Source organism: Pseudomonas sp. HMSC057H01 (genome assembly GCF_001836405.1).
Classification (GTDB): Bacteria; Pseudomonadota; Gammaproteobacteria; order Pseudomonadales; family Pseudomonadaceae; genus Pseudomonas; species Pseudomonas aeruginosa.
This window is the reverse complement of sequence record NZ_KV828420.1, coordinates 1-54975: the sequence shown is the minus strand read 5'-3', so window position 1 is coordinate 54975 and position 54975 is coordinate 1. Positions and strand designations below refer to the sequence as shown.

Genomic DNA, 54975 nt, shown 5'->3' with positions numbered 1-54975 from the left:
TTCGCTGAGCGGCCGGCGCGAGAAGCTCGCCGCCTACCAGACGCTCTCCGCCTACATCAACCACTCGATCCGCGAGGACCGCCAGTCGGTGTGGATCGCCCAGGCCGAAGGGCGGGCCAAGGACGGCGACGACCGTACCGACTCGGCGATCCTCAAGATGTTCCACATGAGCCGCAAGGACGAACCCTTCGCCGAAATGGTGCGCGCCCTGCATTTCATCCCGGTGTCGATCAGCTACGAATACGACCCCTGCGACCTGGCCAAGGCCCGCGAGTTGCACACCCGCGCCAGCACCGGCGAATACCGCAAGGCGCCGGGCGAGGACGATGCCAGCATCGCCCTGGGCATCACCGGCTACAAGGGCCGCGTGCACATCAACTTCGGCGCCGAACTGGAGGGCGAGTTCAGCGACGCCAAGCAGTTGGCCGCCGAACTGGACCGGCAGATCCTCGGCAACTACCGTCTGTTCCCGGTGCACTACCTGGCCTACGAGATGAGCGAGAACCGCGACCCGGGCCTCGCTGTCCCCACGGCCGAGAGCCTGTTCGGCAGCGAAGAACTGGAGAAGGCGCGCAAGGAATGGAACCGCCGCCTGGAGCAATGCCCGGCCGAGCAGCGCCCCTGGCTGGTGCTGCAATACGCCAACCCGGTACTCAACCAATACCGGATCAAGCAGCAATCCTGAAGACGAAAGCCCGGCGCCGCCGGGCTTCTCCATCGGGCAACGGCTTCGAACCCGCAGACGGTTATCCGCGTGCGGTTCGGCTCGCCGAGGCAGGCCCTCTCAGAACCGCGTGCTGGCCCAGCTGACCAGCAGCGCCAGGCCCAGGCAGGCGGCGCCGAATCGGTAGAAGAACAGGTTGATCCGCAGGGTCGCCTCGTCCATCGGCAATGCCTCCTCCCCCGCCTCGCCCTCCGCGGCCCAGCGCGCCAGGGCGCGACGCTCGCGTGCGCGGGTGGCCAGCAGCAGCCAGGCGCCGGCGACACCGAAGAACAGCGCAAGGCCGTTCACGGCCTGCGCGGGATGGGCGAGGAACAGCGCCCACAAGGCTTGCAAGGACATCGATAACCTCCGCAACAGGACAACACGCCGGGGCTACCGAGTAACGCCTTGGGTGAGCTGATGACAGGACGGACCGTCGGGGACGGCGGGGAAGGACTGGTCGAATTCTATCCAGAATGCATGAGCGACGGCCAGCGACGACCGGGTTGTCGCGACGAAGCGCAGCGGTTAGCAGCAATCCGTCTAAAAAAGGCGCGGCCTCGCCAGCGTGACCGGCTAGTCTGAAAGTGCTTTGCCGGTCACAGACCCCCACCCAGGCAAACGACAACACAGGAGAGTCGTCATGCTGGAAACCGCACCCCACGAACATAACTATCTGATCGACCACCTGGACGAGATCGAGGCCGTGATCGTCGATCTTTCCTTCAATGTCCAGGACGACCGCTGGCTGGTGTACTGCACCGCCTGCGGCCATGAACACCTCGACCTGCCTGAGACCGACGAGCGCATCAGCATCGGCGAGCCGGACCCGTTCCACCAGGCCGCCTGAGTTTCCCGAGCGCATGAAAAAGCCCGGCATCCGCCGGGCTTTCTCGTTACCGCCGGCTCATTGCTGGCCGAGGGTCTGAGCGATGGTCGGGTCCTTGAACACGCGGGTCAGGGCGTCGCTGAGCACCTCGCTGACCAGCTTGCTGTTGGTCGCCTGGTTCGGCGCCATGCCGAAGCGCTGGTTCAGCGAGGCGCCGTAGCGACCGGTGTAGCGCCGGCTGCTGTTCTGCACGTCGGCGCGGAAGGTCGCGGTGATGTCGGCCTGGGTGACGTAGACGCCGTCCTTCGGCGACTGGTACTTCAGCTCGGCCAGGGTCAGGGTCAGTTGCGGCGCGTTGTAGGCGTTGGCCGAAGGCGTGTAGCCGAGCAGGCGCACGGCCGTCTCGGCCTGGGCCTGGAGCTTGGGCACCACGTCCTCGCTACGGACGGTCAGGGTGCTGGTATCGGCGTAGAGGCCGCCGCGGGTGCCCAGGGACGGGCCGGGACGGCCATCGACCACCTTGACCACCACCGGCTGGCCATGGCCGACGGCGGTCAACGGTCCTTTCAGGACCGGTTGCGGGTCCAGTTGTTGCGGGCTCAGGGCGCAGCCGCCGAGAACCAGGGCGCTTGCGGTCATCAGGCTGAGCAACAGGCGATGCAGCATGCTCATCTCTCCATGGGTTGGGCACGAATGGCCGGCAGTATAACGGCGCCGCGAAAGCACCGCAGCATTGCCTTGGACGTTCGCCACGGGGCGCGGTTCCTCGCCTGTGGCAGGTGGCGCAGGGCACGCATGCCCGGCGTTTGGCAGATACGGCGCGGCGGATTGTCCCAGGGGGCTTTCGCCGGCGGGCACTTCGTGACCGGGAATGGGAAAAAAGTCTAAGGAGCGGGGTATTTTTTGATTTTCACCGTTATAATCGCCCCCCGATTATAAGGACGCCTCCTGATCGGGTTCCGGCCCCCGCGCCATCCCCCCACAGAGAGCCGCCAGTAGAGCGCTGCCCCATGAGGCAGACGCCCTGAAACGCCTGTAGCGAGTTTTTCGGCAAGGAATGCCGCATGACCCCGCACGATTCTGCGAAGGCATGCCCGCGACAGACGAGCCCTTCCGGCCCATGTCTCCAAAAGAGCGTGGATCGAAGGTATTTCACTACTTCACGAGAGTGTGGCGAGCAATGAAGAGTTTTGCGTCGGTAAGTGCGCCATTAGCGCTTGAAACAGCCCCCCGCAGACGCGACCGCAGCGGATACCTCATGACCAGAGCCTGACGGCCCGTTCCGTCGCGAATGTGCTTGCACGACCGGATGCCCGCATGGGCCAGCCAGGCTGCCAGATCGCCAGCCCCGCGCCCGGCATCCATAGGCGATGACGCCCGGCGTCCCGCCGTTGTTGCGAAGAATCGGACATGACGGCTCCCTCCGCCGCTGCCTGCCGGCCCGTACCGGCCTCGGCCCCGCCCCGTCTGTCGTCAATTTGGTGCTGAAGATTTTGGAGAAGCGTTAATGGCGCAAAACGATCACGAAACAGTCGACATGCTGCTGGTAGGCGCCGGCATCATGAGCGCGACCCTGGCGGTCCTGCTCAAGGAACTCGACCCCAACCTGAAGATGGAAGTCGTCGAACTCCAGGAGTCCGGCGCGATCGAAAGCTCCAACCCGTGGAACAACGCGGGCACCGGCCACGCCGGCCTGTGCGAGCTGAACTACACCCCGCAGTCGGCCGACGGCAGCATCGACATCAAGAAGGCGGTGGGCATCAACACCATGTTCGAGGTGTCGAAGCAATTCTGGTCGCACCTGGTCGCCAAGGGCACCTTCGGCTCGCCGAAGACCTTCATCAACCCGGTGCCGCACCTGAGCTTCGTGCGCGGCAGCGAAGGCATCGCCTACCTGAAGAAGCGCTTCGAATCACTGACCAGGCACCACGCCTTCGAGACCATGGTCTACTCCGAGGACAAGGCCACCCTCGCCGAGTGGATGCCGCTGATGATGCCGGGTCGTCCGGCCGACGAAGCGATCGCCGCGACCCGCGTCGAGGGCGGTACCGACGTCAACTTCGGCGCCCTGACCAACCAGCTCCTGCAACACCTGGCGCAACAGCCGGGCGCGCAGATCCGCTACAACCAGAAGGTCACCCACCTGCGCCGCGCCGATAACGGCTGGCGGGTCACCGTCAAGGACACCCGCAACGGCGGCGACCGCGAGATCCAGGCACGCTTCGTCTTCCTCGGCGCCGGCGGCGGCGCCCTGCCGCTCCTGCAACTTTCCGGCATCCCGGAAGGCAAGGGCTTCGGTGGTTTCCCGGTGAGCGGCCAGTGGCTGCGCTGCGACAACCCGGAAATCGTCAAGCAGCACCAGGCCAAGGTCTACAGCCAGGCCGAGGTCGGCTCGCCGCCGATGTCCGTGCCGCACCTGGACACCCGCGTGGTGGACGGCAAGAAATCCCTGCTGTTCGGCCCCTATGCCGGTTTCTCCACCAAGTTCCTGCGCCATGGCTCGTTCCTCGACCTGCCGCTGTCGGTACGCCCGGGCAACATCCTGCCGATGCTCTCGGTGGCCCGCGACAACATGGACCTGACCCGCTACCTGATCGGCCAGGTCATGCAATCGCCGGAACAGCGCCTGGAAGCCCTGCGCAAGTTCTACCCCGAAGCCAGGGCCGAGGACTGGCGCCTGGAAGTCGCCGGCCAGCGCGTGCAGATCATCAAGAAGGATCCAAAGAAAGGCGGCATCCTGCAGTTCGGCACCGAGCTGGTGGCCGCCCACGACGGCTCCATCGCCGCCCTGCTGGGCGCCTCGCCGGGCGCCTCGGTGACCGTCTCGATCATGCTCGGCCTGATCGAGCGCTGCTTCCCGGAGCAGGCCCGCTCGCCGGAGTGGAGCGCCAAGCTGAAGGAAATCTTCCCGGCTCGCGAGAAAGAGCTGGAAAGCGACGCCGAGCTTTACCGCAGCGTCAGCAGCCGTTGCAGCGAGGTGCTGGAACTGACCGCGAAGAACGACGTGCAGGCCCCGGTCAACGCCGAGTGAGCCGCGCGCTATGGAACAAGCCGCCTTCGGGCGGCTTTTTCATTTGTGGAGTCAGGCGCCGGCCTCGCAATTGATCATCCAGGACACCCCGAAACGGTCCACCAGGGTACCGAAACAGGGCGACCAGAAGGTCTTGCCCAACTCCAGCTCGACCCGCCCGCCGTCCTCCAGCAAGGCGTCATAGCAGCGCCGCGCCTGCTGCGGGTCGCGGGTATTCAGCGAAAGGGAAATCCCGGAGATCGGCTGCAACGCCGGCCCGTGCCCGTCCGAGGCCATGATCTGGCTGTCGCCGATCTGCAGGTTGGCGTGCATCACCTTGTCGCACCAGCCTTCCGGCACCACCACCGGACCGGGCGCCTCGTCGAAACGGAACAGGAAACTCACCCTGGCACCGATGGCGTGTTCATAGAAACGCAGGGCCTCTTCGCAACGGCCGTTGAAGCAGACGTAGGGCTGGACGTACATGGGAACCTCGGCAGGCTGTTTTTCCTGTGAGTGTAGAAAAGCAGCAGCCTCTCGCAGAGCGAATAAAGCAGTCCTGGCCATTCGCCCCCCCCTGTCTCCCTGGCGCTCCGCAATGCGAGAAGGCCCGTATGCCTATCGTCCCTTGCCACCGCCAGCCGTCATTCGGGTGCTGGCGTTCGCCGACGGGTGGGATTCTTCGGCGGGCCGCGCAACGAAAAAGCCCGCCGAAGGGCGGGCTTTTCACCGCATGGCCGGCTCAGGCGCCCTTGGCCGCCTGCAGCGCTTCGATGTAGGGCGCGGCCTGGCGCTGGTCGGCGACCAGGGCGACGAAGTCGTTGCCCTTGGCGTCGCGCGCATCGAGATCGTAGCCGGCCTCGCGGAAGAAGGTGAGGAAGCGCTCAAAGTCGTCGATGCGCAGGCCGCGATAGGCCTTGATCAGCTTGTGCAGCGAGGGGGGCGTGTCGTCGGCCGGCTCGACGCCGAGGAACAGCTTGATCGACTCGTCACTGATCTCTTCGCCAATGATCTGTTTCTTGTCTTTGCGCATCGCTTTCTCTCAACGGCTCTGGGGCCGGGCTCGCCCGGCGCGGGATAAGGCCAGGCAGTTTACTCCCGGCGCGCGGCGAGGCTCAACGCGCGCGTACCGCGCCGGTGTGCAGGTCGGCCCAGACATGGCCGTTGGGATAGGCGAGGAACTGGCAATAGACCGTCTGGTTGCGCAGCAGGTCGAGCAAAGCCGGGTACTGCGCCAGCGGGTAGTTGAGCGTGAGGGTGCGGGTCCCGGCATCGTAGACCGGCTTCTTCAGGCTCTTGCCTTCGCTGTCGAACTGGATCAGCACCTGGGCCAGGGTCGCGCCCTTGCTCAGCGGTTTGCCCTTCAGGCGCAGCAGGGTCGGCGTGGTGATCGGGATCGGCTGCTGGTTGGACTGCCGCTGGTTGCCCAGCACCACGCTGTACTCGGTGATCTGGATCAGTTGCTGCTGCTCCGGCGCCTCCTGGCGCAACTGGCCATCGTCGGGCGGCAGGAAGCGCGCGTGCATCGGGGGATTCTCGGCGGCCAGGCCGGCCAGACTGACGAACAGGAGCAGGGAGCCGCACAGGCTACGGGCGAACATCGGGACCTCCGGACAGGGCGAGCCGGCACTCTAGCATGGCTGCCGACCCGCCGCCGAAGCGCTCAGGCGAACTGGGCGCGCATCCAGTCCCGGTAGGCCGGCGCATCGGCGCTGCCTTCGGCAGGCGCCCAACTGGCGAACTCGCCTTCGCCGAGCGGGCGGTAAGGCCCGGCCTTGCATTCGAACAGGATGCTGTCCGGCTCCAGCACCACCAGGGCATGGAACACCCCGGGCGGCAGGTCGACACCGGGGCAGTCCCCAGCGGCGCTCAACTCGCGCTTGTCGAGGAGTTCCCCGTCCTCGGCGAAGACCAGCAGGCCGAGACGGCCCTTGAGCACGATCAGCGCCTCGGCCTTGCCCGCATCCAGGTGCCGGTGCGGCGGGATGTAGGTATTCGGCTGGAGGCCCACTGCCATGCGGTGGCAGGGCTCCTCCATGCGGTGGAAGTTGTGATGCTGGCGACCACGCGGCGCGTTACCCGCCCCGCTCGCCAGTTCGGCGAACAATTGCTGGTCGAGGTAGCGCGGTCCGGCCATCTCAGAGCCCCTTGACCGCGAAGATGCCCGCGGCGTTGCGCCAGTAGCCCTTGTAGTCCATGCCGTAGCCGAACACGTAGCGGTCGGCGCAGTAGAGGCCGGTGAAGCTGGCCTTGAGGTCGGGCCGGGCCTTGCGCTCATGTTCCTTGTCCACCAGTACGGCGGTGTGCACCGCGCGTGCGCCGGCATGCTTGCAGAAGTCGATGATCGCCGAGAGGGTGTGCCCTTCGTCGAGGATGTCGTCGATGATCAGCACGTCACGGTCGATGAAGGAGATTTCCGGCTTGGCCTTCCAGAACAGTTCGCCGCCGGAGGTCTCGTTGCGGTAACGGGTCGCATGCAGGTAGGACAGTTCGAGGGGGAAGTCGAGCAGCGGGAGCAGCTTGCCGGAGAAGATCAGGCCGCCGTTCATCACGCAGAAGACCACCGGGTTGGTCTCGCCGAGATCGCGGTTGATCGCCTCGGCGACGCGACCGATGGCTGCCTCGACCTCGTCGTTGTTGAACAGGCAGTCGGCTTCCGCCATGACTTGGCGGATGTGCGCGAGATCGACGGACATGGTGCTTCTCCCTGGCTGGGCTGAGAAAAAGTCGGCAAAGGTACTCATCCGGTCGCCATCGGGCAACCCCCGGCGGTCGAGTGCGAATCAGAATAATGGTCCAGACTGTGCGGAATGCATTACGCTAGCGCAATTTTTTTGCCCGCCCCCGTTGGAGACAGTCGCCCATGCCCGTACATGAGATCCGCCACCCCCTCATCCGCCACAAACTGGGCCTGATGCGCCGTGCCGATATCAGCACCAAGAACTTCCGCGAACTGGCCCAGGAAGTCGGCGCCCTGCTGACCTACGAGGCGACCAAGGACCTGCCCCTGGAACAGTACGAAATCCCCGGATGGGCCGGCCCGGTGACGGTGGAGAAGATCTCCGGGAAGAAGATCACCGTGGTGCCGATCCTGCGCGCCGGCATCGGCATGCTCGACGGCGTGCTCAGCCTGATTCCCGGCGCCAAGGTCAGCGCGGTCGGCGTCGCCCGCAACGAAGAGACCCTGGAAGCACGCACCTACCTGGAAAAACTGGCGCCGGACATCGCCGAGCGCCGCTCGCTGATCATCGACCCGATGCTCGCCACCGGTGGCTCGATGGTCGCCACCATCGACCTGCTGAAGAAGGCCGGCAGCAAGGAAATCCGCGCCATGGTGCTGGTCGCCGCCCCTGAGGGCATCGAGGCGGTACGCAAGGCCCACCCGGACGTGATCATCTATACCGCCTCGATCGACGAGAAGCTCGACGAGAACGGCTACATCATTCCGGGCCTGGGCGACGCCGGCGACAAGATCTTCGGTACCAAGCAGAAGGAAGCCTGAACATGGGCGATGCCTTCCAGGAGCCGCTCTGGCGCCAGGTGCTGTCAGGCGCGCAGATGCTGTTCGTCGCCTTCGGCGCGCTGGTGCTGATGCCGCTGATCACCGGTCTGGATCCCAACGTCGCGCTGTTCACCGCCGGCCTCGGGACCCTGCTGTTCCAATTGGTGACCGGGCGCCAGGTACCGGTGTTCCTCGCCTCCAGCTTCGCCTTCATCACCCCGATCATCCTCGCCAAGGGCCAGTTCGGCCTGGCCGCGACCATGGGCGGGGTGGTCGCCGCCGGCTTCGTCTACACCTTCATGGGCCTGGCGGTGAAGATCAAGGGCACCGGCTTCATCGATAAACTGCTGCCGCCGGTGGTGATCGGCCCGGTGATCATCTCGATCGGCCTGGCGATGGCGCCGATCGCGGCGAACATGGCGATGGGCAAGGCCGGCGACGGCAGCGAGCTGCTGCCGTACCGCACCGCGATGATGATCTCGATGCCGGCGCTGCTCACCACCCTGGTGGTGGCGGTATTCGGCAAGGGTATCTTCCGCCTGGTGCCGATCATCGCCGGCGTGCTGGTCGGCTTCGCCCTGTCGTTCGTCTTCGGCGTGGTCGACACCGCCGCGATCGTCGCCGCACCCTGGCTGGAGCTGCCGAAATTCACCGCGCCGGAATTCAACTGGCAGGCGATCCTGTTCATCGTCCCGGTGGCCCTGGCCCCGGCCATCGAGCATATCGGCGGGGTCATCGCGGTGGGCGGCGTCACCGGCCAGGACTACCTGAAGAAGCCCGGCCTGCACCGCACCCTCCTTGGCGACGGCCTGGCCACCTCGGCCGCCGGCCTGTTCGGCGGACCGCCCAACACCACCTACGCGGAAGTCACCGGCGCAGTGATGCTGACCAAGAACTACAACCCGAAGATCATGACCTGGGCGGCGGTGATCGCCATCACCCTGGCCTTCGTCGGCAAGTTCGGCGCGATCCTGCAAAGCATCCCGGTACCGGTGATGGGCGGCATCCTCTGCCTGCTGTTCGGCACCATCGCCTCGGTCGGCATGAACACCCTGATCCGGCACAAGGTCGATCTCTCGGAAGCGCGCAACCTGGTGATCGTCTCGGTGACGCTGGTGTTCGGCATCGGCGGCGTGCTGATCGGCAGCGGTACCGGTCCCGACGACATCGGCCTGAAGGGCATCGCCCTGTGCGCCATCGTCGCCATCGTCCTCAACCTGTTGCTGCCGGGCAATGACGGCTGGCAGAACAAGGCGCTCGACGAACAGCACAAGGATTCGCACTGAAGCCAACGGGCGGAACACTTCGCTGTTCCGCCCGTATTCCACCAGTCTCGTTATCTTCAAACCATGTAGTCAATCGCTTACTACTTTGTAATTAAACTTCCTTGCATTTCCCAAATAACCACGCCATCTAACTGGCAGAGATCTACTCGCGCTGCTATATAGCCAGTCAAGCATGACTGGCGACCGCTCTGTGCCGCACCATCCATGAACTTAGAGTTTTGCGGATATATAAGGCCGATCATTTAAAGTCGTGGGAACTTTATTTATCCGCCAACATCGTCCTGCGCCACCGACATTCATTATCGACAGGAAGTTAGAGATGAATAAACGCATTCCGGCAGTCTTGTTGTTCTGTGCCTGCGCCAGCCTGCTGGGCACCGCCCAGGCCGCCGGTACGCTGATCGGCCAGGTCGGCGTGCAGATGGTCATCGGTGCCGGCTGCACCATCATCAACGGCAGCGTCAGCGGCGGTATCAACCAGTGGGGAACCCTGGACTTCGGCAGCCATTCCGACCTCACCAACGTGGTCGACGCGCAGACCGTCGGCACCAGCGGCAATATCCAGATCCAGTGCAGCACCGGCCTGACCCCGAGCCTGACGGTGAACGCAGGCCTGCACGCCAGCGGCGGCCAGCGCTACATGCAGAACACCACCACCACCAGCAGCACCATCGCCTACAACATCTATTCGGACGCCGCGCGCAGCGCGCTGATCCAAGCCAACACACCGGTGGACATCTCCTCGGTCTCCACCGGCACCGCGGTCAACATCCCCCTCTATGGCCGCGTGGTGCCCACCGGACAAAGCACACCCACGCCGACGGCGGGGACCTACACCGACACCCTGCTGGTCACCATCGCCTGGTAAGACGCGCCGCCAGGCGCGGCGCCAGGCAGCATGGTCCTGGGGGGACCGATGAGCCTGAACCGCTACTTCACCGGAGGACTGCTCTGCCTGCTCGGCTGCAACCCGGCAAACGCGCAGACCGCCACCATCGTCCTGAGCGCCACGCTGCTCCCGGCCTGCGAGGCAGGTAGCGTCGGCAGCGGCGGCGCGATCACCTTCGGCACCCTCGACTTCGGCCAGTACGCCTCCCTGAACAACGCCATCAGCGCCACCAGCCAGCAAGGCGCAGGCTCCATCCGGGTCAAGTGCGTCAGCGGCCAGACCTATGCGATCACGCTCGACGGCGGGCTCTACGGCAGCGTCGCCACGCGGCGCATGGCGAACATCGCCAACACCGCCCTCACCCTGACCTACAACCTGTACAGCGACCGCCCCGGCGGCATCGTCTGGGACAACACCACCGGCGTTGCCGCCACCGGCAACGGCAACGACCAGTGGTACCCCATCTACGGCCTGGTGCCGGCACAGACCACGCCGGTCGCCGGGACCTACCGCGACACCGTCAACGTGACCATCAGCTGGTGATGCCGATGTCCAGCCGGCGTCTACTCCTGTCGCTTCTCCTGCTCCCGCTGCCGAGCCTGGTCGCGCATGCCGATCCATCGCCGATCAGCCGCGCCTTCCAGGTCCAGGCGGTGGTCGCCAACGGCTGCGCCTTCGGCACCGCCATCAGCAACAACGCCTATGACCTCGGCACCCTGAGCTTCGGCACCCTCGGCAACCTGGCCAGTCCGGTTAACGTCGCCAGCAGCTCCGGGGCCGGCTCCATCGTCCTGACCTGCACTCCGGGAATGACCGTCTCCGTCGCCCTCGACTACGGGGTCAATGGCGGCAGCAGCAACCAGCGCTACCTGAAGCGGGTGAGCGGTAACGAGACCCTCGCCTACCAGCTCTACCAGGATGCCGCCTACTCCCAGGTCTGGGGCAACGGGGCGCTCGCGCGGACCATCGCCAACTTTCCCGCCAGCACCCAGACCTACACGGTATACGCGCGCCTGTTCGCGGTCGGCAGCCTGCCGTCCGCCGGCAACTACCGCGACACCGTCACCGTCACCCTTTCGTTCTGAGCCGTCATGGAGGATCACATGTCCAGTCCACACCTACCTCTCCGCCCCGGCCGCTGGCTTGCGGCGCTGCTGGCGCTGTTCCTGGGCGGCCCGACACAAGCCGCCAGTGCGGTGCTGATCTGGCCGATCAACCCGGCCATCGAAGCCGACCAACCGGCCACGGCGCTGTGGCTGGAGAATCGCGGCAAGCAACCGGTGGTCCTGCAGGTGCGCGTGCTCGGCTGGTCCCAGGCGGATTTCCAGGACGTCTATCGCAACCAGCAGGCAGTGATTCCCAGCCCGCCCTTCGTCAAGGTCGAGCCGGGCCGCCGACAACTGGTCCGGCTGATCCGCCAGGGCGGCCAGCCCAGCACGCCGGAGGACGCCTATCGGGTGCTGATCGACGAAGTGCCCGACGGCAGCGCGGGGCAGACGCAACGAAGCCCCGGTCTCGCCCTGCAGTTCCAGATGCGCTATTCGGTGCCGCTGTTCGTCAGCGCCGACGGCGTCTGGACCCAGCCCCGCAGCGATGTCGAGCGCGACCCGGCCGACGCGACCCGGCCGAAGCTGGCCTGGCGGCTGGTCGAGGAACAGGGCAAGCGTTACCTGCAGGTGCGCAACGAGGGTAGCGTGCACGCCCGCCTGAGCCATGTCCGCTGGGAGGGCAACGGCCGCAGCCTGGCGCTGCTGGACGGCCTGCTCGGCTACGTGCTGCCCGGCCAGCAGATGCGCTGGCCGCTGCCGCCGGGGCTGCTGCCGGACGCCGGCATGACCCTGAAACTGCAACTGGCGGACAACGACGCGCCGATCAGCGTTCCCGGCTACTGAGGCGGACGTCGGTCCCGTGCCTCGCCCGTGTCAGCGGCGCTCCCGCCACCACCGCTCGCTACTGATCGGCCTGGCGCTGCTCTCCCCTGTCCATGCGGCGGACTACCTGGCCGGACTGCCGCCGCCGCAACCCGCTCCGTCCGGCGGCGGCAACGTCCTCTACTACCTGGAACTGGTGATCAACGGCCGCGACAGCGGCCAGGTGGTGCCGGTCAACGCCGCCGATGGCCATTACCTGCTCGACGCCGCGGCCCTGCGCGAAGCCGGCGTGCGCCTGCCTGGCAACCCCGCCGGACAGGTCGCGGTGGACGCCCTGCCCGAGGTCCGGGCGGACTATGACAGCGCCAGCCAGCAACTGCACCTGCAAGTGCCGCCGGACTGGCTGCCGGAGCAGCGCTTCGACGATCCCGGACTGGTCGCCCGCGCCCCGGCGCGCAGCAGCCTCGGCGCGCTGTTCAACTACGACCTGTACTACTCGGCCCCCGCCGACGGCGCCACACCCTGGCTTTCCGCGCTGCTCGAGCAACGTCTGTTCGACGGCTTCGGGGTGATCTCCAACACCGGCGTCTACACCCGCTATTTCGGCGACGCCGACAACCTCGACAGCCGCTACCTGCGCTATGACACCTACTGGCTGTACAACGACGAACGCAACATGCACAGCTACCAACTGGGCGACTACGTCAACGGCGCGCTGAACTGGACCACCCCGGTACGCATGGGCGGCTTTCGCTTCGCCCGCAACTTCGGCGTACGTCCGGACCTGGTCACCTATCCGCTGCTGCGCTTCGACGGCCAGGCCGCCGTACCCAGCACCGTCGACCTGTTCATCAACGGCTACAAGGCCAGCAGCGCCGACCTGCAGCCCGGTCCCTTCGCCATCAGCAACGTGCCGTATATCAACGGAGCCGGCGAAGCCACGGTGGTGACCACCGACGCCCAGGGCCGACAAGTGGTGACCAGCCTGCCGTTCTACGTATCCAACACCCTGCTGGCGCGCGGCCTGAGCGATTTCGACCTGTCCGTCGGGCGTCTGCGCGACGACTACGGCCTGCGCAACTTCTCCTATGCCGACAATGCCGCCAGCGGCATCTACCGCTACGGCGTCAGCGACCGCCTGACCCTCTCCACCCACGCCGAGGCCGCCAGCGACCTGCGCCTGCTCGGCATCGGCGGCGACATCGCCGTGGCCACCTTCGGCACCCTCAGCCTGGCGGCCAGCGGCAGCGACGGCCAGGGCGACAGCGGCCAGCAATACCTGCTCGGCTACTCCTACTATTCGCGACGGCTCGGCCTCAGCCTGCAACACATCGAGCGCAGCGCCGGTTATGGCGACCTCGGCACCCTGGACGGCGAGTACCAGTTGAGCCGGCGCACCGACCAGGCTACCGCCAGCCTGACCTTCGACGAGCAGGGCACCATCGGTGCCGGCTACTTCGACATCCGCGCCCGCGACGGCAGCCGCACGCGCCTGGCCAACCTCTCTTACAGCCGCCCGATCGGCAGCCGTAGCAGCTTCTACCTGGCGCTGAACAAGGATCTCGACGGCGACGGCTACAGCGCGCTGATGCAACTGGTGATTCCCTTCGACATCAACGGCCTGCTGAACATCGGCGTCACCCGCGACAGCGACCGGCGCTACAGCGAGCGGGTGATCTGGAGCCGCTCCACGCCGAGCCAGGGCGGTCTCGGCTGGAACCTCGGCTATGGCGGCGGCGCCAGCCGCTACCAGCAGGCCGACCTGACCTGGCGCATGCAGAACGTGCAACTGCAGGGCGGCCTCTATGGCGAGACCGGCAACTACACGCGCTGGGCCGATCTCAGCGGCTCGCTGGTATGGATGGACAACGCCGTGTTCGCCAGCAACCGGATCAACGACGCCTTCGTCCTGGTCAGCACCAAGGGTTATCCACAGGTGCCGATCCGCTACGAGAACCAACTGATGGGCAGCACCGACGACAACGGCCACCTGCTGGTGCCCTGGGTCGCGGCCTACTACCCGGCGAAGTTCCAGATCGAGCCGCTGGACCTTCCGGCCAACGTCAGCGCGCCCGAAGTCGAGCAGCGCGTGGCGGTACGCCAGGGCAGCGGCCTGCTGCTGGATTTCCCGATCCGTGCCGTGGTCGCCGCCAGCATCAGCCTGGTGGACGAGCGCGGCGAACCGCTGCCGCTGGGTAGCCGGGCCGAAGAAACCGGCAGCGGCCAGCGCGCCAGCGTCGGCTGGGACGGCCAGGTCTATTTCGAAGGATTGCAAAGCGACAACCAGCTACGCGTGGTCCGCCCCGACGGCCGGGCCTGCCAGGCACGCTTCCGCCTGGACACGCGCAAACCCACCGTCAGCCAGGTCGGCCCGCTGACCTGCTCGGCCCCCATCGGAGATACGCCATGAGCCGCCACTCCACGTCCGCCTGCCTGCTCGGCTTCGCTACGCTCTGCGCCAGCCCGTTGCTGCTCGCCGCCTGCACCACCAGCTCCGGCACCGGCAATTTCGGCAGCCTGAGCTCGTTCACCGTGGCCAGCACCGCACAGACCATCACCGGCACCACCGGCTTCAAGTGCACCGGCAGCCTGTTGTCGATCCTCAGCACCAACACCATCGACGCGACCATCGCCAGCACCGCCAATCCGCTGGGCACCACGCCGCGGCTGTACAATGCCGCCAGCGGCACCTACCTGCCCTACAGCATCTGCAAGGACAACGGCTGCGGCACCGTCTACAACGTCGGCTCGACGGTACGCTGGAGCAGCACCACCTTCCTCGGCATCCTCGGCCTGTTCAACGCCACCGACGGCAGCCTGCCGCTGTACCTGCGCACCGCCACCGGGGTGACCCTGCCGGCCGGCACCTATACCGATACCATCGGCCTGAACTGGGCCTGGCACCTGTGCGCGGCGGGCATCGGCCCAGTCTGCGTATACGACGACGGCACCGCCAGCAGCAGCGTCAACGTTACCCTGACGGTGCTCAAGGACTGCTTCATCGACAGCGCTCCGGACCTCAGCTTCGGCAGCGCCGCGCTGGTCTCGGCCTTCACCGCGGTGAACCAGAACATTGGCGTGCGCTGCACCCTGAACGCCACCTATACCATCGGCTTCGACAACGGCAACAACTTCAGCGGCGGCTGGCGGCGAATGCTCAGCGGCGCCAACGCGATCCAGTACAACCTCTACAAACCGGGCGACTCGACGGTCTGGACCACCAGCAACACCCAGGCAGGCACCGGTAGCGGCGCAGCGCAGAACGTGCCGTACCGGGCCATCGTCAACCCGGCACAGGGCAACGTCCCCGCCGGTACCTACAGCGATACCGTGCGGGTCATCCTCACCTACTGAGTCAGGCCGGCTGCCGGGACGCCTTCCAATCCTCGCCGCCCTCGCCTTCCCGTCGCAGGCTCCAGTCCTTCAGGTGCTCCAGGCTGGCGCGATAGGGCTTGAGGCCGATCCCCAGCAGGACCACCGCGCCAAGCACCGCGGCCAGGGTCACCAGCAGCAGCGAGTAGCGCAGCGCCATGTCGTCGGCGAAGACGAAATCGGTGACCAGCGCCACCGCCGTCGGGCCCACGCCGAGACCGAACAGGGTGACCACGAACAGGTAGATCGCCGAGGCCTGGCCGCGCATCGAGTTGGGCATGATCTCCTGGATCGCCGCCGGGGCCACGCCGAACGGCATGCTCAGGAAGAACACCGTCGGCGCCATCAGCGCCGCCGCCCAATTGGCGTTGTCCAGCAGCGGATAGACCAGGGTGAAGGGAATCACCGCCCAGGCGGCGAGCAGCCCGACGCGCATGTTCGCGTCGCTGCGCCCGCGCTTCGCCCAGTAGTCGGCCAGGCGCCCGCCGAAGACGATGCCGAGACAGCCGAACACCGCGACGATGCTGCCGTAGACCACCCCGACATGACCGGCGTCCCAGCCGTGGGTGCGGACGAAGAAGGTCGGCACCCAGGCGCCGCTGCCGTAGCCGGCGAAGGACAGGCAGGCGAAACCGAAGTTGTGGCAGAGCACGGTCTTGCGGTTGGCCCGCAGGTAGGCGCCGACCTCGCCCAGCGGCACCGCCACGCCTGCGCCGACTCCGCGCCGAGCCGGCTCGCGGATCGCCAGCAGCAACAGGCAGAAGAGCACGCCGGCGGCGCCGAGGATGAGGAAGATCAGTTGCCACGGGCGCACCTCGCCGAACAGCGGCAGGTGCACGTCGCCCTGGGCCGAGGCGAACTTGATCACCAGCCCGCCGAGCAGGAAGGCCAGCCCCGAGCCCAGGTAGATGCCCATCGAGTAGACGCTGATCGCCGTCGCCCGACGCTCGCGCGGGAAGCTGTCGGCGATCAGCGAATAGGCCGCTGGCGACAGCGCCGCCTCGCCGACCCCGACGCCGACCCGGAAGGTGAGGAATTGCCAATAGCTGCGCGCCAGACCGCAGGCCGCGGTCATCGCGCTCCACACCAGCACGCCGAACAGGATCAGACCGCGCCGGCTGCGGTTGTCGGCCATGCGTCCGAGCGGGATACCGCAAAGGGTGTAGAACAGGGCGAAGGACAAGCCCATCAGCAGGCTCATTTCCGTATCGCTGATGGCCAGGTCACGGCGGATCGGGCCGACCAGCAGGTTGAGGATCTGCCGGTCGATGAAGGACAGCACATAGGCGACCATGAGGATCGCCACCGTGGTCCAGGCCGCAAGGTTGGAGGGATAGCCGTTATTGTTGTTATGCATGCCGAACTCCTGGACGCCGCCGAAGCGGCGGATGCGAAGGGAGGGTCGACAGGCAGGATAAGCCGGCAACATCCGGGCTTATACCCAGGGCAAGGGACTATAGAACTGCTGAATGCGGGAAGCGGGTTCCGGCGAATGACCGCCAGGTCATTCGCCGCCGCGTGCGCTCAGAGCCTGTCCAGCATCTCGCGAGCTGGGCGGGGAAGCGGAGCTGACGAGCGGCAAATGAGCACTTCAAAGCCGTCATACCGCGCCGCGCAGCGGATCATGAACAGGCTCTCAGAGCGGCCTGGCCAAGCGCCCGCTCATCTCGCCCAGGGCGCCGACCCAGGCGGGGTGGTCGTTGAGGCAGGGAATCAGCACCAGGTCCTCGCCGCCGGCGCTGATGAACTGCTCGCGGCCGCGCATGCCGATTTCCTCCAGAGTCTCGATGCAGTCGGCGACGAACGCCGGGCACATCACCAGCAGGCGCTTCACCCCACGCTGCACCAGTTCGTCGAGCTTGGCGTCGGTATAGGGCTCGATCCACTTGGCGCGCCCCAGGCGCGACTGGAACGACACCGACCAGCGCCCCTGCTCCAGGCCGGCGCGCTCGGCGAAGGCCTCGGCGGTGCGCAGGCACTGGCTGCGGTAGCAGAGGGCGAGGGCTTCGGGGCTGACGTTGCGGCTGTTCTCGGCCAGCAGGTCGTGGGCAGGATCCTTCACCAGCTTGCGGATGTGCCGCTCGGGCAAGCCATGGAAGCTCAGCAACAGATGGTCGTGGGGCTGCTGCAGGTACGGACGCACGCTTTCCACCAGGGCATCGAGGTAGACCGGCTGGTCGTAGAACGGCGGCAGCGTGCTGACCTCCAGCTCCAGGCGATGGGCGGCGATCACCCGGCGCACCTCTTGTTCGGCGGTGGTCGTGGTGCTGTCGGCGAACTGTGGATACAGCGGCGCCAGGGTCACCCGCCGGATACCGCGGCGCGCCAGGTCGAGCAGGACCTTCTCGATGGCCGGCTGGCCGTAGCGCATCGCCAGTTCCACCGGTCCATGCGGCCAGTGCGGCTTCATCGCTTCCTGCAGGCGACGACTGAGGACGATCAGTGGCGACCCTTCGTCCCACCAGATCGAGCTGTAGGCGTGCGCCGATTCGGCCGGACGCTTGATCAGGATCAGCGACACCAGCAGGCGCCGCAGCGGCCAGGGCAGGTCGACCACGTAGGGATCCATGAGGAACTGGTCGAGATAGCGGCGGACATCCTCCACCCGGGTCGAATCCGGGGAGCCCAGGTTGAGCAACAGCAGGGCATTCTCGGTCATGCCTGATCCTTTCGTCGGGCGGCCAGGACATCGGCCAGCGCCGCGTCCAGGTCGGTGAATTGAAAACGGTAGCCGGCATCCTGCAAGCGCTGCGGCAAGGCTCGCTGGCCACCGAGCAGCAATCCGGACATTTCTCCCAGCCCGAGGCGCAGTACGAACCCGGGGGTCGGTATCCGCGCCGGCTTGTGCAGCGCCCGGCCCAGGGCCTTGGCGAAATCGCGGTTGCGCACCGGGTTGGGAGCGCACGCATTATAGGGACCGCTGGCATCGGGCCGCCGCAAAAGAAAATCGATCAGCTCGATTTGATCCTCGATATGAATCCACGGCATCCATTGCCGGCCGTCACCCAGCGGTCCGCCCAGGCCGAGCCGGTAGAGCGGCAACAGGCGCCCGAGGAAGCCGCCCTCGGGGGCCAGCACCAGGCCGGTGCGCAACAGCACGACACGGGTGCCGAGCTTCTCCGCCTCGCGGGCGATCTGCTCCCAGGCTAGGCATAGCTCGCTAGCGAAATCCTCGCCGGCCGCCGCCCCCTCCTCGGTCACCGGGCGCTCGCCGCTGTCGCCATACCAACCCACCGCAGAACCCGATAACAGAAGGTCCGGGCGCTGCTCACGAGCGTCCAGCCATTCCATCAGGCGCTCGGTAAGGCGTACCCGGCTTTCCCACAGCAGCGCCTTGCGCTTGTGGCTCCAGGGTTTGTCCGCGATCGGCTCGCCGGCCAGGTTGACCACCGCGTCGAGCGGCTGGTCGCCGTACTCGTCGAAACGATCGATGCCGCGCACGCCGACGCCGCACAGCGATTCCACCTGCTGCGGCCGCCGGCTGAACACGGTCAGCCGGTGTCCGGCCTGTCGCCAGCGGGCGCACAGGCGGCGACCCATCAGGCCGGTACCGCCGGTCAAGAGAATGTGCATGGCTGTCTCCTCGTTTTGCCTGCGTGCCCTTTCAGTCTGGACCCTGGACATCGATCTGCCCGATGACCGTGCATCCTCCCCCCATTCCGGCGTTATCCTGTGAATGGAAGATCCGTCGGCTCCGGCCGGGGAACCCTGGCGTCGTTTTCGACTCAGCCAAGGAACAGGGCTTGCATCGCACTGGTGCCTTAGTGAACGGCGCCAGCCGTCTATTCTTCAGATAACTCGGTTGATACTTCCGAACGGAACGTCTGAAGGTTCGACAGGCCAGGAAGCGAGCCGTGCGCCGCAAGCGCGCCATCGGCGCGATGCAAGGTGCGCCTCGAAGCACGCGCAATACTGTACATTAAATCAAGCTTGTACAAGAAACCTGATTCGCCTGTCCAGACGCTACACAACCAGAGAGGCATGTCATGAGCGTCCCCATCGCCATCATCGGTACTGGCATCGCCGGGCTTTCCGCCGCCCACGCATTGAGATCCGCCGGCCAGACCGTACAACTGTTCGACAAGGGCCACGGCAGCGGCGGCCGCATGGCCAGCAAGCGCAGCGAGGCCGGCACGCTGGACCTCGGCGCGCAATACTTCACCGCCCGCGACCGGCGCTTCCTCGACGCCTTGCAACACTGGCGCGAGGAAGGCTGGGTGGACGAGTGGAAACCCGCTCTCTACCAATACCGCGACGGCCAGCTGAGCCCCTCCCCGGACGAGCAGCCACGCTGGGTCGGCATCCCACGGATGAGTGCGATCACCCGCGCCCTGCTCACCGATCTGCAAGTGGTCTTCTCCTGCCGCATCACCGAGGTCTTCCGCGGCAAGCAGCACTGGCACCTGCAGGACGCCGAGGGACAGAACCACGGTCCGTTCAACCAGGTCCTGATCGCCATCCCCGCTCCCCAGGCCACGCCGCTGCTGGCCAGCGTGCCGAAACTGGCGGCCACCGCCGCGAGCGTGGTCATGGAGCCGACCTGGGCGGTGGCGCTGGGCTTCCGCGAGGTACTCGACACCCCGGTGCAGGGCTGCTTCGTGCACGGCAGTCCGATCGCCTGGCTGGCCTGCAATCGCAGCAAGCCGGGGCGCGACACCGCCCTCGACACCTGGGTGCTGCACGCCACCAGCCAGTGGAGCCGGCAGCACATCGACATGGCCAAGGAGGACGTGGTCGAGCACCTGCGCTGCGCCTTCGCCGAAGTGATCGGCTGCGCCGTGCCGGAAGCCGCCTTCAGCATCGCCCACCGCTGGCTCTATGCACGCCCGGCGGAGGCTCACCAATGGGGTGCCCTCGGCGATCCCGACCTGGGCATCTACGCCTGCGGCGACTGGTGCTCCAGCGGCCGCGTCGAAGGCGCCTGGCTCAGCGGCCAGGAAGCCGCGCGGCGCCTGCTGGAACATCTCTGAGGGGATCGGGCCGTCGCCTGGCGGCCCGATGTGACAAGAAAATACCTATACAAATACATTGACCTGTACAAGATAAGTTCTAGGATGTGTCGTATGACCGCCTGGCTGTCGAGCTGCGCGCGAACCTCCTTTCCCCTCGGGAGACGACACCGATGCACGAATCTCACCCCCCTTCCCTGACGCCCCGACTCGGCATCAGCGCCTGCCTGCTCGGCAAACCGGTGCGCTTCAACGGCGGCCACAAGCGATCCGCGCTTTGCGAGGAACTGGCGCGACACGTCGAATTCGTCTCCTTCTGCCCGGAACAGGCCATCGGCCTGGGCACGCCGCGCCCGGCGATTCGCCTGGAAGGCACTCCGGAAGCCGCCGAGGCGCGGAGCCGCGACGGCCTGGCGGTCGGCGGAGCGCTCGCCGAATATGCGCGGCGGGTGGCGCAACGGGCGGATACGCTGGACGGTTTCATCTTCATGCAACGTTCGCCGTCCTGCGGGCTGCAACGGGTCAAGCTCTACCCTGAAGGCGGCGGCGCGCCGCGCGCCGAAGGCCGTGGACGCTTCGCCGCAGCCCTTTGCGAAGCCTTGCCGGAGCTACCGGTGGAAGAAGAAGGCCGGCTGCACGATCCGGTCCTGCGGGAGAACTTCCTCACCCGCGTGTTCGCCCATGCCCACTGGCAGGCCCTGTGCCAGCGCGGCCTCAGCCATTCGGCCATCGTCGCCTTCCATAGCCGCTACAAGTACCAGTTGCTGGCGCATTCGCCGGAGCACTACCGCAGTCTCGGCCGCCTGCTCGGCGAAGCCGGCCATTACCAGCCGGAAGCCCTCGGCACGCGTTACTTCGGCGAGCTGATGCAGGGCCTGCGCCGCTGCGCGACCCGCGGCAGCCATGGCAACGTGTTACTGCACCTGAGCGGCTACCTGAAACGCGACCTCGTAGCCGAAGACAGGCGTGAATTGCGTGAGCTGATCGAGCAATACCGGCATGGCAGCGTGCCGCTGGTGGTACCGCTGACCCTGCTAAAGCACCACTTCCGTCGCCACCCGCATGCATACATCGCCCAGCAGACCTACCTGCAACCGCACCCGACCGAACTCGGCCTGCGCAACGCGCTCTAGGATTTCCCGATGAACTCGCCCCACCTCGAACGCGGCGGCCTGCCGATCCGCGAAGTCACTCGTCTGACCGGCGTCCATCCGGTCACCCTGCGCGCCTGGGAGCGCCGCTACGGCCTGGTGGTGCCGCAACGCACCGGCAAGGGTCACCGGCTCTACAGCGAAGAGCAGGTCGAGCGCATCCGCCGGATACTCGTCTGGCTCGAGCGTGGCGTCGCCATCAGCCAGGTGCGCGCGCTGCTGGAGCGTCCGGAGGAAACCCCGGCGGCGGATGTCGAATCCCCCTGGGAACGCCTGCACGAACAACTGCTGGACGCCATCGCCGCGCTGGCCGAGCGACGCCTCGACGATCTGTTCAACCAGGCCGCGTCGCTCTATCCGGTAGCGACCCTCTGCGAAAAGCTTCTGCAACCCTTGCTGCAGCACCTCGAACGACGCTGGCAGGGACAATTCGGCGCGCGCATGGAGCGGGCCTTCTTCTTCTCCTGGTTGCGCAGCAAGCTGGGCGCCCGCCTTTATCACCAGCAGCGGCTGCAACAGGGCGCGCCGCTGCTGCTGGTCAACCAGTCCGAGCTGTCGCTGGAACCGAACCTCTGGCTGTGCAGTTGGTTGCTCGGCAGCGGCGAGGTGCCGCTGCAGGTCTTCGACTGGCCGCTGCCACCGGCCGAACTGGCCCTGGCCTGCGAACGCCTGGAAGCTCGCGGCGTGTTGCTGTACGCCAGTCATCGCCTCAACCCGGAGCACCTGCCGCGCCTGCTGGCAGGGGTTAGCTGCCCGGTGGTGCTGGTCGGACCGGCCGTGGAGATCCAGCGCGAAGCCTTCGAAACCCTGGCGCTAGCCGGCCTGCTGCTGGCGAGCACGCCCCTGGAAGCCCGCCGCCTGCTCGGCGAACGAGGCCTGTTGAACCCATGAACGGACTTCCGATGAACCTGATCTGGTTTCGCTGCGACCTGCGAACCACCGATAACAGCGCGCTCCTCGCCGCCGCCGATGGACGCCCTTGCGTGGCCCTCTACCTGCTCAGCCCGGCGCAGTGGCGGGAACACGACGATGCGCCCTGCAAGGTCGACTTCTGGCTGCGCAACCTGGGCGAGCTGCAACGCCAGCTCGCCGCGCTGAACATCCCGCTGCTGGTGCGCGACTGCGGCCACTGGCGGCAAGCCCCGGAAGTCATCGGCCGGCTCTGCCGGGAGCTGGGAATCGGCGCGGTACACGTCAACCAGGAATACGGGGTGAACGAGGAACGCCGCGACCAGGCCGTCGGCCAACGCCTGCGCGAACAGGGCGTGGCCTTCCACAGCCACCTCGACCAGCTGTTCTTCGCCCCCGGCTCGGTGCTGACCCGAACTGGCGGCTATTTCCAGGTGTTCAGCCAGTTCCGCAAGGTCTGCCACGAACGGCTGTACCAGGCCCTGCCGGGTGTCCGCCCGCGTCCGCAGCCCCAACCACCGCACGCGCTGGCCAGCGACCCGCTGCCGGATGCCGTGCCCGCCTTCCCGCGGCCGGCCGATAGCTTGCGCCGCCTCTGGCCGGCAGGCGAAGAGGTAGCGCAGGAACGCCTGCGCGGCTTCGCCGACCAGCACCTGGCCGACTACCATGAACGGCGCGACTTCCCGGCGCTTCCCGGCACCAGCCAACTGTCGCCCTACCTGGCCGCCGGCGTACTCTCGCCCAGGCAATGCCTGGACGCCGCGCTGGTTGCCAACCGCGGCGAGTTCAGCGGCGGCCAGCAAGGCGCCGCGACCTGGATCAACGAGCTGCTCTGGCGCGAGTTCTACAAGCACATCCTGGTCGGCTACCCACGGGTCTCCCGGCACCGCCCCTTCCGCGAGGAGACCGAAGCCCTGCGCTGGCGCCAGGCCCCGGCGGAACTCGAAGCCTGGCAACAGGGGCGCACCGGCATACCGATCATCGATGCAGCAATGCGCCAGTTGCTCGCCACCGGCTGGATGCACAATCGCCTGCGGATGGTGGTAGCGATGTTCCTCAGCAAGAACCTGCTGATCGACTGGCGCGAAGGCGAACGCTGGTTCATGCGCCACCTCATCGACGGCGACCTGGCGGCGAACAACGGTGGCTGGCAGTGGAGCGCATCCACCGGCACCGACGCCGTCCCCTACTTCCGCCTGTTCAATCCGCTCTCGCAGTCCGAACGCTTCGATCCACGCGGCGAGTTCATCCGCCACTGGCTGCCGGAACTGGCCGGCCTGGAGCGCAAGGCGATCCACGATCCGTCCAGCCTGGGGCTGTTCGCCGGGGTCGACTATCCACGGCCGATGGTCGACCTGAAGGCCAGCCGCGAACGGGCGCTGGCGGCTTTCCGCAACCTGCCGCCGCGCGATGGTCGCGCGTAGGGCGCGTCAGCGAGCTATCGCCTCCCGCCAAATGGCTCGCTCTTTCCATAGGGCGGTGCGGCGTGGTGGAAGAATCGCAGGCATGAAAAAGCCGGGATGAACCCGGCTTTTTTCGACCGTGCCGACTAGATCGGGATCTTGTAGAACAGGCTGTAGGACTCAATACCGTCGTTCGGCTGTTTCAGGCCGGCGTTGGAATAGTGGATCGCCCGAACGCCGACCGACTGGCCGTTGGCGAACTTCAGGCCGGCGCCGATGCGGTCTTCGAAGTTCAGGGAGGAACCCAGGTTCTGGTCGCCGACACGGGTGCCGGAGAACGCCGCCACGCCGATACCGGCCTCGATGAATGGCTTGATCGAGTCGCCGGCGAACTCGTAGACGAATACCGGAGCGAACGACAGCGAATGCTTGCCGGCGCCTTCATCGCCACCTTCCCAATAGGTGTAGCCCGCATCCCAGTAGCCGGTCAGGCGCCCGGTGGAGGTCTGCCACCAGCTCTTGTCCCAATCCCAGCTCAGGCCCAGGCGATAGGTCATGCCCGACTGGCCGGTCGCACCGACGGCGGCCGAGACGTCCGCCGCCTGGGCGGAGGCCACGTGGACGGAGGAAAGTGCGGCCAGAACGGCCAGCGGAAGTAGTTTCTTCATTGAAACGTCCTTTTCGAAAGTTGCATGAAAGCCCCCGCATTCAAGCTGCGCATTATAAGAGCGCACTTACTAAAGCAGATACTAGACCAAACGCTTTAGTTCAAAAAATCGCTGTCACGTCTGCCAGGAACGACTAAACGACTAATTTTCCTACGCTTTCCGGGCTTCCCCAGAGGATCGGCAGGATCCTTTCCATCTCCTCCGGCAGCGCGCTGGTCCAGAAACGCGGCGTCGCGGCCTGGCCAGAGGCCAGTAGCGCCCGCGCCGACAATACGCGCTCCAGCTGCCGGGCGACAGCCGCTCCCGTATCGATCACCGCCATCTCCGCCGGGATCAGCTCGGCCAGCAGGGGTTTGACGAAGGGATAATGAGTACAGCCGAGGATCAGCGTATCGCAGCCCTGTTCGAGGATGGGTGCCAGCAGGCGTTCCAGCAGTGCCCGGGTTTGCGGCCCATAGAGATCGCCGGCTTCGATGCGCTCGACCAGCCCCGGACAGGGCTGGGTGAAGACCTGTACATCGCTGGCGAAGCGGTCGAGCAAGGCGGCGAAACGCGCGCTCTTCAGAGTTCCGGTGGTGGCGAGGACGCCGACCCGACCGTTGCGGGTGGCCGCCGCGGCCGGCTTCACCGCCGGCTCCATGGCCACCAGCTGCACCTGCGGATAACGTTCGCGCAATTCCGCCGCAGCCGCTGCCGTCGCGGTATTGCAGGCCAGTACCAGAGCCTTGGCGCCCTGCTCCAGAAGGAAATCACCGATCCGCTCGCAGCGTTCGCGGATGTACTCCGCGCTCTTCTCGCCGTAGGGCACATGGGCGTTGTCGGCGACGTAGAGCAACGATTCGGATGGCAGGCGCGCACGAATCTCACGCAATACGCTGAGCCCGCCGACCCCGGAATCGAAAACGCCGACCGCGGCCGACTCAACCGCCATGGCGTTGCCCGCAGACGGCACAGGAAGGATCGCGACGCACCCGCAATTCGCGGAAGCGCGTGCCGAGGGCGTCCACCAGCAGCAGGCGGCCCACCAGCGGTTCGCCGAAACCGGCCAGCAGCTTGAGCGCCTCCAGCGCCTGCAGGCTACCGACCAGCCCCACCAGCGGACCGATCACGCCGGCCTCGCTGCAGGTCAGCTCGGCCTCGCTGCCGTGCCCGTAGAGGCAGTGGTAGCAGGGGCTTGCGTCGCAGCGGGTATCGAATACCGAAAGCTGGCCCTCAAGACGGATCGCCGCGCCACTGACCAGCGGCTTGCCGGCGCGCACGCAGGCGACGTTGACCGCCTCGCGGGTGGCGAAGTTGTCGGTGCAGTCGAGCACCAGGTCGACCGCCGCCACGGCGGCATCGAGGGAGTCCTCGTCCAGCGCGGCGCTATGGCTGACCAGGCGGATCTGCGGATTCAGTGCGCCCAGCCGGCGCATCGCCGACTCCACCTTGCCGATACCCACGCTGGCGCCATCGTGGATGACCTGCCGTTGCAGGTTGGTCAGGTCGACCGTATCGAAATCCGCCAGGTGCAGCTCGCCGACCCCGGCCGCGGCCAGGTACAGCGCCACCGGCGAACCCAGGCCGCCAAGACCGACGATCAGTGCGCGGCTGCGCTTCAGGCGCAGCTGGCCCTCGACGTCGACCTGCGCCAGCAGGATCTGGCGACTGTAGCGCAGCAGTTCCTCGTCGCTCAGCATGCCCATTGTCCGAGTGTGATCCGCTCGTTGCCGCCGAGGTCGCGCAACGTATGTACCCCGGCGAAGCCGCGGGCGCCGAGCAGTTCGCGCACCGCCGCCCCTTGATCATAGCCGTGCTCGAGCAGCAGCCAGCCTTCGTCCAGCAAATGCCGCGGCGCCTGGGCGACGATCTGGCGGATGTCGTCGAGGCCATCGCTACCCGCGACCAGCGCGCTCTTCGGCTCGAAACGCACGTCGCCCTCGCTCAGGTGCGGGTCGCTGGCAGGGATGTACGGCGGATTGCCGACGATCATCCGGAAGCGCCGGCCATCGAGGGCGGAGAACCAGTGGCTGCGGCGCACCTCGACGTTCTCCAGGAGCAGCCGCTGGCGATTGCGCTCGGCCAGCGCCACGGCCTCTTCCACACGGTCCACCGCAGTCACTGTCCACAGCGGCCGCTCGCTGGCCAGGGCCAGGGCGATGGCGCCGGTGCCGGTGCCCAGGTCGAGCACCGTAGCGGTGTCCGCCGCGAGGGTCGCCAGCGCGGTTTCCACCAGCAGTTCGGTGTCCGGGCGCGGGATCATTGTGTGTGGCGCGACCTCCAGGTCCAGGCTCCAGAAGCCCTGGTGGCCAAGGATGTAGGCCACCGGTTCGCCGTTGCGCCGACGGGCGATCCAGTCGTCGAACCGCTCGTTGGCCTCGCGCGGCACGATGCGCTCCGGCCAGGTACGCAGGAAGCTGCGCGGCTTGCCCATCGCCGCCGCCAGCAGCAACTCGGTGTCGAGCCGGGCGCTGGGCGAATCGGGCAGTTGGGAATCCTTGAGAAGGGTACAGATAGTGGTCATGTCAGTCGCCCAGGGCCGCCAGTTGATCGGCCTGGTATTCCTGCAGCAGCGGCTCGATCACCTGTTCCACCGCGCCCTCCATCACCTCGCCCAGGGAGTACAGGGTGAGGTTGATGCGATGGTCGGTGACCCGCCCTTGCGGGAAGTTGTAGGTACGGATGCGCTCCGAGCGGTCGCCCGAGCCCACCAGCAGCTTGCGCGTGCTGGCGATCGCCTGCTGCGCCGCGGCCTGCTGCTGGTCGTTGAGCTTGGCCGCCAGCCAGGCCATGGCCTTGGCGCGGTTCTTGTGCTGCGAGCGCTCTTCCTGGCACTCGACCACGATGCCGCTGGGAATGTGGGTGATGCGCACCGCCGAGTCGGTCTTGTTGACGTGCTGGCCGCCGGCGCCGGAGGAACGGTAGGTGTCCACCCGCAGGTCGGCCGGGTTGATCTCGATCGCTGCCTGCTCGTCCGGCTCCGGCAGCACCGCGACAGTGCAGGCGGAAGTGTGGATCCGGCCCTGGGATTCGGTTTCCGGCACCCGCTGCACGCGGTGCGCGCCGGACTCGAACTTGAGCTTGGCATAAACGTTGTCGCCCTCGACCCGGGCAATCACTTCCTTGTAGCCACCGTGCTCGCCCTCGTTCTCCGACAGCGTCTCGACCCGCCAGCCCTGGCGCTCGGCGTAGCGCGAATACATGCGGAACAGGTCGCCGGAGAAGATCGCCGCCTCGTCGCCACCGGTGCCGGCACGGATCTCCAGGAACACGTTGCGGCTGTCGTTGGGATCCTTCGGCAGCAGCATGCGCTGCAGGCTGTCGCCGAGGGCGGCGAGGCGGCCGCGCGCTTCGGCGACCTCCTCCTCGGCGAGGTCGCGCAACTCCGGGTCGCTGTCCTTGAGCAACGCCTGGGCGCCCTCGAGGTCGGCCTGCACCTTGCGGTAGTCGCGGAACGCCAGGATCACCGGTTCGACCTCGGCGTACTCGCGGGAATAGGCGCGGAAGCGGGTCTGGTCACTGATCACCTCGGCGTCGCCGAGCAGCGCCGTCAGTTCTTCGTAGCGATCGCTGAGGACATCCAGCTTTTTCAGCAGAGAAGCTTTCATGCAGGCATAGGTACCGGTCAGTGGCGCGGCGCGCCCTCGTCGAGGGCGAACAGCTCCTGGGCCAGGGCCAGCGCGTCGATGCGGCCCTCGGCGGACATTTTCTTCATCTGCACGCTGGGCGCGTGCAGCAGTTTGTTGGTCAGGCCGCGGGCCAACTGGGCCATCACCTCGGCCGGGTCGGCACCGTTGGCCAGTTGCCGCTGGGCCTTGCCCAGTTCTTCATCGCGCAGGCGCTCGGCCTGCTGCCGATAGGCGCGCAGCACGTCCACCGCAGCCAGTTCGCGCAGGCGCTGCATGAACTCGGCGACGCCGCTGCCGACCAGTTCCTCGGCGGCCTGGGCAGCGCCCTGGCGGCTCTTGAGATTCTCCGCCACTACTTCGTGGAGGTCGTCGACGCTATAGAGGTAGACGTCGTCCAGTTCGCCGACTTCCGGCTCGATGTCGCGCGGCACGGCGATGTCGACCATGAACATCGGCTTGTGCTTGCGCTGCTTCAGCGCGCGCTCCACGGCGCCCTTGCCGAGGATCGGCAACTGGCTAGCAGTGGAGCTGATGACGATATCGCTGTTGGCCAACTCCTCGGGTATCTCCGAAAGCAGCACCGCATGGGCGCCGAACTGCTCGGCGAGCAGGCTGGCGCGCTCCAGGGTGCGGTTGGCCACCACGATGCGCTTCACGCCTTGCTCGAACAGGTGGCGCGCGACCAGGGTGATGGTCTCGCCGGCGCCGATCAGCAGCGCCTGGCTGCGGTGCAGGTCGCTGAAGATCTGCTTGGCCAGGCTCACCGCGGCGAACGCCACGGACACCGGGTTCTCGCCGATGGCGGTATCGGTGCGGACGGTCTTCGCCGTACTGAAGGTGGCCTGGAACAGGCGGCCTAGCAGCGGACCGACGGTGCCGGCCTCGCGCGCGACGGCGTAGGCCGACTTCATCTGGCCGAGGATCTGCGGCTCGCCGAGGACCATCGAGTCGAGGCCGGAGGCCACGCGCATCATGTGGCGCACCGCGTCTTCGTCCTGGTGCACATAGGCGCAGGCGCGCAACTCGTCGAGGGTCAGACGATGGTAGTCCGCCAGCCAGGCGAGCACGTCGTCCGCGGTCGGATGGTCGATCTCCAGGTAGAGTTCGCTCCGGTTGCAGGTCGACAGGATGGCCGCCTCGCGGCTGGTGGTCAGGCGGCAGAGCTGCTGCAGCGCCTCGACCATCTGTTCCGGAGTGAAAGCCACGCGCTCGCGGACAGCCACCGAGGCGGTCTTGTGATTGATGCCGAGGGCAATGAAGGCCATGCAGGATCGCTGAGCTAATCGGGGAAACGCGCAATTCTCCTACTTCGCCAAGGGCAGGACAACCATTGCCGATGTATTGACCCCATAGACAGCTTCGTCGACGCCCGTCCCGGCCCCCTTGGGCTTGCCGGACGGCTTATGTCATGATGGCGCCACCCTCGCAGGTTCAAGGCCGGCTTTCTTCCTCTATGAACAAATCCCTTGCGCTGCTGACCGTCACGCTGCTGCTCGGCGGCTGCCAGTCACTTATCCACAAGACTCCCGATGGCACCCCGCCGGTGGAAGACACCGCGGTCGAGACCAAGGCCAAGCCGGAAAAGTACGGCTCCTTCAGCGAGGACAGCCTGTATTCGCTGCTGGTGGCCGAACTGGCCGGGCAGCGCAACCGCTTCGACATCGCCCTGAGCAACTATGTGGTGCAGGCGCAGAAAACCCGCGACCCCGGAGTTTCCGAGCGCGCCTTCCGCATCGCCGAATACCTCGGCGCCGACCAGGAAGCCCTCGACACCTCCCTGCTCTGGGCGCGCAGCGCGCCGGACAACCTCGATGCCCAACGCGCCGCCGCGATCCAGTTGGCCCGCGCCGGGCGCTACGAGGAGTCCATGGTGTACATGGAGAAGGTTCTCAACGGCCAGGGCGACACGCACTTCGACTTCCTCGCCCTGTCTGCCGCGGAGACCGACCCGGATACCCGCACCGGCCTGCTGCAGAGCTTCGACCACCTGTTGAAGAAATACCCGAACAACGGCCAGTTGCTGTTCGGCAAGGCCCTGCTGCTGCAACAGGACGGCCGCCCGGACGAAGCCCTGACCCTGCTCGAGGACAACTCCGCAAGCCGCCACGAAGTCGCCCCGCTGCTGCTCCGCTCCCGCCTGTTGCAGAGCATGAAGCGCAGCGACGAGGCCCTGCCGCTGCTCAAGGCCGGGATCAAGGAACACCCGGACGACAAGCGCGTGCGCCTCGCCTACGCGCGCCTGCTGGTGGAGCAGAACCGCCTGGATGACGCCAAGGCCGAGTTCGCCGGACTGGTCCAGCAATTCCCCGACGACGACGACCTGCGTTTCTCCCTGGCGCTGGTCTGCCTGGAAGCCCAGGCCTGGGACGAAGCCAGGATCTACCTGGAAGAACTGGTCGAGCGCGACAGCCACGTCGACGCCGCCCACTTCAACCTCGGCCGCCTCGCCGAGGAACAGAAGGACACCGCGCGCGCCCTCGACGAGTACGCCCAGGTCGGCCCGGGCAATGACTTCCTCCCGGCGCAACTGCGCCAGACCGACGTCCTGCTCAAGGCCGGTCGCGTCGACGAAGCCGCCCAGCGCCTGGACAAGGCGCGCAGCGAGCAACCCGACTACGCCATCCAGCTGTACCTGATCGAAGCCGAGGCGCTGTCCAACAACGACCAGCAGGAAAAGGCCTGGCAGGCCATCCAGGAGGGTCTGAAGCAGTACCCGGAGGACCTCAACCTGCTCTACACCCGCTCGATGCTGGCGGAGAAGCGTAACGACCTGGCGCAGATGGAAAAGGACCTGCGCTTCGTCATCGCCCGCGAGCCGGACAACGCCATGGCCCTCAACGCCCTCGGCTACACCCTGGCCGACCGCACTACCCGCTACACCGAGGCGCGCGAGCTGATCCTCAAGGCGCACAAGCTGAACCCGGACGACCCGGCGATCCTCGACAGCATGGGCTGGATCAACTATCGCCAGGGCAAGCTGGCGGACGCCGAGCGCTACCTGCGCCAGGCGCTGCAGCGCTACCCCGACCACGAGGTCGCCGCGCACCTGGGCGAAGTCCTCTGGGCCCAGGGGCGCCAAGACGACGCCCGGGCCATCTGGCGCGAATACCTCGACAAGCAGCCCGACAGCGACGTGCTGCGCCGCACCATCAAGCGCCTGACCGGCGCCGAGACTCCTTGAAACCATGCGTCTACGTCTTTTCCTCGCCGCCTCCGCGCTGGCCCTGCTCAGCGGCTGCGCCGGCCTGACCTCCCACGAAGCCCTGGAAGGCCAGGGCGATGCGCAGACCTGGAAAACCCACAAGCAGCAACTCAGCGAGCTGGATGCCTGGCAGATCGACGGCAAGGTCGGCATCCGCGCCCCGCGCGACTCCGGCAGCGGCACCCTGTTCTGGCTGCAGCGCCAGGGCTACTACGACATCCGCCTGTCCGGCCCGCTCGGCCGCGGCGCAGCACGCCTGACCGGGCGTGAAGGCGCGGTGAGCCTGGAAGTCGCCGGGCAGGGCCGCTACCAGGCGGAGTCCCCGGAAGCCCTGCTGGAAGAACAACTAGGCTGGCGCCTGCCGGTCTCGCACCTGCTCTGGTGGGTACGCGGCCTCCCGGCGCCGGACAGCAAGAGCCGCCTGACCCTCGACGCCGACAGTCGCCTGGCGCGCTTGGAACAGGACGGCTGGCAGATCGAATACACCCGCTACGCCGAACAGAACGGCTACTGGCTACCCGAGCGCCTGAAGCTGCACGGCCAGGACCTCGACGTCACCCTGGTGATCAAGGACTGGCAGCCGCGCCAGCTCGGCCGCTGACATGAGCGTGCGCCTCAGCCTGCCAGCCCCGGCCAAGCTCAATCTGTTCCTGCATATCCTAGGCCGCCGCGACGATGGCTATCACGAGTTGCAGACCCTGTTCCAATTCCTCGACCACGGCGACGAGCTGCATTTCGAAGCCCGCCAGGACGGCCAGGTACGCCTGCACACGGAAATCGCCGGGGTGCCGCACGACAGCAACCTGATCGTGCGCGCCGCGCGCGGGCTGCAGGAAGCCTCCGGCAGCCTGCAAGGCGTCGACATCTGGCTGGACAAGCGCTTGCCCATGGGGGGCGGCATCGGCGGCGGCAGCTCCGACGCCGCCACGACGCTCCTGGCCTTGAACCATCTCTGGCAACTCGGCTGGGACGAGGACCGCATCGCCGCCCTGGGCCTGCGCCTGGGCGCCGACGTGCCGGTCTTCACCCGCGGACGCGCGGCTTTCGCCGAGGGCGTGGGCGAAAAGCTCACCCCGGTGGACATCCCGGAGCTCTGGTATCTCGTCTTGGTTCCGCAAGTACTTGTCAGCACAGCAGAAATTTTTTCAGATCCACTGTTGACACGCGATTCTCCCGCCATTAAAGTGCGCACCGTTCTCGAGGGGGACAGCCGAAACGACTGTCAGCCGGTAGTCGAGAGGCGTTACCCAGAAGTTCGTAACGCTTTGATCTTGCTAAACAAATTTGTTTCAGCTAGATTAACCGGCACTGGAGGTTGTGTGTTTGGGAGCTTCCCAAACAAAGCTGAAGCTGATAAAGTCTCGGCCCTTCTTCCAGACCACCTTCAGAGGTTCGTCGCCAAAGGAAGCAACGTCTCGATGTTGCACCGGAAGCTGGAAACTCTGGTCTGAGAAAGGAATGCCGAAACGGCATTCGAGCAATACCACAGGGGCGTCGCCAAGCGGTAAGGCAGCAGGTTTTGATCCTGCCATGCGTTGGTTCGAATCCAGCCGCCCCTGCCATTTTCCTCTTCTGTATTTCATCCGGATCCCTTCGGTCGACACAGGTACCTGTAGCGTGTCCAAGATGATGGTCTTCACGGGGAACGCTAACCCCGATCTTGCACGACGCGTCGTGCGTCAGCTGCACATTCCTCTTGGCGATGTTTCAGTTGGCAAATTCTCCGATGGCGAAATCAGCGTCGAAATCAACGAAAACGTCCGCGGCAAGGACGTATTCCTGATTCAGCCGACCTGCGCGCCGACCAACGACAACCTGATGGAACTGGTGGTGATGGCCGATGCCTTCCGCCGCTCCTCGGCCACTCGTATCACCGCTGTCATCCCCTACTTCGGCTATGCCCGCCAGGATCGCCGTCCGCGCTCCGCCCGCGTGGCCATCAGCGCCAAGGTAGTGGCCGACATGCTGACCGTCGTCGGGGTCAACCGTGTCCTCACGGTCGACCTGCACGCGGATCAGATCCAGGGCTTCTTCGATATCCCGGTAGACAACATCTACGGTTCCCCCGTGCTGGTGGACGATATCGAAGACCAGCGCTTCGAGAACCTGATGATCGTCTCCCCGGACATCGGCGGCGTGGTGCGCGCGCGCGCCGTGGCCAAGTCCCTGGGCGTGGACCTTGCGATCATCGACAAGCGTCGTCCCAAGGCCAACCAGTCCGAAGTGATGCACATCATCGGTGACGTCGAAGGCCGTACCTGCGTACTGGTAGACGACATGGTCGATACCGCCGGCACCCTCGGTCACGCCGCCAAGGCACTGAAAGAGCACGGCGCCGCCAAGGTCATCGCCTACTGCACCCACCCGGTGCTGTCCGGCCGTGCCATCGAGAACATCGAGAAATCCGTACTGGACGAGCTGGTGGTGACCAACACCATCCCGCTGTCCGCCGCTGCCCAGGCCTGTGGCCGCATCCGCCAGCTGGACATCGCTCCGGTCGTTGCGGAAGCCATGCGCCGGATCAGCAACGAAGAATCGATCAGCGCGATGTTCCGCTGAGGCCCAGCCTCGGCGAACGCGCCTGAACGAAAACGCCCCGCTCCGGCGGGGCCTTTGAAATCGCCCGAACGCTGGTCGCAAGCGTTCGGGCGCATTGTTATTTTTGGAGATACACAATGGTCGACTTTATTCTGAATGCCCAAGTGCGTTCCGATCTGGGGAAAGGTGCGAGCCGCCGCCTGCGTCGTAACGCCGGTCTGGTTCCTGCTGTCGTTTACGGCGGCGACAAAGAGCCCCAGTCCGTAACCCTGGAACTGCGCGAAATCGCCAAGCTCCTGGAAAACGAGGCTGCCTTCAGCCACGTGATCGCCCTGAACGTTGGCGGCGCCAAGGAAACCGTACTGATCAAGGCCCTGCAGCGCCATCCGGCGAAAGGCTTCGTGATGCACGCCGACTTCCTGCGCGTGGTCGCCGACCACAAGCTGACCGCCCACGTACCGCTGCACTTCATCAACGAAGAAGTAGCCGTTGGCGTCAAGCAATCCGGTGGCGAGATCTCCCACACCATCTCCGAAGTCGAAGTTTCCTGCCTGCCGAAAGACCTGCCGGAATTCATCGAAGTCGACATGGCCAAGGTCGAGCTGGGCCAGATCGTTCACCTGTCGGACCTCAAGGCTCCGAAAGGCGTCGAGCTGGTACAACTGGCCCACGGCAACGACCTGGCCGTTGCCAACATCCACGCTTCCCGCGTGGTGAAGGAAGAAGGTAGCGAAGAAGGCGCCGCCGAGTAATTCATTACTCGATCGCCTTTTTATAGAGAGGGGCTCCCGTCGTGACTGCCGTACAACTGATCGTTGGCCTGGGAAACCCGGGTCCTGAATACGACCAGACCCGGCATAACGCGGGGGCCCTTTTCGTTGAGCGCCTGGCGCATGCCCAGGGCGTCAGCCTCGTGGCTGACCGCAAGTATTTCGGCCTGGTCGGCAAGTTCAGCCACCAGGGCAAGGACGTTCGTCTGTTGATCCCGACTACCTATATGAACCGCAGCGGCCAGTCCGTGGCGGCGCTGGCGGGATTCTTCCGGATCGCCCCGGACGCCATCCTGGTGGCCCACGACGAACTCGACATGCCCCCTGGCGTCGCCAAGCTCAAGACCGGCGGCGGACACGGCGGGCACAACGGGTTGCGCGATATCATCGCCCAGCTCGGCAATCAGAATTCTTTCCATCGCCTGCGGCTTGGCATCGGCCATCCGGGGCACAGCAGCCTGGTTTCCGGTTACGTGCTCGGCCGCGCCCCGCGCAGCGAGCAGGAACTGCTCGACACCAGCATCGACTTCGCCCTCGGCGTGCTGCCGGAAATGCTCGCCGGGGACTGGACCCGGGCGATGCAGAAGCTGCACAGCCAGAAGGCCTGAACCACTTTTCTAGCGCCTGTCTGAGCGCGAGGGACATAGCATGGGATTCAACTGCGGCATCGTCGGCCTGCCCAACGTCGGCAAGTCCACCCTGTTCAACGCCCTGACCAAATCCGGTATCGCGGCGGAAAACTTCCCGTTCTGCACCATCGAGCCGAACAGCGGCATCGTGCCGATGCCCGACGCGCGCCTGAACGCCCTGGCCGAGATCGTCAAGCCCGAGCGCGTACTGCCGACCACCATGGAATTCGTCGACATCGCCGGCCTGGTGGCGGGCGCCTCCAAGGGTGAGGGCCTGGGCAACAAGTTCCTCGCCAACATCCGCGAGACCGACGCCATCGCCCACGTGGTGCGCTGCTTCGAAGACGACAACGTGATCCACGTGTCCAACAGCGTCGACCCCAAGCGCGACATCGAGATCATCGACCTCGAACTGATCTTCGCCGACCTCGACAGCTGCGAGAAGCAACTGCAGAAAGTCGCCCGCAACGCCAAGGGCGGCGACAAGGAAGCCCTGGCCCAGAAGGCCCTGCTGGAAAAGCTCATCCCCCACTTCACCGAGGGCAAGCCGGCGCGTTCGCTGCTGAAGAACCTCGGTGACGAGGAGAAGCGCCTGGTACGCAGCTTCCACCTGCTGACCAGCAAGCCGGTGATGTACATCGCCAACGTCGCCGAGGACGGCTTCGAGAACAACCCGCACCTGGATGTGGTGAAGGCCATCGCCGAGGAAGAAGGCGCGGTGGTGGTGCCGGTGTGCAACAAGATCGAAGCCGAGATCGCCGAGCTGGAAGACGGCGAAGAGAAGGACATGTTCCTCGAGTCCCTCGGTCTCGAGGAACCCGGCCTGAACCGTGTGATCCGTGCCGGCTACGGCCTGCTCAACCTGCAGACCTACTTCACCGCCGGGGTGAAGGAAGTCCGCGCCTGGACCGTCCGCGTCGGCGCCACCGCCCCGCAGGCCGCCGGCGTGATCCACACCGACTTCGAGAAAGGCTTCATCCGCGCCGAAGTGGTCGCCTACGACGACTTCATCCAGTTCAAGGGCGAACAGGGCGCCAAGGAAGCCGGCAAGTGGCGCCTGGAAGGCAAGGACTACATCGTCAAGGACGGCGACGTGATGCATTTCCGCTTCAACGTGTAATCCCCTTCCCGTCCCAGGAAAGCCCCGGCCAAGCGCCGGGGCTTTTCGTTCCTGCCCCTCCCCATCGCCCTCTCTCCGGCGATCCGACCCCTTCCGTCTAAACGATTGAAAGATCAGAAAATTATCTAGGCCCAGGGGTTGACAGCCCCGCCCGAGATACGGAAAATGCGCGCCACTCGGCTACATAGCTCAGTCGGTTAGAGCGCAGCATTCATAATGCTGATGTCCCAGGTTCAAGTCCCGGTGTAGCCACCATATTTTTCAAGGGGTTAGCGCAAGCTAACCCCTTTTTGTTTTGGTCGGCAGACTACAAACCGACTACAAACCGTCTACGCCCCCTTTACCGATTTACGGTTCGCATGAAAAAGCCCCGCATCTGCGGGGCTCTACGATCAACGTCACCGCTATCCGTGAGCAAGCAGCGGCTCAATCTCATGTTCGATCTGCTCGCCATTCGCCGCATAAGCAGTTGCTAACGAGTACTCACTCTGGAGATTCATCCAGAACTGAGCGGACGTATCAAAGTAACGCCCCAGACGAATCGCCATATCTGCGGAGATACCACGCTGCTCACGAACGATATCGTTCACTGTCGGAGCGGAGACTTTCAAAGCGCGTGCTAGAGCAGCTGGAGAGATATCCAACTCCATCAGAAACTCATCGCGCAATATTTCCCCAGGATGGATGGGGCGCATACCATTGGTAGCCATGGTCCACCTCCTCAGTGGTAATCAACTATTTCGACTTCTTCGGGACCCGCATCCGTCCAGACGAAACAGACACGCCACTGGTCATTGATCCTGATGCTATGTTGGCCCGCCCGCTTTCCCTGCAACGGCTCCAACCGGTTTCCAGGTGGAGAGCGCAAGTCTCGAAGCTCCGTAGCCGCATGAAGCATTGCGAGCTTACGCGTAGCGACTGTGAGGATCGCTCCCCACCGCCTCGAAAGACCCGTCTCAAAAAGCTGACGAGTCTCGTCGCAGCGAAAGGTCAGAATCATTCATTAACCCTTAACGTTAAGCGTTAACTTCACTACAGATTACCACAGATCCTCATGTGGTCAATTTGTAGCCAGACTGAGTAATCGGAGAAAAGCGCATCGCCGATTCCAAGTGCTCCGGCGTTAGGTGCGCATACCGCATCGTCATCGAGGAATGCCCGAGGATCCGCTGTAGGGCCACGCCATGCGCAGCGCCCCGTGTCAGGCATTTCATCTTGCTTTGGAAGCCAGGCATGCCTCATTGAAACAGTTCGAATCATTTGATAATCATTATCGATTTGTTTAGCTTTGCCGCCCATCAAAACAACAGCAACTCGGACATCTCCTCATGCCCCGCTCCATCCCTTCGCGCCCGGCTCCCCTGGCGCTTTCCCTGTCCCTCTTCGCTTCGTTTTCCGCTCCTGCGCTGGCTGCCGATCCGGTGGAGCAGCAGATGGTGGTGATCGGCTCGCGCGCGCCGACCAGCATCAGCGAGTTGCCCGGCACGGTCTGGGTGATCGAGCGCGAGCAACTGGACCAGCAGACCCAGGCCGGCGTGCCGCTGAAGGAGGCGTTGGGACAATTGATCCCGGGCCTGGATATCGGCTCCCAGGGTCGTACCAACAACGGGCAGAACCTGCGCGGACGCAGCGTGCTGGTGATGATCGACGGGGTGTCGCTGAACAGTTCGCGGGGCATCAGCCGGCAGTTCGACTCCATCGACCCATTCAACATCGAGCGCATCGAGGTGATGTCCGGCGCCAGCGCGGTGTACGGCGGCGGCGCCACCGGCGGGATCATCAACATCGTGACCAAGAAGGGCGTCGGCGGCGACACTCGCTTCAATACCGAGCTGGGCGCCCGCAGCGGCTTCCAGAGCCATGAGGACCATGACCTGCGCGCGGCGCAGTCGATCAGCGGCGGCAACGACCTGTTCAACGGCCGCCTGGCCATCGCCTACCAGAAGAACGGCGCGGCCTACGACGGCAATGGCGACCAGGTACTGACGGACATCACCCAGACCGACCTACAGTACAACAGGTCGGTGGACCTGATGGGCAGCCTTGGCTTCACTTTCGCCAATGGCCACAGCCTCGATCTCGGCCTGCAGTACTACGACTCCGGCTACGACGGCGACCGCGGCCTCGATCTCGGGCGCAACTTCGACGCCCTGCGTGGACGGGCACCCTATTCGATCAAGGGCGGCGTCGACCTCGACCGCGAGCCGGAAAGCAAGCGCCATCAGTTCAACGCCACCTACCATGCGCCGGAAGTGCTGGGTCACGACCTCTACCTGCAGGCCTACTACCGCAACGAGAAGATGGCCTTCAACCCCTTCCCCACCATCCGCTACAGCAATAGTGGCGCAATCAACTACGGCACTTCCTACTACTCGGCCTCGCAGCAGGACACTGACTACTACGGGATGAAACTGGCCCTGGTGAAGACCTGGGAGCGCGCCAGCCTGACCTACGGGGTGGACCTGGACCGGGAAAAATTCACGTCCGACCAGATGCTCTTCAACCTGCCGCTCGCCGCCGCCAGCGGCGGGCTGGTAGCCAGTGAACAGGCCAAGCTGGGCCGCTACCCGGACATCGATACCGACAGCCGCGCCTTCTTCCTCCAGGGCAGTTGGAAGGCCACCGACGACCTGACCCTGAGCGCCGGCGTGCGGCGCCAGTCGATGAGCACCGACGTCAGCGACTTCGTTGCGGCGAACCAGCAGATCCTCATCGCCAACGGCCTTGGCAAGACCGCCGACGCGGTTCCGGGCGGGAGCAAGGACTACGACGTCAACCTGGTCAACGTCGGCGCCATCTACAAGCTGAACCTGCAACAACAGGTCTGGGCCAACTACAGCGAAGGCTTCGAGCTGCCGGACCCGGCCAAGTACTACGGTTTCGGACGCTACGGCGCAGCCGACGGCAATGGCCACTACCCGCTGCTACAGGGGGTCAGCGTGAACGACTCGCCGCTGGACGGGATCAAGACCAAGCAGGTCGAGCTGGGCTGGCGGCACACCGACGGTGCCCTGGATACCCAGGTGGCGGCGTTCTATTCCTGGTCGGACAAGAGCATCAAGTACGACTCGAAGACCCTGGCGGTGCTGCAGCAGGACACCAAGAAGCGCAACTACGGCCTGGAGGGCCAGGCTACCTACTGGCTGGACGATCACTGGCAGCTCGGCGTCAACGGCCTGGCCATCCGCTCCCAGGAGAAGGTCGACGGCCGCTGGCTGAAGCAGGACGTGACCTCGGCCAGCCCATCCAAGGCCGGCGCCTTCGTCGGCTGGAAGGACGACCAGCGCAGCCTGCGCCTGCAGGGCGTGCGCACCTTCAACCTGAACGACGAGCCGGGCAACAAGATCGACGGCTACGCGCTGTTCGACCTGCTCGGCACCCAGGCGCTGCCGGTGGGCACCCTCACCGCGGGCATCCAGAACCTGCTGGACAAGGACTACACCACGGTCTGGGGACAACGCGCCCAGGTCTACTACGGCGGGCTCGCACCAGCGGGACTGTTCGACTACAAGGGACGGGGGCGGACCTACAGCCTGACGTATAGCGTGGAGTTCTGAAGCCGTCCTCGACAGTTCCCCTGTCCCTCCAGGGAGAGGGGAACGCGTAGGGAAGAGCTTCCGCCTCTCTCAGCAGCAACCGCCCAGCGGACTCAAGCGATACTGCGGCGGCAACTGGTCGAGGCCGCTGACGGTGACGTTGAGGTTCTTCCACAGGCCATCCTTGATCCCGTAGATGCAGCCATGCACGGACAGCGACTGGCCGCGGTGCCAGGCGTTCTGGACGATGCTGGTGTGGCTGACGTTGGCCACCTGCTGGATCACGTTGAGCTCGCAGAGGCGATCGACGCGCTCCTCCTCGGTCGGCAACTGCTCCAGGTGCTCGCGGTATTCATAGGCGAGGTCGCGAATGCTGCGCAGCCAGCCGTCGATCAGGCCGAGCTGGTCGTTGTGCAGGGAGGCGCGCACGCCGCCGCAGCCGTAGTGGCCGGTGACCAGGATGTGCTTGACCTTGAGCACGTCGACGGCGAACTGGATCACCGACAGGCAGTTGAGGTCGGTGTGCAGCACGACGTTGGCGACGTTGCGATGGACGAACAGGTCGCCGGGCAGCATGCCGACGATTTCGTTGGCCGGCACCCGCGCGTCGGAGCAGCCGATCCAGAGGTACTCGGGGGTCTGCTGGCGGGCCAGCTTGGCGAAGAAGTCCGGGTCTTCCTGCTTGATCGCTTCGGCCCAGCGGACGTTGTTCTCGAACAGTTGCTGCAAGTCGCTCATGGCATGCCCCTCGTTTGACCGGTGCAGCACCTTACGGAAGGCGATGCCCGTTTGACAAGCGTCACAGCGCGGCGTGGCTACGCCACCAGCGCTGCTGCGCCAGCGGCTGCATGGCGACCTGATCATGCCAACAGGCGTGCCAGGCTGCGGCGTCCTCTGCCAGGCGCGGCCAGTCGGGCTGTTCGAGGTCGGCGAAGAGTTCCCGTTCCAGCCAATCGCGGCCGCTGCGCAGGAGCCGGCGGAAGGCGCGGTCGGTGAGCGCGCGGCGGTGCACCGCCTCGAAGCGCCACCAGGGAGACTCCTGTACCGCCTCGCGCGGCTGGCTGAGCACGGCGGCGCCGGAGGCCGGATCGAAGGACAGCGGCTGGAACAGTCCCAGGCACGGCGCCGAAGTACCGGTGGCGGCCAACAGCGGGCCGTCGTCGCGCAAGCGGGCGACCAGACTGGCGGTGGTCTGCGAAGGCCGCCAGAAGCTGCCGGCGTGCATGCATACCTGGCGGTTGTTGTGGCGGCGGAAGTGGTCCCCGCGCGGGCCATGGTGACGCAGCGCGGCGAACAGCGCGTGCCAGTCCGGCTCGCCAGGCAGGCTGTCGAGGAAGCGCTGGTTGATCCGACAGCGCCGGTGCGCGCCGCCGACCCAGGGTAGCAGGCGGGTGTCGAAGACCCGCGCGAAGTGGAAGTCGCCGCGACCATCCCAGCAGCCCTGGCGGCGTGCCTGGTCCTCGAGGTCGCGGCTGCACAGGTCGAATTCGTGGCCAAGGGTCAGGGCGTTGGAGATGGCCCAGCGCTCGACCTTCTTCGCCGCCCACAGGTTGCCGGCGGTTTCCAGCACCCAGGCTTCGCCGGGGTCGGCGATGAGGAAGCTGTTGTCGTAGCGGATGCGCTTGTCGCGGTAGCCGGCCGGGCCGCCCTGGCCGTAACGCTGCAACAACCCGGTGATCACCTCCAGCGCCTCGCGGGCGCTGGCGCCGCGCTCCAGTCCCAGGCGCAGCAGGTCCATGCCGAGCAGCGCGGTGCCGCGCTGACGGGTCAGCTTGGTGAACACCGCTTCGTTGCCGATGGCCACGCCGTGCTCATTGACGCCCATTTCCGCGCCCCAGATCCAGCTCGGCTGGCTGATCACCAGCGCATGCCGCTGGGCGGCCTGGGGAATGTCGAGGTAGGTGGTGCGCAAGCGCGCTTCCGGATCGTTGCGCACCACCGGCAGGCGCAGCAGACGCTGCGGTTCGGCGGGCTCGCGGTCGCTGTTCTTGGCGAACCAGGTCTGGCCCTGGTGGCGAAGGATCAGGGTGTCGCACATGGGGGGCTCCAGTCTGCGCATCCTGCCACCGGCCGCTGTCGACCTGACTTCGCACTCCAGCGAAGGGTTACCGCATGAAGGGACCTGCCTGCGGTATGCAGGCGAGAATCGGAATGCTGGTAAGGGTACGGCGGTGCCAGAAGGCCAGCCAGCTACTCCAAGTGATAGCTAGTTGCCGGCAGGGAAGCGGAGCAAGCCTCAGTCGAACAGGGTACAGGCCATGACCAGGGCGTCTTCGCGCCCGCCGACGGCGGGGTAGTAGTCGCGACGGCGGCCGATCTCGTTGAAACCGTAGCGTTCGTAGAGGCGGTAGGCGGCCTGGTTGGAAGCGCGCACTTCGAGGAAGCATTCGCGAGCCTGGTGGCCGGCCGCCTCGCGCATCAGGTGTTCGAGCAGGCGCAGACCGAGGCCACGCCCCTGGCTTTCGGGCTTCACCGTGATATTCAGCAGGTGCGCCTCGTCGAGGATGATCTGGATGACGCCATGGCCGACCTGCTGGCTACCCTCGAACATCAGCCAGCAATGGTAGTTCTTCAGGCCTTCGCTGAAGATGCCACGGGTCCAGGGGTGACTGAAGGCGGCATATTCGATTTTCAGCACGGCATCGAGGTCCGCCTCGGTCATCGGGCGGAAGGAAATCGCATCGCTCATTGAATCTCGCTCGACCAGCGCTGACGGACACGGCGCATGGCGCGCCACAGCTCGCCCTTGAGGGCGGGTTCTTCCATGAGGGCTTCCAGGCCTGGCACGGCCCAGGTTGCGCCCAGACCGTCCACCTGCAGTTCGCGGAACAGGCTGCCCTCGTCGCCCTCGCCGGCGAAGCGGATCGCCGGCAGGCCGACCAACCACAGGCAGCGGCTACGCTCGCTCTCCTCCATGCGCGCGGCGACGAAGCTCTGGACGAACTCCAGGGCCGCCTGCGGCCCCTGGTCGAGGTTGCCGCGCGCCAGCAGCGGCCAGCGTACCGGTTCGCCGATCAGCCGCGGGCTGTCCGGCAGGCCGGCGGCGCGCAGCAGGTCGCGCAGCAGCAGGTAACCCGGATCGCGGCTGGCGAAGGGTTCGCCGGTGGGCAGTTCGACCAGCAGGGTGCAGGAGCCCGCCTGCAGCAGTTGCAAGGCGAAGCGCGGCGGCGGGGCCTGGACCGCCGGCGGCTCGGCCGGGGCCTCTTCGACCGGCGCGACCGGCTCGGCTTTCTTCGCCGCCGGGGCGCCCGGCTTCGGCAGGCTGATCGGGATCCCCCGGCCTTCCACGGGCGCGGCGGGAGCCACGCTCGGTGCGCTGGCCGGCGCCTCGGCTTGCGGGACGCGGGCCTGCGGCGCATCGATCGCGGCGCGCGCACGCACAGGCACCGCCGGCTCTTCCCGGGGCGGGGTCTCCAGCAACTCCGGCCGCGAGGGTGCGGCGAACGGCAACGGCTGGCGGGGCAGCCAACTGGTTATCTGCATCGCGCCCAGGAAGGCGCGGCGACGCTGTTCTTCGATCAAATCTCGGGCACCGGCAATTAGGCGATGCGCGGGGACGGTTTCGCCCCCGGCGTTCAGGCAGGCAATGATAGCGGTTCTTCGACCTCGGCGGAGCGGCTTTGTCCCGCCATGCGACGGTTCGCCCTCAACGCGGGGCGACGGTGAAGATGTTGACGTTGCCTTGCAGCTTGAGGGTGCCGTCGATGCGTGCGCTGACCAGGTTGGTCTGCACCAGCCCGGGATCGGTACCGCGCGCCTTGTTGGCGCCAGCGATGGTGAAGCGCAGGTCCTGGAAGCTGGTGTCCTTCAGGCCGACGCGCAGCACCGGGCGGTTGAAGGCAGCGCCGTCGCCGCCGAAGCCGTCCTTGATGGTCACCACGTCCAGGGTGACTTCGTCGAAGCTGAACTTGCCGCTGATATCGTCGATCACCAGGTAGTTGTTGCCGCTGCCGGCCGGCTGGATCGCCAGGCGCGCGCCGCAGCCGCCGGCGCAGCGCGTCTGCGAAGGATTTTCCTGGAGATTGAGCGAGGCGCTGATGCTGATCCCGGCCTGGCCGACCACGTCGTCCAGATCGCTATCGCCCAGCGAGCGCAACTCGGCCCCGGCCGAAGCGCTGAACAGCAGCGCCAGCGCCGCGAGGATGCCGATGCCGCCTGCCAGTGGATGAGTCTGCTTGGCCATGTGCTGCGTACCTCGTTTCGCGCCGCCACCTCAGAGGTTGTGCGACGTCACCTTCAGGTAGTTGAAGCTGAGCCCGGATATCTCGTTGCGGCCCATGTTGTAGCCGCCGGTCGGTACCTGCCCGTAGCCTGGCCGGGTACCGCCGATGTTGAGGTTCTCGATCACCAGGCTGGTGCGCGGCGCATTGGCGTAGAAGTCGGCGGCGTTGGCCAGGGTCAGCTTGGGCAGTTCGAAAGTGAAGTTGCCGTCGGCGGTGACCGAGAACAGCAACGGCTGCGACTTCCCGTAGCCAAGCGCGACGCTGGCATAGGCGTTGGTCAGGTAGACGGTGCGCGCAGCCTGCTCGGCGGCGCTGACGCAACTGGGCGAGCCAGCACCGCAGGACATGATCTCGAAAGTCTTGGCGTAGAGGTTCAGGCGCATCTCGCCAACCAGTTGGCTGCGCGCGTTGGCGCCCCAGAAGCGCAGGTAGGAACCGTCCATCGCCAGTTCGGAGAAGTCCAGGTTGAGCACATCGGTGCGCGTGGAAGTGACGCCGAAGTCGAAGCGGATGCCGGCGTCGACCTTTTCGCTGGCCCGGCTCGAGCAGTTGCTGCCGGCACCGGTGTAACCAGCGATGCACGGCTGGCCGCCGGCGCCGCTCACCAGGCTGGGGAAGGCCAGTTCGATCACGTCCGCGGTGTCCGGCAAGGTGCTGACCACCCGCCCGTCGTCGAGCTGGGTGGTCAGCACCGAACCCTTGGCCAGATTCAGCTTGAACGGGAAATTGAGACGGCCGAGAGTCACCGGCGCCAGGGTGCTGCCCTTGTTGCTGCCAGTGGCGGCGACGTACAGCTCCTTTACCGTGATCGGCACGTTCTGCCCGGTGGCGGTGTTGGTCACGCCATTGATCGCGATGGTGGCCTTGTTGCCGTCGACCATGGCGCTGTCGAGGACGAAGCCGATGCCGGCACCCTGCACGTCCGACAGTTGCTCGTCATCGAGCGCTGTCATCTCGGCATGGGCGAAGGGGGCGGCCAGCAGGGCCGCGAGCAGGCAGGCGCGACTCATCTCAGCAGCCCTTGTTCAGGCCGCCCAGGCAGGTGTCCTGCCGTGGAATGCCATTGAAGGCCTGACCGAAGTCGACCTTGATCGGCGCCGTTCCATCGGCGTTGCGCGACATGTTGAGGAAGGCACCGGCCAGCGCGGCGACCAGCTTGGAGGGATCCTGCTGGTCGCGCCACTGGACGTTCTGGCTCTGCATCGAGATGAAGAAGCCTTTCGACGAGTCGATGAAGTTCTGCGCGTTGTTCGGATCCACGGTGCCGATCGGGAACGACTGGTACTGGGCCAGGTTGAAGCAGGTCTGGGCGCCCATCAGCTTGCAGTCGTTGGAGGTCAGGAAGGGCAGCAGGACGTTCACCAGGCTGCCGATGATGGTGCTGTCGTGCATGTCCAGGGCCGTGCCGTTCTTCAGGCCGATCATGGCAGCGCGGATCGGGTCGGGGTTGCCGGAGCTGTTCACCAGTTCGGCCTGGGCGGTGTACTGAGAGCTGCCGGTGAGAGTGATGGCGGTCTTCGCCGCCAGGCAGTCGAGGGCCAGCAGGCCGCAGGAAATGCTGCCTCCCAACTGGCTGCCGGTGCCGTACAGGTCCACCGGCACGTTGCCGGTGAGGGTCTTGATATCGCCCGAGAGGTAGCCCTTGGCTTCGCCGAAACCGATACGGATGCCGACCATCTTGCTGCCGTCGTAGGCGAACTCGATGTAGGGATTGCTGATGAGGAACGGGTTGATCGCGCCGGTGGCGTCGTTGACCGTGCCCAGGGCGAAGTTGTCGATGGCGATGTCGGCACTGCCGGCAAGCTCGCCGCTGCGGTTGTACTGGCCCAACTGCAGCTTCTTCATGTTCAGTTGGGTCTCGATGTCGGCGCCGAAGTTGATGCGGGTGAAGTTCAGTCCGTTGGCGGCGTCGGTGGTGAGGTTGATGAAGGCCTGGCCGACCACGTCGGAAAGCTGGTCGTCGTCCAGCGACTCCATCCTCGCCTGGGCGGTGGCAGCCAGCAGACCGGCGCCGCAGAACAGCGCGCAACGCAGCAGGAAGGGCAGACGACGGGACATGGGCTCACCTCTTGTTCTTCTCGTGGCCGACGGCAGAGACACTGCGACCTGTAGTCACTATAGAAAGCCCCGGGCGAATCGGGGCCGACCCATAGTCGAGAAAAACCGCCGAACGACGCGGTCGCTGCAGCGGATGAGCGGTCGCTCGGCCAGGATGGATGTTACCCATCGTCACACGGGGGTAACGTCAGCCCTTCACTGCTGGCGGAACAGGCCGATCAGATGGTCGGCAATGGCACCCTTGATGGCGTTGAGGCTGAGCAGGGAGTGTGCGCTGAGGCGGGCGGGGTTGATCCGGTGCAGGTGCAGCGAGGGCATGCGCGCTTCGTACTCGCGCAGGTCGCCCTTGACCAGGATCGGCAGGAACACGTCGTCGTGAGCCTGGTAACGCTGGATCAGCAGTTTCAACCCTTCCTGGAACGGCAATTCCTTCGACGCCACCAGGCGGTGCTCGCCGGGAATCTTCAGGTAGAGCCCGCGATAGCCCATGGTCTCGCCCGGCAGGATATGGATCCCGGTGGGCTCCACCGCGGCCAGCGGGATATCGTGGAAGGTGTCGTGCCAGGCCTGCTCGCTGGGCAGGATGGTGATGCCGCCATGGTCGCTCTCGGGAATCACGAAACTGTAGTTGCTGTAGAGCTTCTCGACATAGGCCGAGTAGATGCACAGGCGGTTCTCGAAACGTTTGAGGAAGGCGATCGCCTCGCTGCGGTTGGTGATGGCATCCAGGTCCCAGGCAAGGTCACCCTGGTTCTGCAGTTCGGCCCAGCGGGCCTCGGCGTAGGCGGCGTCGTTCAAGAGTCGGCATTCATTTGGAATAGACAGGCCAGGGGTCTTCAGCAGAAAGCGTGCCAGCCCCTGGAAGCCCCATTCCCCGGACCAGGCGGGGCAGGAAAGTCCTTACGCAGTCATAAACTGCCGCTTTTCGACACCTCAGTGATAGCCAGATGCCATCCACCGATACCGGGCCCGTACCTGCGCCGCAGACGTGTCGACGGCCTGCATCGCACTCATCGGCGGCGTCTGCGTCGCCCGTGCCTTTGCAGTACAATCGGCGCTTTTTCCACGGATCGGCCCTCCCGATGATCGACCCCCGACGCGTACTGCGTGCGCTTGCCGAACACTGGGCCCTGCTCGAGCCTCTCTGCGAGCGCTTCGATGCCGGCACCCTGAGCCTGGCGGAACTGCGCAGCCAGTTGAACACCCAGTTACCGGAAAGCAACCCGGCGGAAATCACCGCCCTGCTCGACCAGTGGATCCGCCTGGATATCCTGGTCCCGGTGGCCAAGAGCCCCAACCGTTTCGAGCTGAACGCGCAGATCCACGACTTCCTCGCCTACCTGCGCCACGAGCATCGCCTTGGTCTGTGCCTGGAGATCGAGGCCTACCTGCGCCATCTGGAGCGCCTCGCCGGGTACATCCAGGACGCCTTCGAGACCCGCGACAGCCAGGACCTGGCGCGCCAGCTGCGACTGCTCGACATGCGCGTGCGCGATGTACTGAAGAAGCTCGGCAATGACGAGCAGGCACTGATCGGCGTGGCCGAGCGGGCCAAGACCAGCGACCGGCAGATTCCCCTGGCGCAGCGCTACGCGGAGGTCCTGGCGACCTGGGACGAGTACGTCGAGCCGATGATCCAGCTGGTCAGCGCCGACGGCGCCTTCGAGCAGGGCGTGCGGCGGGTCGAACAGGTCCTGCTGCGCCTGCTAGGCGAACAGCAGCGCCTCGGCCACCTGGTCGACGACGACCTGGTGCTGCGCACCCACGCGCGCATCCTCGAGATGCAGACCAACGCCCAGCTGACCCTGCGCCGCGCCCGCGAATTATTGCTGCCGCTGCGCGAGGAAGCGCGCCGGCACAACGCGGTGACCCGTGGCGCCGCCCTGGCGCTGGCGGCGATCCGGCGCAAGGGCCTGGATGCCGTGCCGCAGGCGGCGATGCCGCTGTTCACCCGGCCGCAGAGCACCTTCCTCGGCACCGCCTCGCAGGTCGAGAGCTACGTCTTCGCCCTCGCCCGCTTCGAGCCGAAGCCGGCGCAGTTCCCCAAGTCCAGCGGCACGCGCAAGAGCAACGGGCCGGCGCGACCACCGCGGACCGCGCGGGAAATGATCGAGCGCTGCCAGGCGGCGCTGCCGCTGCCGGACCTCATGCAATGGCTGCTGGCCCAGGAACCGGACGGCGCCACCGACGAGTTGCTCTACTGGTTCTCCCGGCTGTCGCGCGACGCGCGCTTCCAGCGCGAACGCCTGCAACGCCGCGAGTACGAAACCACCGAACATTGCGTCAGCCTCTGCTCCTTCGCCCTGAACCCCGCCGCCAAGGACAAGGGCCAGGCCAGGGACGCAGACACCCTTTCCGCGAGCGAAACCCATGCATCTTGATCTCTCCGAACTGACCCAGCTCGCGCCGATCTTCCGCGAGCTGTTCAAGGGCTACCACATCAGCCACCGCGACCCCGAGCTGTACACCCAGCTGTCCTCGCACCAGGACCAGTACCGCGGCCTGTTCCGCGCCATGGGCTTCGAGCTGGTCTGCGATACCCGCGGCTTCTACTACTTCGTCCCGGAGCAGGTCGGCGCCCAGGTGAACAAGACCGCCCAACGCCTGGCGCTGTTCACCTTCATCCTCGTCGAACACCTCGCCGACCAGGGCCGCGACCCGCTGTCCGTGCTGGACGGCGGCAGCATCGGCCGCGAAGAGCTGCCGCCGCTGCTGGAGAAATACCGCGACCTGTTCCTCCAGGCCGAGGTGCAGACCCAGGAAGAACTGGAAGAGAAAGTCATGCGCCGCCTGACCCAGCTCGGCTTCGCCTCCGAGGACAGCGGCGTGTACCGCTTCATGCCGCCGATGCACCGTTTCCTCGACGTCTGCCTGTCGGTGCAGCAGGACCGCAACCTGTCCGCCAGCCTGCACGCCGACCTGCCGTTGCAGACGCCGGTGCTGGTCGATGACGGCGAGATCGAACCGCTGATGGCCAGCGACGAAGAATTGTCCGAAGAGAGCGAGGAAGACGCCCTCGCCCGCGCCATCGCCGAAGAACACGCGCAACAGGAGGCTGACGCATGAGCCAGACCCGCTACGGCATCCGCCGCTTCGCCCTGCTCAATACCGCCGGCTACAGCCTGGGTATCTTCCCGCTGGAAAACCCGCTGTCGATCTACGGCGCCAACAACCTGGGCAAGAGCGCCTCGATCAACGCCCTGCAGTTCCCGATCCTTGCCCGCCTGTCGGACATGAGCTTCGGCAAGTACAGCATGGAGCAGTCGCGGCGCTTCTACTTCGCCTCGGACACCAGCTACATTCTCCTCGAACTGATGCTGCCCCACGGTCCGCACGTGATCGGCGTGGCCGGGCGCGGCCCGGGCGGCGGCTTCGGCCACCAGTTCTTCGCCTACGCCGGCGAGCTGAGCCTGGACCACTACCAGAAGAACGGTACCTGCCTGCGTCAGCGGGAGCTGTTCGCCAACCTCGAGCGCGAAGGCATCAAGGCCTACGAGGTGAAGCCGGAAGAGCTGCGCCGCCTGCTGGTCGGCGGGCACACGTCGATCCCGCTCGACCTGACCATGATCCCGCTACGCTCCACCAGCGAGCAGAGCCTGAAGACCTTCCGCTCGCTGTTCATCAACCTGCTGCACATGCGCGAGATCACCGCGGCCAAGCTCAAGCAGCTGTTCCTCGACGCCTTCGAGCACAGCCTGCGCTCGGGTAACGTCGACTACATCGCCGCCTGCGAGGAGGCGTTCCGCGACGTGCGGCGGATGGAGCAGGACTACCAGGCGCTGGTCGCCGCCGGCCCGCTGGTGGAAGCCCTGGCCAACGGCGTGACCCAGCGCGACGTACTGCGCGGCAAGATGCACCGCCTTTCGCCGCTGCTCGACAGCCTGCTCGGCACCTGGCACGACTACGCCGGGGCGCGCCGCGAGGAACTGCTGATCCAGCACGATCAATACCGCGCCGAGCAGGACGGCCTGCAGAACGAACAGCGCGGCGGCACCCAGGAGCTGATGCGTCTGGAGCGCGAGATCGCCGGCATCCAGCGCTGGCTCGGCGAGCTGTCGGTGCTCAAGACCCGCTTCGCCCTGGTCGACGACGCCAAGGTCCTCGAACAGCAGTTGCTCGCCGCCAAGGATGCCCACGACGAACTGGCCGGCGCCCTGGCCCATTCGCGGCAGTTCTCCAGCGAAGACCTGGAAGAGCGCCTGCGCGACCTGGAAAAACGCCTGAAGAACGTCCGCCAGCAGCTCGAACACGCCGACAACAACAGCTACGCACGCCTGCGCGAGGAGTTCAGCCAGCAGGACGTGGAACGCCTGATGCGTCTGTTCAACGGCGCGCTGTTCAGCCTGCCGCTCGGCGAGAACGGGGTGAACCTGGATGACGGCGACGTCTGGGTGAAGAGCGTCGAAGCCATCCTCGACCACTTCAAGGGCGAGCATTTCGAAGCCCCTGGCCTGAGCATCGACCTGTCGCACATCGAACCGCCGGCGTTGCAGGCCCTGGCCGACCGCGCCGCCCTGCGCGACCAGAAGGAGCGCCTGGAGAAGGAGCTGAAGCAGCTCAAGACCCAGCAGAGCGTCGCCGCCGACCGCGCCGCGAGCAAGGCCCAGGCGGAGAAGCTGTACCAGGACGTGCTGGATGCGCAGAAGGCCCTGGAAGACTTCCGCCGCACCCAGACGCTGACCGCCGAGGAGCCCGAGAAGCTCGCCGAACTGGCCCAGCTGGAGGCGTCCCAGGACGAACTCAAGCGCTCCAGCGACGCCTTCGCCGAGCGCGTCCAGCAGCTCTCCGCGCGCCTGCAACTGGTGGCCCGGCAACTGGGCGACCTGGAGGCCAAGGAGCGCACCCTGGAAGATGCCCTGCGCCGCCGCCAGCTACTGCCGGCCGACCTGCCCTTCGGCACGCCGTTCATGGAGCCGGTGGACGACTCGCTGGACAACCTGCTGCCGCTGCTCAACGACTACCAGGACACCTGGCAGGCGCTGCAGCGCATCGACGGGCAGATCGAGGCGCTGTACGCCCAGGTGCGCCTGAAGGGCGTCGCCAAGTTCGATAGCGAAGACGACACCGAGCGCCGCCTGAAGCTGTTGATCAACGCCTACGCGCATCGCCAGGACGAGGCCCTGACGCTGGCCAAGGCGCGCCGCGCGGCGGTCACCGACATCGCCCGGACCCTGCGCAACATCCGCAGCGACTACGACAACCTGGAACACCAGTTGGCCCTGTTCAACCGCGAGATCAACAAGCGCCAGGTGTCCAACCTGCAGAGCTTCCGCATCGTCCTCGCGCCGAACAAGGATGCGCTCAAGCACATCGACCAGATCATCCACAGCGCCGGCCAGTACGAGGAAGGCGAGAACCTCTCGGTGTTCGACCTGACCCAGAGCGCCGAGCAGGACGCGAAGAACGAGGAGGCCAAGGAATACCTGGCCCGCCTGGTCGCCGCCAACCACAACCAGTTGGGCCTGAAGGACCTGTTCGAACTGGCCTTCGAGATCACCAAGGTCAACGGCCAGCCGATCATGCACACCGACATCGACGGCGCCGCCTCCAACGGCACCACCATGACCATCAAGGCGCTGACCAACATGTACCTGTTGCTGCACCTGATGGACCGCGAGCAGGCCGGGCGCGTGCGCCTGCCCTACTACCTGGACGAGGCGGCGGACATCGACGAGCGCAACCAGGCCGCGCTGCTGGAGACCAGCCTGCAACTGGGCTTCGTGCCGATCCTGGCGAGCGTGAAGCCGCAGGTTTCCGCACACGTGGCGATCGACCTGGAAGGCGGTAGCGGCCCGAACGGCATCTATATCGACGAAGCCGACTGGAAATACATCCGTCGCCGGGATGCCGCCGCCAGCGGCGAAACCCGCGCAGCCAGCGAGCCGGAGGAAGCCGGCGAACCGGCGTGAAGCGTCTGCCACGGCCCTGCCTGACAGGGCCGTGGACTTTTCCGATAGGCCCGAAGCTCCCGCGAAGATATAATTGGTTACATTCGCATTTGTAACCCACGGGGAGAATCCATGCCTGTTCGACTTCTCAACCGTTTCCGCCACGCCGCCCTGGCGTGCCTGCTCGGTTCGCTTTCCCTCAATGCGGCGGCCGATCCCGTCACCCTTACCCTCTACAATGGCCAGCACGCCGCCACCGGTATCGCCATCGCCAAGGCCTTCCAGGACAAGACCGGCATCCAGGTGAAGATCCGCAAGGGCGGCGATGGCCAGCTCGCCAGCCAGATCACCGAGGAAGGCGCGCGCTCGCCGGCCGACGTGCTCTACACCGAGGAATCGCCACCGTTGATCCGCCTGGCCAGCGCCGGCCTGCTGGCCAAGCTGGAGCCAGAGACCCTGGCCCTGGTCGAGCCGGAGCACGCCGGCGGCAACGGCGACTGGATCGGCATCACCGCCCGCACCCGGGTACTGGCCTACAACCCGAAGAAGATCGACGAGAAGGATCTGCCGAAGAGCCTGATGGATCTTTCCGATCCGTCCTGGTCCGGCCGTTTCGGCTTCGTGCCCACCAGTGGCGCCTTCCTCGAACAGGTCGCCGCAGTGATCAAGCTCAAGGGCCAGGAGGAAGCCGAGGATTGGCTGACCGGCCTGAAGGCCTTCGGCTCGATCTACACCAACAACGTCACCGCCATGAAAGCCGTGGAGAACGGCGAGGTCGACATGGCGCTGATCAACAACTACTACTGGTACACCCTGAAGAAGGAAAAGGGCGAGTTGAACTCGCGCCTGCACTACTTCGGCAACCAGGACCCGGGCGCGCTGGTCACCGTCTCCGGCGCCGCAGTGCTCAAGTCCAGCAAGCACCCCAGGGAAGCCCAGCAGTTCGTCGCCTTCATGCTCAGCGAGGAAGGCCAGAAGGCGATCCTCAGCCAGTCCGCCGAGTACCCGATGCGCAAGGGGATGCAGGCCGATCCGGCGCTGAAGCCGTTCGCCGAACTGGACCCACCGAAACTGACCCCGGCCGACCTGGGTGAGGCCAGCGAGGCCCTCAGCCTCGAACGCGACGTTGGCCTGAATTGATCGGCGCCGCCTCCACGCCCGTGCGCCTGCGCACGGGCTCGCGCCGGCGAACGCCATTCTGGCTGTTCCTGCCGGTCCTGCTCCTCGCCCTGCTGGCCAGCCTGCCGCTGCTCTACGTCGCGGCCAAGGCCTGGGACGCCGGCTGGCACAGCGCCTGGCAACTGCTCTGGCGCCCCTACGTATTCCGCTTGCTGGGCAACACCCTGTGGCTGATGTTCGGCGTGACCCTGCTCAGCGCCCTGCTCGGCCTGGCCCTGGCCTGGTGCGTCGAGCGCAGCGACCTGCCGGCACGGCGCTTCTGGAACGTGGTGCTGTGCCTGCCGTTCGCCATCCCCGCCTTCGTCAGCAGTTTCACCTGGGTTTCGCTGAGCCCGATGTACGAAGGCCTCGGCGGCGCCATCCTGGTCATGACCATGTCCAAGTATCCGCTGGTCTACCTGCCGGTAGCGGCGACCCTGCGCGGCATCGATCCTTCCCTGGAGGAGTCGGCGCGGATGCTCGGTCTGTCGCGGCGCCAGGTGTTCCTGCGGGTCACCCTGCCGCTGCTGCGCCCGACCCTGGCCGCCACCGGGCTACTGGTGGCGCTGCACATGCTGGTGGAGTTCGGCGCGCTGTCGATCCTGCGCTACCAGACCTTCACCACAGCCATCTACCAGGAGTTCGAACTGGAGTTCAGCAACGCCACCGCGGCGATGCTTTCCTCGGTACTCCTGGCACTGTGCTTCCTGCTGCTCTGGCTGGAGTTGCGCATGCGCGGCCGCGGCCGCCTGGTACGCACCGGCCAGGGCAGCGCGCGGCGGGCCGAACGGGTCCGCCTGGGGCTTGGCAAGTGGCCGCTCCAGGCGCTGCTGGCGACGCTGGTGCTGGTCGGTACCGGTATCCCCCTGGTGATGCTCGGTTATTGGCTGTACGAAGGCTCCTCGGCCAGCTTCCCGCTGATGGAAATCGCCTCGACCCTGCTTTCCTCCCTGTCGCTGGCCTTCGGCGGGGCCCTGCTCAGTTGCCTGCTGGCGCTGCCGGTAAGCATCCTGGTGGTGCGCTACCCCGGCGCCCTGGCGCGCTGGACCCAGCGCCTGCCGTACCTGCTGCAAGCGTTGCCGGGACTGGTGATCGCCCTCTCGCTGGTGTACTTCTCGCTGCACTACCTGCCAGCCACCTACCAGACCACCGGCTTGCTGCTGGTCGCCTATGCCCTGCTGTTCATGCCGCTGACCCAGGCACCGATCCGCGTGGCCCTGGAAAAGGCCTCGCCGCAGTTGGAGGAAGCCGCCCGCACTCTCGGCCAGACGCCCTTGATGGCCTTCCTGCGGATCACCCTGCCGATCATCTCGCCGGCCATCGGCGCCGGATTCGTGCTGGTGTTCCTCGACACCATGAAGGAACTGACCGCCACCCTGGTGCTAGGTCCCACCGGGCTGTCGACCCTGGCCACCTCGGTCTGGGTGCACACCGCCAACCTGGAGTACGCTGCCGCCGCACCCTACGCCGCGCTGCTGATCCTGATCTCCGGCTTGCCGGTGTACCTGCTGACCACCCGGGCGCATCTCAGCACTCACTGACACCCACTCCCCAGCAGGCAGGCATGAACGAAAACGCCGCTTACCCAGGTAAGCGGCGTTTCTTTTTGCCGGTCCGACAATCAGCGGCGGGCGGTTTCCTTCAGAGGAATCTTCGGCGCCCACTCCAACCATTCGTCATTGGCCGAATCGAACAGGGCGAAG

The 54975-nt window shown here is 66.0% G+C and carries 55 protein-coding genes, 2 tRNA genes and 1 pseudogene (1 of these 58 only partly in view); 30 read left to right on the top strand and 28 right to left on the bottom strand.

Going from position 1 to position 54975, the window contains the following annotated elements; all coding sequences use genetic code 11:
* On the top strand, window positions 1-685 hold the 3' portion of the coding sequence (locus HMPREF2581_RS07925; RefSeq protein ID WP_003099351.1) for a 1-acyl-sn-glycerol-3-phosphate acyltransferase. Its footprint begins 476 nt before the window's first position; the window shows 685 of its 1161 coding nt (coding positions 477-1161); the start codon falls outside the window, past its left edge; it ends in the stop codon at window positions 683-685.
* A gap of 99 nt (window positions 686-784) precedes the next feature.
* Here HMPREF2581_RS07925 and HMPREF2581_RS07920 read toward each other — a convergent pair whose 3' ends face one another.
* Window positions 785-1063 (bottom strand): hypothetical protein, encoded by a 279-nt coding sequence (locus HMPREF2581_RS07920; protein ID WP_003094948.1) that lies wholly within the window; start codon window positions 1061-1063, stop codon window positions 785-787.
* A 283-nt stretch (window positions 1064-1346) separates the two neighbouring features.
* Here HMPREF2581_RS07920 and HMPREF2581_RS33720 point away from each other — a divergent pair, with 283 nt between their 5' ends.
* Window positions 1347-1553, top strand: coding sequence for a hypothetical protein (locus HMPREF2581_RS33720; protein WP_003094951.1), 207 nt, complete (start codon window positions 1347-1349; stop codon window positions 1551-1553).
* Between the two features lie 57 nt (window positions 1554-1610).
* Here the strand turns inward: HMPREF2581_RS33720 and HMPREF2581_RS07910 are convergent, their stop codons facing one another.
* Window positions 1611-2198, bottom strand: coding sequence for a YajG family lipoprotein (locus HMPREF2581_RS07910; RefSeq protein WP_003094953.1), 588 nt, complete (start codon window positions 2196-2198; stop codon window positions 1611-1613).
* Window positions 2199-3039: 841 nt separating this feature from the next.
* On the opposite strand from HMPREF2581_RS07910, the gene mqo reads away from it, so the two are divergent.
* On the top strand, window positions 3040-4563 hold the full coding sequence (mqo, locus tag HMPREF2581_RS07905; RefSeq protein ID WP_003141615.1) for a malate dehydrogenase (quinone): 1524 nt from the start codon (window positions 3040-3042) through the stop codon (window positions 4561-4563).
* A gap of 51 nt (window positions 4564-4614) precedes the next feature.
* Here the strand turns inward: mqo and HMPREF2581_RS07900 are convergent, their stop codons facing one another.
* From HMPREF2581_RS07900 to HMPREF2581_RS07880, 5 genes are all read right to left on the bottom strand, one after another.
* The gene (locus HMPREF2581_RS07900) at window positions 4615-5028 is read right to left on the bottom strand and encodes a VOC family protein (protein ID WP_003094957.1); all 414 of its coding nucleotides are present in this window, start codon (window positions 5026-5028) and stop codon (window positions 4615-4617) included.
* Window positions 5029-5284: 256 nt separating this feature from the next.
* Window positions 5285-5575: a PA4642 family protein gene (locus HMPREF2581_RS07895; protein WP_003094960.1), complete on the bottom strand. Its 291-nt coding sequence runs from the start codon at window positions 5573-5575 to the stop codon at window positions 5285-5287.
* Between the two features lie 82 nt (window positions 5576-5657).
* Window positions 5658-6143, bottom strand: a complete 486-nt coding sequence (locus HMPREF2581_RS07890) for a hypothetical protein (protein WP_003094962.1) — start codon at window positions 6141-6143, stop codon at window positions 5658-5660.
* Window positions 6144-6205: 62 nt separating this feature from the next.
* On the bottom strand, window positions 6206-6679 hold the full coding sequence (locus HMPREF2581_RS07885) for a WbuC family cupin fold metalloprotein (RefSeq protein ID WP_003094965.1): 474 nt from the start codon (window positions 6677-6679) through the stop codon (window positions 6206-6208).
* 1 nt (window position 6680) lies between these two features.
* On the bottom strand, window positions 6681-7238 hold the full coding sequence (locus HMPREF2581_RS07880) for a hypoxanthine-guanine phosphoribosyltransferase (RefSeq protein ID WP_003094967.1): 558 nt from the start codon (window positions 7236-7238) through the stop codon (window positions 6681-6683).
* A gap of 167 nt (window positions 7239-7405) precedes the next feature.
* On the opposite strand from HMPREF2581_RS07880, the gene upp reads away from it, so the two are divergent.
* The 8 genes from upp (at window position 7406) to HMPREF2581_RS07840 (ending at window position 15444) form a co-directional block, all read left to right on the top strand.
* The gene (gene upp / locus HMPREF2581_RS07875; protein ID WP_003094968.1) at window positions 7406-8044 is read left to right on the top strand and encodes a uracil phosphoribosyltransferase; all 639 of its coding nucleotides are present in this window, start codon (window positions 7406-7408) and stop codon (window positions 8042-8044) included.
* 2 nt (window positions 8045-8046) lie between these two features.
* Window positions 8047-9330 (top strand): uracil-xanthine permease family protein, encoded by a 1284-nt coding sequence (locus HMPREF2581_RS07870; protein ID WP_003094970.1) that lies wholly within the window; start codon window positions 8047-8049, stop codon window positions 9328-9330.
* 319 nt (window positions 9331-9649) lie between these two features.
* The gene (locus HMPREF2581_RS07865) at window positions 9650-10198 is read left to right on the top strand and encodes a Csu type fimbrial protein (RefSeq protein WP_003099340.1); all 549 of its coding nucleotides are present in this window, start codon (window positions 9650-9652) and stop codon (window positions 10196-10198) included.
* Between the two features lie 30 nt (window positions 10199-10228).
* Entirely contained in the window at window positions 10229-10762 is a 534-nt protein-coding gene (locus HMPREF2581_RS07860; protein ID WP_003135089.1) for a Csu type fimbrial protein, read from the top strand.
* The gene (locus HMPREF2581_RS07855; protein ID WP_003141616.1) at window positions 10762-11304 is read left to right on the top strand and encodes a Csu type fimbrial protein; all 543 of its coding nucleotides are present in this window, start codon (window positions 10762-10764) and stop codon (window positions 11302-11304) included. Before HMPREF2581_RS07860 ends, HMPREF2581_RS07855 begins: the two co-directional genes overlap by 1 nt.
* Window positions 11305-11322: 18 nt before the next feature.
* On the top strand, window positions 11323-12111 hold the full coding sequence (locus HMPREF2581_RS07850) for a fimbrial biogenesis chaperone (RefSeq protein WP_003141617.1): 789 nt from the start codon (window positions 11323-11325) through the stop codon (window positions 12109-12111).
* A gap of 16 nt (window positions 12112-12127) precedes the next feature.
* Complete coding sequence (locus HMPREF2581_RS07845) at window positions 12128-14500, top strand: fimbria/pilus outer membrane usher protein (RefSeq protein WP_003141618.1); 2373 nt, start codon at window positions 12128-12130, stop codon at window positions 14498-14500.
* Entirely contained in the window at window positions 14497-15444 is a 948-nt protein-coding gene (locus HMPREF2581_RS07840; protein ID WP_003099330.1) for a Csu type fimbrial protein, read from the top strand. The genes HMPREF2581_RS07845 and HMPREF2581_RS07840 overlap by 4 nt, the downstream gene beginning before the upstream one ends.
* A gap of 1 nt (window position 15445) precedes the next feature.
* Here HMPREF2581_RS07840 and HMPREF2581_RS07835 read toward each other — a convergent pair whose 3' ends face one another.
* The 3 genes from HMPREF2581_RS07835 to HMPREF2581_RS07825 all read right to left on the bottom strand — a co-directional run bounded on the left by HMPREF2581_RS07835 (window position 15446) and on the right by HMPREF2581_RS07825 (window position 19035).
* Window positions 15446-16819, bottom strand: coding sequence for a spinster family MFS transporter (locus HMPREF2581_RS07835; protein WP_003099328.1), 1374 nt, complete (start codon window positions 16817-16819; stop codon window positions 15446-15448).
* Between the two features lie 279 nt (window positions 16820-17098).
* A complete protein-coding gene (gene hemH, locus HMPREF2581_RS07830; RefSeq protein WP_003141619.1) occupies window positions 17099-18121 on the bottom strand; it encodes a ferrochelatase in 1023 nt (340 codons plus the stop codon).
* Window positions 18118-19035, bottom strand: a complete 918-nt coding sequence (locus tag HMPREF2581_RS07825; protein ID WP_003141621.1) for a TIGR01777 family oxidoreductase — start codon at window positions 19033-19035, stop codon at window positions 18118-18120. The genes hemH and HMPREF2581_RS07825 overlap by 4 nt, the downstream gene beginning before the upstream one ends.
* Window positions 19036-19448: 413 nt before the next feature.
* Between HMPREF2581_RS07825 and HMPREF2581_RS07820 the strand changes: the two genes are divergently transcribed.
* The 4 genes from HMPREF2581_RS07820 to phrB all read left to right on the top strand — a co-directional run bounded on the left by HMPREF2581_RS07820 (window position 19449) and on the right by phrB (window position 23895).
* Window positions 19449-20432: an NAD(P)/FAD-dependent oxidoreductase gene (locus HMPREF2581_RS07820; RefSeq protein WP_003094987.1), complete on the top strand. Its 984-nt coding sequence runs from the start codon at window positions 19449-19451 to the stop codon at window positions 20430-20432.
* A 152-nt stretch (window positions 20433-20584) separates the two neighbouring features.
* Window positions 20585-21544, top strand: a complete 960-nt coding sequence (locus tag HMPREF2581_RS07815; protein WP_003141622.1) for a DUF523 and DUF1722 domain-containing protein — start codon at window positions 20585-20587, stop codon at window positions 21542-21544.
* A gap of 9 nt (window positions 21545-21553) precedes the next feature.
* Window positions 21554-22453 (top strand): MerR family transcriptional regulator, encoded by a 900-nt coding sequence (locus HMPREF2581_RS07810; protein WP_003141623.1) that lies wholly within the window; start codon window positions 21554-21556, stop codon window positions 22451-22453.
* Entirely contained in the window at window positions 22450-23895 is a 1446-nt protein-coding gene (phrB, locus tag HMPREF2581_RS07805) for a deoxyribodipyrimidine photo-lyase (RefSeq protein WP_003141624.1), read from the top strand. The genes HMPREF2581_RS07810 and phrB overlap by 4 nt, the downstream gene beginning before the upstream one ends.
* A 125-nt stretch (window positions 23896-24020) precedes the next feature.
* Here the strand turns inward: phrB and pagL are convergent, their stop codons facing one another.
* From pagL to hemA, 6 genes are all read right to left on the bottom strand, one after another.
* Window positions 24021-24542 carry a lipid A 3-O-deacylase gene (pagL, locus tag HMPREF2581_RS07800; RefSeq protein WP_003099307.1) on the bottom strand — a complete coding sequence of 174 codons (522 nt, stop codon included), beginning with the start codon at window positions 24540-24542 and terminating at the stop codon, window positions 24021-24023.
* Window positions 24543-24675: 133 nt separating this feature from the next.
* Window positions 24676-25473 carry a glutamate racemase gene (gene murI, locus HMPREF2581_RS07795; protein ID WP_003141625.1) on the bottom strand — a complete coding sequence of 266 codons (798 nt, stop codon included), beginning with the start codon at window positions 25471-25473 and terminating at the stop codon, window positions 24676-24678.
* Window positions 25463-26221, bottom strand: coding sequence for a molybdopterin-synthase adenylyltransferase MoeB (locus tag HMPREF2581_RS07790; RefSeq protein ID WP_003141626.1), 759 nt, complete (start codon window positions 26219-26221; stop codon window positions 25463-25465). The genes murI and HMPREF2581_RS07790 overlap by 11 nt, the downstream gene beginning before the upstream one ends.
* The gene (prmC, locus tag HMPREF2581_RS07785) at window positions 26215-27045 is read right to left on the bottom strand and encodes a peptide chain release factor N(5)-glutamine methyltransferase (RefSeq protein WP_070867311.1); all 831 of its coding nucleotides are present in this window, start codon (window positions 27043-27045) and stop codon (window positions 26215-26217) included. Before prmC ends, HMPREF2581_RS07790 begins: the two co-directional genes overlap by 7 nt.
* Window position 27046: 1 nt before the next feature.
* Window positions 27047-28129: a peptide chain release factor 1 gene (gene prfA / locus HMPREF2581_RS07780; RefSeq protein ID WP_003099290.1), complete on the bottom strand. Its 1083-nt coding sequence runs from the start codon at window positions 28127-28129 to the stop codon at window positions 27047-27049.
* Between the two features lie 17 nt (window positions 28130-28146).
* On the bottom strand, window positions 28147-29415 hold the full coding sequence (gene hemA, locus HMPREF2581_RS07775) for a glutamyl-tRNA reductase (protein ID WP_003095001.1): 1269 nt from the start codon (window positions 29413-29415) through the stop codon (window positions 28147-28149).
* 143 nt (window positions 29416-29558) lie between these two features.
* On the opposite strand from hemA, the gene lbcA reads away from it, so the two are divergent.
* From lbcA to HMPREF2581_RS07730, 9 genes are all read left to right on the top strand, one after another.
* A complete protein-coding gene (gene lbcA / locus HMPREF2581_RS07770; RefSeq protein ID WP_003135130.1) occupies window positions 29559-31331 on the top strand; it encodes a proteolytic complex protein LbcA in 1773 nt (590 codons plus the stop codon).
* Between the two features lie 4 nt (window positions 31332-31335).
* Window positions 31336-31953: a lipoprotein insertase outer membrane protein LolB gene (gene lolB, locus HMPREF2581_RS07765; RefSeq protein WP_003095005.1), complete on the top strand. Its 618-nt coding sequence runs from the start codon at window positions 31336-31338 to the stop codon at window positions 31951-31953.
* Window position 31954: 1 nt separating this feature from the next.
* Window positions 31955-32803: a 4-(cytidine 5'-diphospho)-2-C-methyl-D-erythritol kinase gene (ispE, locus tag HMPREF2581_RS07760; protein WP_003095007.1), complete on the top strand. Its 849-nt coding sequence runs from the start codon at window positions 31955-31957 to the stop codon at window positions 32801-32803.
* Window positions 32804-32839: 36 nt separating this feature from the next.
* Window positions 32840-32914 (top strand) — tRNA-Gln (locus HMPREF2581_RS07755).
* Window positions 32915-32969: 55 nt separating this feature from the next.
* Window positions 32970-33911 (top strand): ribose-phosphate pyrophosphokinase, encoded by a 942-nt coding sequence (locus HMPREF2581_RS07750; RefSeq protein ID WP_003099281.1) that lies wholly within the window; start codon window positions 32970-32972, stop codon window positions 33909-33911.
* 116 nt (window positions 33912-34027) lie between these two features.
* Window positions 34028-34642, top strand: a complete 615-nt coding sequence (locus HMPREF2581_RS07745; protein WP_003095013.1) for a 50S ribosomal protein L25/general stress protein Ctc — start codon at window positions 34028-34030, stop codon at window positions 34640-34642.
* Between the two features lie 41 nt (window positions 34643-34683).
* Complete coding sequence (gene pth / locus HMPREF2581_RS07740; protein ID WP_003099278.1) at window positions 34684-35268, top strand: aminoacyl-tRNA hydrolase; 585 nt, start codon at window positions 34684-34686, stop codon at window positions 35266-35268.
* Window positions 35269-35308: 40 nt separating this feature from the next.
* Window positions 35309-36409: a redox-regulated ATPase YchF gene (gene ychF / locus HMPREF2581_RS07735; protein ID WP_003099270.1), complete on the top strand. Its 1101-nt coding sequence runs from the start codon at window positions 35309-35311 to the stop codon at window positions 36407-36409.
* Window positions 36410-36587: 178 nt separating this feature from the next.
* Window positions 36588-36664: transfer RNA gene (locus HMPREF2581_RS07730), tRNA-Met, on the top strand.
* Window positions 36665-36813: 149 nt separating this feature from the next.
* Here the strand turns inward: HMPREF2581_RS07730 and HMPREF2581_RS07725 are convergent.
* From HMPREF2581_RS07725 to HMPREF2581_RS33500, 3 genes and pseudogenes are all read right to left on the bottom strand, one after another.
* A complete protein-coding gene (locus HMPREF2581_RS07725) occupies window positions 36814-37119 on the bottom strand; it encodes a HigA family addiction module antitoxin (RefSeq protein ID WP_003133769.1) in 306 nt (101 codons plus the stop codon).
* Window positions 37120-37130: 11 nt separating this feature from the next.
* Window positions 37131-37409: a type II toxin-antitoxin system RelE/ParE family toxin gene (locus HMPREF2581_RS31790; protein WP_003113526.1), complete on the bottom strand. Its 279-nt coding sequence runs from the start codon at window positions 37407-37409 to the stop codon at window positions 37131-37133.
* A gap of 52 nt (window positions 37410-37461) precedes the next feature.
* Window positions 37462-37587 (bottom strand): annotated as a pseudogene (locus HMPREF2581_RS33500) (integrase); the annotation flags it as partial.
* Window positions 37588-37737: 150 nt separating this feature from the next.
* On the opposite strand from HMPREF2581_RS33500, the gene HMPREF2581_RS07720 reads away from it, so the two are divergent.
* Entirely contained in the window at window positions 37738-39966 is a 2229-nt protein-coding gene (locus tag HMPREF2581_RS07720; RefSeq protein WP_003141628.1) for a TonB-dependent receptor, read from the top strand.
* Between the two features lie 69 nt (window positions 39967-40035).
* Here the strand turns inward: HMPREF2581_RS07720 and can are convergent, their stop codons facing one another.
* The 8 genes from can to HMPREF2581_RS07680 form a co-directional block, all read right to left on the bottom strand.
* Window positions 40036-40683, bottom strand: coding sequence for a carbonate dehydratase (gene can, locus HMPREF2581_RS07715; protein WP_003095021.1), 648 nt, complete (start codon window positions 40681-40683; stop codon window positions 40036-40038).
* A gap of 61 nt (window positions 40684-40744) precedes the next feature.
* Window positions 40745-41983: a C69 family dipeptidase gene (locus HMPREF2581_RS07710; RefSeq protein WP_003141631.1), complete on the bottom strand. Its 1239-nt coding sequence runs from the start codon at window positions 41981-41983 to the stop codon at window positions 40745-40747.
* A gap of 198 nt (window positions 41984-42181) precedes the next feature.
* Window positions 42182-42634: a ribosomal protein S18-alanine N-acetyltransferase gene (gene rimI / locus HMPREF2581_RS07705; RefSeq protein ID WP_003095025.1), complete on the bottom strand. Its 453-nt coding sequence runs from the start codon at window positions 42632-42634 to the stop codon at window positions 42182-42184.
* Window positions 42631-43332, bottom strand: coding sequence for a hypothetical protein (locus tag HMPREF2581_RS07700; protein ID WP_003141633.1), 702 nt, complete (start codon window positions 43330-43332; stop codon window positions 42631-42633). The genes rimI and HMPREF2581_RS07700 overlap by 4 nt, the downstream gene beginning before the upstream one ends.
* 259 nt (window positions 43333-43591) lie before the next feature.
* Window positions 43592-44128 carry a DUF6160 family protein gene (locus HMPREF2581_RS07695; RefSeq protein WP_003141635.1) on the bottom strand — a complete coding sequence of 179 codons (537 nt, stop codon included), beginning with the start codon at window positions 44126-44128 and terminating at the stop codon, window positions 43592-43594.
* A gap of 30 nt (window positions 44129-44158) precedes the next feature.
* A complete protein-coding gene (locus tag HMPREF2581_RS07690; RefSeq protein WP_003141637.1) occupies window positions 44159-45178 on the bottom strand; it encodes a hypothetical protein in 1020 nt (339 codons plus the stop codon).
* Window position 45179: 1 nt separating this feature from the next.
* Window positions 45180-46226, bottom strand: coding sequence for a DUF6160 family protein (locus tag HMPREF2581_RS07685; RefSeq protein ID WP_003095033.1), 1047 nt, complete (start codon window positions 46224-46226; stop codon window positions 45180-45182).
* A gap of 195 nt (window positions 46227-46421) precedes the next feature.
* Window positions 46422-47024, bottom strand: coding sequence for a hypothetical protein (locus tag HMPREF2581_RS07680; protein ID WP_003095035.1), 603 nt, complete (start codon window positions 47022-47024; stop codon window positions 46422-46424).
* Between the two features lie 284 nt (window positions 47025-47308).
* Between HMPREF2581_RS07680 and mksB the strand changes: the two genes are divergently transcribed.
* The 5 genes from mksB to HMPREF2581_RS07655 all read left to right on the top strand — a co-directional run bounded on the left by mksB (window position 47309) and on the right by HMPREF2581_RS07655 (window position 54813).
* Window positions 47309-48607: an Mks condensin complex protein MksB gene (mksB, locus tag HMPREF2581_RS07675; RefSeq protein WP_003095037.1), complete on the top strand. Its 1299-nt coding sequence runs from the start codon at window positions 47309-47311 to the stop codon at window positions 48605-48607.
* Complete coding sequence (mksE, locus tag HMPREF2581_RS07670) at window positions 48597-49292, top strand: Mks condensin complex protein MksE (RefSeq protein ID WP_003095041.1); 696 nt, start codon at window positions 48597-48599, stop codon at window positions 49290-49292. Before mksB ends, mksE begins: the two co-directional genes overlap by 11 nt.
* Window positions 49289-52135, top strand: coding sequence for an Mks condensin complex protein MksF (gene mksF, locus HMPREF2581_RS07665; RefSeq protein WP_003141640.1), 2847 nt, complete (start codon window positions 49289-49291; stop codon window positions 52133-52135). Before mksE ends, mksF begins: the two co-directional genes overlap by 4 nt.
* Before the next feature lie 111 nt (window positions 52136-52246).
* Window positions 52247-53254 (top strand): iron ABC transporter substrate-binding protein, encoded by a 1008-nt coding sequence (locus tag HMPREF2581_RS07660; protein WP_003095046.1) that lies wholly within the window; start codon window positions 52247-52249, stop codon window positions 53252-53254.
* A gap of 20 nt (window positions 53255-53274) precedes the next feature.
* The gene (locus tag HMPREF2581_RS07655) at window positions 53275-54813 is read left to right on the top strand and encodes an ABC transporter permease (RefSeq protein WP_003141642.1); all 1539 of its coding nucleotides are present in this window, start codon (window positions 53275-53277) and stop codon (window positions 54811-54813) included.
* An 80-nt stretch (window positions 54814-54893) separates the two neighbouring features.
* On the opposite strand, the gene HMPREF2581_RS33795 is transcribed toward HMPREF2581_RS07655, so the two are convergent.
* The coding region (locus HMPREF2581_RS33795) for a hypothetical protein (RefSeq protein ID WP_371262981.1) at window positions 54894-54975 on the bottom strand (82 nt) is incomplete at its 5' end.

Excerpts from the sequence above, each read along its gene's own strand:
- HMPREF2581_RS07810 (WP_003141623.1), top strand. The coding sequence starts at position 21,554 with ATGAACTCGCCCCACCTCGAACGCGGCGGCCTGCCGATCCGCGAAGTC.
- pagL (WP_003099307.1), bottom strand. The coding sequence starts at position 24,542 with ATGAAGAAACTACTTCCGCTGGCCGTTCTGGCCGCACTTTCCTCCGTC.
- mksB (WP_003095037.1), top strand. The coding sequence starts at position 47,309 with ATGATCGACCCCCGACGCGTACTGCGTGCGCTTGCCGAACACTGGGCC.
- HMPREF2581_RS07660 (WP_003095046.1), top strand. The coding sequence starts at position 52,247 with ATGCCTGTTCGACTTCTCAACCGTTTCCGCCACGCCGCCCTGGCGTGC.
- HMPREF2581_RS07720 (WP_003141628.1), top strand. The coding sequence starts at position 37,738 with ATGCCCCGCTCCATCCCTTCGCGCCCGGCTCCCCTGGCGCTTTCCCTG.
- HMPREF2581_RS07815 (WP_003141622.1), top strand. The coding sequence starts at position 20,585 with ATGCACGAATCTCACCCCCCTTCCCTGACGCCCCGACTCGGCATCAGC.
- HMPREF2581_RS07870 (WP_003094970.1), top strand. The coding sequence starts at position 8,047 with ATGGGCGATGCCTTCCAGGAGCCGCTCTGGCGCCAGGTGCTGTCAGGC.
- HMPREF2581_RS07865 (WP_003099340.1), top strand. The coding sequence starts at position 9,650 with ATGAATAAACGCATTCCGGCAGTCTTGTTGTTCTGTGCCTGCGCCAGC.
- rimI (WP_003095025.1), bottom strand. The coding sequence starts at position 42,634 with ATGAGCGATGCGATTTCCTTCCGCCCGATGACCGAGGCGGACCTCGAT.
- HMPREF2581_RS31790 (WP_003113526.1), bottom strand. The coding sequence starts at position 37,409 with ATGATTCTGACCTTTCGCTGCGACGAGACTCGTCAGCTTTTTGAGACG.
- phrB (WP_003141624.1), top strand. The coding sequence starts at position 22,450 with ATGAACGGACTTCCGATGAACCTGATCTGGTTTCGCTGCGACCTGCGA.
- mksE (WP_003095041.1), top strand. The coding sequence starts at position 48,597 with ATGCATCTTGATCTCTCCGAACTGACCCAGCTCGCGCCGATCTTCCGC.
- HMPREF2581_RS07910 (WP_003094953.1), bottom strand. The coding sequence starts at position 2,198 with ATGCTGCATCGCCTGTTGCTCAGCCTGATGACCGCAAGCGCCCTGGTT.
- HMPREF2581_RS07825 (WP_003141621.1), bottom strand. The coding sequence starts at position 19,035 with ATGCACATTCTCTTGACCGGCGGTACCGGCCTGATGGGTCGCCGCCTG.
- HMPREF2581_RS07900 (WP_003094957.1), bottom strand. The coding sequence starts at position 5,028 with ATGTACGTCCAGCCCTACGTCTGCTTCAACGGCCGTTGCGAAGAGGCC.
- hemA (WP_003095001.1), bottom strand. The coding sequence starts at position 29,415 with ATGGCCTTCATTGCCCTCGGCATCAATCACAAGACCGCCTCGGTGGCT.
- HMPREF2581_RS07890 (WP_003094962.1), bottom strand. The coding sequence starts at position 6,143 with ATGTTCGCCCGTAGCCTGTGCGGCTCCCTGCTCCTGTTCGTCAGTCTG.
- HMPREF2581_RS07855 (WP_003141616.1), top strand. The coding sequence starts at position 10,762 with ATGCCGATGTCCAGCCGGCGTCTACTCCTGTCGCTTCTCCTGCTCCCG.
- HMPREF2581_RS07690 (WP_003141637.1), bottom strand. The coding sequence starts at position 45,178 with ATGAGTCGCGCCTGCCTGCTCGCGGCCCTGCTGGCCGCCCCCTTCGCC.
- lolB (WP_003095005.1), top strand. The coding sequence starts at position 31,336 with ATGCGTCTACGTCTTTTCCTCGCCGCCTCCGCGCTGGCCCTGCTCAGC.
- HMPREF2581_RS33720 (WP_003094951.1), top strand. The coding sequence starts at position 1,347 with ATGCTGGAAACCGCACCCCACGAACATAACTATCTGATCGACCACCTG.
- HMPREF2581_RS07745 (WP_003095013.1), top strand. The coding sequence starts at position 34,028 with ATGGTCGACTTTATTCTGAATGCCCAAGTGCGTTCCGATCTGGGGAAA.
- HMPREF2581_RS07880 (WP_003094967.1), bottom strand. The coding sequence starts at position 7,238 with ATGTCCGTCGATCTCGCGCACATCCGCCAAGTCATGGCGGAAGCCGAC.
- can (WP_003095021.1), bottom strand. The coding sequence starts at position 40,683 with ATGAGCGACTTGCAGCAACTGTTCGAGAACAACGTCCGCTGGGCCGAA.
- mksF (WP_003141640.1), top strand. The coding sequence starts at position 49,289 with ATGAGCCAGACCCGCTACGGCATCCGCCGCTTCGCCCTGCTCAATACC.
- hemH (WP_003141619.1), bottom strand. The coding sequence starts at position 18,121 with ATGACCGAGAATGCCCTGCTGTTGCTCAACCTGGGCTCCCCGGATTCG.
- mqo (WP_003141615.1), top strand. The coding sequence starts at position 3,040 with ATGGCGCAAAACGATCACGAAACAGTCGACATGCTGCTGGTAGGCGCC.
- HMPREF2581_RS07790 (WP_003141626.1), bottom strand. The coding sequence starts at position 26,221 with ATGCTGAGCGACGAGGAACTGCTGCGCTACAGTCGCCAGATCCTGCTG.
- prmC (WP_070867311.1), bottom strand. The coding sequence starts at position 27,045 with ATGACCACTATCTGTACCCTTCTCAAGGATTCCCAACTGCCCGATTCG.
- HMPREF2581_RS07685 (WP_003095033.1), bottom strand. The coding sequence starts at position 46,226 with ATGTCCCGTCGTCTGCCCTTCCTGCTGCGTTGCGCGCTGTTCTGCGGC.
- HMPREF2581_RS07820 (WP_003094987.1), top strand. The coding sequence starts at position 19,449 with ATGAGCGTCCCCATCGCCATCATCGGTACTGGCATCGCCGGGCTTTCC.
- HMPREF2581_RS07895 (WP_003094960.1), bottom strand. The coding sequence starts at position 5,575 with ATGCGCAAAGACAAGAAACAGATCATTGGCGAAGAGATCAGTGACGAG.
- HMPREF2581_RS07835 (WP_003099328.1), bottom strand. The coding sequence starts at position 16,819 with ATGCATAACAACAATAACGGCTATCCCTCCAACCTTGCGGCCTGGACC.
- HMPREF2581_RS07885 (WP_003094965.1), bottom strand. The coding sequence starts at position 6,679 with ATGGCCGGACCGCGCTACCTCGACCAGCAATTGTTCGCCGAACTGGCG.
- HMPREF2581_RS07710 (WP_003141631.1), bottom strand. The coding sequence starts at position 41,983 with ATGTGCGACACCCTGATCCTTCGCCACCAGGGCCAGACCTGGTTCGCC.
- prfA (WP_003099290.1), bottom strand. The coding sequence starts at position 28,129 with ATGAAAGCTTCTCTGCTGAAAAAGCTGGATGTCCTCAGCGATCGCTAC.
- HMPREF2581_RS07920 (WP_003094948.1), bottom strand. The coding sequence starts at position 1,063 with ATGTCCTTGCAAGCCTTGTGGGCGCTGTTCCTCGCCCATCCCGCGCAG.
- HMPREF2581_RS07840 (WP_003099330.1), top strand. The coding sequence starts at position 14,497 with ATGAGCCGCCACTCCACGTCCGCCTGCCTGCTCGGCTTCGCTACGCTC.
- murI (WP_003141625.1), bottom strand. The coding sequence starts at position 25,473 with ATGGCGGTTGAGTCGGCCGCGGTCGGCGTTTTCGATTCCGGGGTCGGC.
- lbcA (WP_003135130.1), top strand. The coding sequence starts at position 29,559 with ATGATGGCGCCACCCTCGCAGGTTCAAGGCCGGCTTTCTTCCTCTATG.
- HMPREF2581_RS07860 (WP_003135089.1), top strand. The coding sequence starts at position 10,229 with ATGGTCCTGGGGGGACCGATGAGCCTGAACCGCTACTTCACCGGAGGA.
- HMPREF2581_RS07725 (WP_003133769.1), bottom strand. The coding sequence starts at position 37,119 with ATGGCTACCAATGGTATGCGCCCCATCCATCCTGGGGAAATATTGCGC.
- ychF (WP_003099270.1), top strand. The coding sequence starts at position 35,309 with ATGGGATTCAACTGCGGCATCGTCGGCCTGCCCAACGTCGGCAAGTCC.
- HMPREF2581_RS07850 (WP_003141617.1), top strand. The coding sequence starts at position 11,323 with ATGTCCAGTCCACACCTACCTCTCCGCCCCGGCCGCTGGCTTGCGGCG.
- HMPREF2581_RS07695 (WP_003141635.1), bottom strand. The coding sequence starts at position 44,128 with ATGGCCAAGCAGACTCATCCACTGGCAGGCGGCATCGGCATCCTCGCG.
- ispE (WP_003095007.1), top strand. The coding sequence starts at position 31,955 with ATGAGCGTGCGCCTCAGCCTGCCAGCCCCGGCCAAGCTCAATCTGTTC.
- upp (WP_003094968.1), top strand. The coding sequence starts at position 7,406 with ATGCCCGTACATGAGATCCGCCACCCCCTCATCCGCCACAAACTGGGC.